Source organism: Agrobacterium sp. 22094, assembly GCF_052046015.1.
GTDB classification, from domain to species: domain Bacteria; phylum Pseudomonadota; class Alphaproteobacteria; order Rhizobiales; family Rhizobiaceae; genus Agrobacterium; species Agrobacterium cavarae.
In genome coordinates, this window is sequence record NZ_JBQEPX010000001.1 from 2442661 (window position 1) to 2499391 (window position 56731).

Genomic DNA, 56731 nt, shown 5'->3' on the forward strand with positions numbered 1-56731 from the left:
ACCGCGCCCCGGCAATTGGCGTTTCAGGTCCGGCACGACACTGCCGTCCGGGCCTGCGACGAAGCGGATCAACTCATCGGGCGATCCGCTCTGTCGTGTTACAATGCACATCCGTCCATTGACGTTGCCTTCAGCCAAATCCTCATCAGAGCCGGCATCGGGTTCATGCGCCTGCGATATCATTCCTCAACGGCGGTATCCGCCTCCTCGGCAGCCTGCTGTTCAGCAGCCAGTTCTTCCTCGGTGATCCAGCCAGCCAGAAGGCGGGCCTGCAGAACCATGTTCTCCGCTTCGACGCGTGATACGTCGAGCTTGGAGAAGATGCCGTCGAACTTCTTGGTTTCGCCATCCTTGCGCTCGGTCCAGCCGACGAGGTCGTCGGCCGCACAGCCGGCAAAATCCTCGATCGTCTTGATGCCGTCTTCGCCGAGAGCCACCATCATCTGCGATGTCAGGCCGTCGATCTGGCGCAGTTCGTCGGCAACGCCGAGTTCCTTGCGCTTGGCATCCATCTCCGCTTCGACGCGGTCGAGATATTCCTTGGCGCGCGTCTGGATTTCGACGGCGGTGTCTTCGTCGAAGCCGTCGATCGAGGAGATTTCATCCAGCTCGACATAGGCCAGTTCTTCGACCTGGGCGAAGCCTTCCGATGCCAGAACCTGGCCAACCATTTCGTCCACGTCGAGCGCTTCCATGAAGAGGTTGGTGCGCTCGTTGAATTCCTTCTGACGACGCTCGGATTCTTCCTGCTCCGTCATGATGTCGATATCCCAGCCGGTCAGCTGCGAGGCGAGGCGAACGTTCTGACCGCGGCGGCCAATCGCAAGCGAAAGCTGCTCGTCGGGAACGACCACTTCGATACGCTCGGACTCTTCATCCAGAACGACCTTGGCCACTTCCGCAGGCTGCAGAGCGTTGACGATGAAGCTTGCAGGCTCCTGGCTCCACGGAATGATGTCGATCTTTTCGCCCTGAAGCTCGCCGACGACGGCTTGAACGCGCGAACCGCGCATACCGACGCAAGCACCGACCGGATCGATCGAGCTGTCGTTGGAAATCACGGCGATCTTGGCGCGTGAACCCGGGTCACGGGCAACCGACTTGATCTGGATGATGCCGTCGTAGATTTCCGGCACTTCCATGGTGAAGAGCTTGACCATGAACTGCGGATGGGTACGCGACAGGAAAATCTGCGGGCCACGCTGTTCGCGACGGACGTCATAGACATAGGCGCGGACGCGATCGCCGTAGCGCAGGTTTTCGCGCGGAATCATTTCGTCACGGCGGATGATGCCCTCACCGCGGCCGAGATCGACGATGACGTTGCCATATTCGACGCGCTTGACCGTGCCGTTGATGATTTCGCCGATGCGATCCTTGAACTCGTCGAACTGGCGATCACGCTCGGCTTCGCGCACCTTCTGGACGATGACCTGCTTGGCGGACTGGGCAGCGATACGGCCGAAATCCATGGGCGGCAGCGGATCGGCAATGAAGTCGCCGAGCTTGGCATCCGGGTTGCGGTCGCGTGCCAGTTCCAGCGGGATCTGGGTCGAATAGTCTTCGGCCTTCTCGACCACTTCCAGAAGACGCTGAAGGCGGATTTCGCCGGTCTTGGAGTTGATGTCGGCGCGGATGTTGGTCTCGGAACCGTAACGCGAACGGGCGGCCTTCTGGATGGCATCGGCCATTGCTGCAAGCACGATTTCGCGGTCGATGACCTTTTCGCGCGCCACAGCATCGGCGATCTGCAGAAGCTCAAGCCGGTTAGCACTCACTGCCATTTTTTTGTCTCCGTAAGTCGCATGTTTGCGTGGGGTAAGGCCCCAAAAGGCCCCTCAAAAATCAATCTTCGTCTGCTTCTTCGTTCTGATTGGCAGCAGCGGCCTTGGCCTGCTTGTCCGCCTTCAGCGCGTCACGAATAAGATCGTCGGTCAAAACCAGCTTGGCATCCGACAGCGTGTTGAACGGGATCGTCACCACAGGCTCTTCGCCATAACCGATCTGGTCGCGTTCAAGCTTGAAGCTGTCCGCGTCGACTTCCGCGATCTTGCCGCGAAAGCGCTTGCGGTTGTCCACCAGGATCGAGGTCTCGACCTTGACGAGATGTCCCTGCCAGCGAACGAAATCGGACTTGCGAACCATCGGACGGTCGATGCCGGGCGAGGACACTTCCAGATGATACGCCTTTTCGACGGGATCTTCCACATCGAGAACCGGCGAAATGGCCATCGAGACGGCTTCGCAGTCCTGCACGGTCATGGTGCCGTCTTCACGCTCGGCCATGATCTGCAGTGTCGAGCCATTCTGGCTGGAAAGCCGGACCCTGACAAGCACGAAACCCATTCCGGTCAGAATCGGCTCGATGATTTCGGCGATCCGCTGGTCGATGCCTGTTTCGGTTATCAGTCTGGGTTCGGCTGCTGCCATTATGCTCTTCCGGTCTTCCTCAAGCGGAACATCTGCTCCGGTTTGACAATCCGCCTAACGAAAAAGAGCGGGGCCTTGGGGACCCCACTCTTCATCAGACGATCAAGAATTTGAACCGGGATATAAACCCTTCGGGCCGGAATTGCAAGGTTTGCGGCGCAAATCCGAATATTCGATTTTTTCCGCCACAATTTTACCTTTGCAGCGTTTGAATGGGTGGTGTCACCACCATCGACCTTTATAGTACTTTCTGCCTGAACAGCAGTTGAAATCAATTGGATCGCTCGTGCCCGACCGTCAATCGCCACTCGCGCCACTCCGGCACCCGACCTACAAGCGCATTTGGTTCGCCAGCATCGCGTCCAACTTCGGCGGACTGATCCAGGCGGTGGGTGCCGCATGGATGATGACTGCGCTTTCGACCTCGGAAAACATGATCGCGCTGGTGCAGGCCTCCACTTCGCTGCCGATCATGCTGTTCTCGCTCATCTCCGGTGCGCTTGCCGACAGCTTCGATCGTCGCCGGATCATGCTCTCGGCGCAGTTCCTGATGCTGATCGCCTCGATAATGCTGACGGTCTTTGCCTGGGCCGACCTGCTGACGCCCTGGCTGCTCCTGTTCTTCACCTTCATGATCGGCTGCGGAACGGCGCTGAACAACCCGTCCTGGCAGGCATCGGTCGGCGAGATGGTGCCCCGGGAAGACCTGCCCGCAGCCGTCACGCTCAACAGTGTCGGCTTCAACATCACCCGCAGCGTCGGCCCCGCCATTGGCGGCGTGATCGTTGCGGCGGCGGGTGCTGCCGCAGCCTTCCTCGTGAATGCGCTCAGCTACTTCACGCTGATCTATGCGCTGTTCAAATGGCAGCCGCCGAAGAACAATTCCACTCTGCCGCGCGAACAGCTCCTCGCCGCCATTTCCGCCGGCATGCGTTATGTGGCGATGTCGCCCAATATCGGCAAGGTGCTGGTGCGTGGCTTTCTCTTTGGCCTTTCGGCAAGTGCCATCCTCGCACTCATGCCGCTCGTGGCGCGCGATCTCGTCGAAGGCGGTCCGTTGACCTATGGTATCATGCTCGGTGCCTTCGGCGTCGGCGCGATTGGTGGCGCGCTGATCAGCGCGCGGCTGCGCGAGATGCTGAGCAGCGAATGGATCGTCCGCGTCGCCTTTCTCGGATTCGCGCTGAGTGCCGGTGTGACGGCAATCAGCACCAACGCCATCATCACCAGCATCTTCCTGACGATCTCGGGTGCAAGCTGGGTTCTGGCGCTATCGCTCTTCAACACGATCGTACAGCTTTCGACCCCGCGCTGGGTGGTGGGTCGCGCACTCTCGCTCTACCAGACACTGACCTTCGGCGGCATCGCCGTCGGCAGTTGGCTCTGGGGTTCGCTTGCGGAAGACCACGGGCTCACCTTCTCGCTTCTCTGTTCCTGCGTTCTGATGCTGCTTGGTGTCGTCGTCGGCTTCAAGCTTACCATGCCGGCCTTCGCCTCACTGAACCTCGATCCGCTGAACCGTTTCGTCGAGCCGCCGCTGCGGCTGGATGTGAAGCCGCGCAGCGGCCCGATCGCGATCATGGTGGATTACGAGATCGACGATGCCGATCTGCCAGAGTTCATGGCGATCATGGCCGAGCGCCGCCGCATCCGTATTCGGGATGGCGCACGCAACTGGAGCCTGATGCGGGATTTGGAAAACCCGGACGTCTGGACGGAAATCTATCACGTGCCGACCTGGGTCGAATATGTGCGCCACAACCACCGACGAACCCAGGCCGATGCGGAAAGCTGGGATCGCATCCTGACGCTGCACAAGGGCAAGACCCGCCCCCGCGTCCACCGGATGATCGAACGGCAGGCTATCCCGCCGCAGGACGATATTTTCCACAAGGCCCATATCGATCCGCATTGAGATACGCCCGCTTACGAAAATCTCGGAGTTGTCGGTGGACAATCCTGAAATCATCCTGAGAAGGGCCGATCGCTGGGAGTGCGAGCACGTCGCGAGAGTGTCACGAGCATCACGTCAACACTTTCTACCCTATCTTCCAGACCTCCACAGCTTTGAGGAAGACGTCGCATATTTCAGCAATGTCGTTCTCAGGCAGAGCGAGGTGTGGTGCGCTGAGCAGCACAGCACCCTTGTTGGCTTCTGTGCGTTTCGAGATCGGTGGCTGGATCACCTCTATTGCCTGCCCGAATATGTCGGTCATGGAGCAGGAACCAAACTGCTCAACAAAGCAAAAGAAGGACAAGCGGAACTCAGTCTCTGGGTTTTTCAGCAAAACAAGCGTGCCATTCGTTTTTATGAACGGAATGGCTTCGTCAAAGTGAGCGAAACGGATGGCTCCGGATGCGAGGAAAAACTGCCGGACGCGCTGTATAGGTGGCGGCACGATGGGTCCGCCAACGACTTTTCCTCCTAACGCAGGCGACCCTTCAACGAAGCGTCAGGGAAGCAGGTGGGCTTCAGACCATTCTTGGCCTGCCAGTCGCCCAATGAACGGCGGGTCTTGAAGCCCGCAAGCCCATCCGCTTTGCCGACATCATAGCCTTTGGCCACCAGCGCCTTTTGCATGGCGAGCACGTCGGAGCGTAGCATGGAGCCGACATTGCCCCATTCCGCCTGGAACGGGCCTGCGCCATAAGCGATACGGTCGGCGAGATTGCCGATGAAAAGCGCGTAGAGGTCGGAGTTGTTGTATTCCTTGATGACGTAGAAATTCGGCGTCACGACGAATTCCGGGCCATGGCGACCGGCAGGCACCAGCATCATGCCGTCGGCGCTCAAGTCATTGGACGGAAAACCTTTTCCAGAGACGCGAGTGATTCCCATCTTCGCCCATTGCGACACTGGCTTTGCCAGATCCGGGCCTTCCTGCGCACAGGAAACATTGTCTGGTATGGAAACCTCAAAGCCCCAATCGCGATCTCTTTGCCATCCGCGTTTGGATAGATAGTTGGCGATGGATGCCAGCGCGTCGGGTACCGAATTCCAGATATCGCGATGACCGTCTCCATCGAAATCGACCGCGTATTTCAGATAACTCGACGGCATGAATTGCGGCTGGCCGAGAGCGCCGGCCCATGAGCCCATCATCCGCGAGGGCGGCACGTCACCGCTTTCGGCAATCTTCAGCGCGTCGATCAGCTCGGCGCGAAACATCTCTTTGCGGGTCGAGGCATAGGCCTTGGTGGCCAGTACATCGATAACGGAATTTGGCAGCTTCGCGCGACCGAAACCGGACTCGCGGCCCCAGATCGCAACGACGATGTTGCCCGGAACGCCATAGGTGGCTTCGATGCGCTTCAGTGTTGCCGCGTGGGTGGCAGCAAGCGAGCGACCCGTTGCTGCCAGACCCTGCAGACGCTTTTCAGAAAAATATGCGCCGGGAGAGGAGAACTCGGCCTGGCTCTGGGCCTGCTCCTTCGGCGGCTTTTGCCCGGGCACCAGGACGTCCGGCAGCTTCCAGTTGATCGACAAACCGGTGAGCGCTGCCTCGAGCGTTTTTTGCGACACGCCGGCTTTGCGCGCCTCCGGCCAGATTTCCCGCTTCAGCCAGGCATTGAACTCCGCGTCATATTTCGCGGCAGCAGCCCCCGTCGGAATAGCCTGCGCCGAGGCGGTGCCGGATGAAAGAATGGAAAGAGCGGTGGCAAGTGCAAGGCCGATGATGTGAGCGCGCATTCGGTCTCCTGGTCTTTATGAGTTCAAATTGCCGTGCGGGCGCGAAGCGCCGCGGTCAACGTACCTTCGTCGAGATAGTCCAGCTCGCCTCCAACCGGCACGCCGTGGGCAAGGCGGGTGATCTTGACGCCAAGGTCGGTCAGACGGTCGGTGATGTAATGTGCGGTCGCCTGGCCCTCGACAGTGGCGTTGACGGCGATGATCAGCTCGCGAATGCCGCCGACACTGACCCTGTCGATCAGGCCCTTGATGTTGAGATCTTCCGGGCCGACACCATCCAGCGGCGAGAGCGTACCGCCCAGCACGTGGTAGGCCGTGTTCATCGCCCCTGCCCGCTCCAGCGCCCAGAGATCGGACACGTCTTCCACCACGATGATCACCGCCTGGTCGCGCTGCACATCGGAGCAGACCGTGCAGGGATCGATCGTATCGACATTACCGCAGCAGGAGCAGATCTTGACCTTGTGATAGGCTTCGTCCATGGCATGTCCAAGGGGACCCAGCAACTGCTCCTTCTTCTTGATAAGGTGCAGCGCCGCGCGGCGCGCAGAGCGGGGGCCAAGTCCCGGCACCTTTGCCAGAAGCTGGATCAGTTTTTCGATTTCAGGACCGGTGACTCGTTTTGCCATGGAGCGTTTCTACTGCATTAATCGTTGAACGGGAATCGCGAAGCGCGAAAGGCATCTCATGAAAATTCAGGCGATTTGTCGCGCGGCTGCGCAAACGCTCCCCGGCAAGACATCCAAGACCGGCATCTTCAAGCACGCGCTAAGTGGGCCTGTGATGGTCGATGTGCAAGGGATCGTCGGTGATGCCGTCTGTAACCGCAAGCATCACGGCGGGCCGGACCAGGCAATCTATGCCATGGGGTCGGGCGATCTCGACTTCTGGGCAAATGATCTCGGCCACGCTGTCGAGCCCGGATTCTTCGGCGAGAATCTGGTGATCGAAGGCATCGACAGCGCCACGCTCTGCGTCGGCGACCGGCTAGCGCTTCAACAGGTGACGCTGGAAGTAACCGCCGCGCGCATTCCCTGTGCGACGCTCACAGCCCGCGTTGGCGACCCGCAATTTGCGCGGCGCTTTCGCGATGCCGGCCATCCCGGATTTTACTGCCGGGTGCTCCAATCAGGCATGATGGAAGCCGGAGAGAGCGTGACTTTCACACCCTACGGCGGAACGAAACTTCCGATCCCGGTCATCCTGCAGCGCTTTCGGCCCAACCGCCTGACGCAGGAAGAGCGTGCCGCTTTTCTCGACACGCCCCTTGCCATCCGCTTTCGCGAGATGATCGCCTAAGTTTTATTGGCTTGCGTCGCCCAAGGCCGACGCAGGTTTTTAGAACGGGAACTTCATGCCGGGCGGGATCGGCAGGCCAGCGGTCAGCCCAGCCATCTTTTCCTGTGCCTGGGCTTCGCCCTTTTCCTTGGCATCCTTGTGGGCCGCGACGATCAGGTCTTCGAGGATTTCGACCTCGTCTTCCTTAAAGAGCGACGGATCGATCTTCAAGCCGCGCATTTCGCCCTTGCCATTGAGGGTCACGGTGACGAGACCACCACCGGACGCGCCATGGACTTCGAGTGCGGCAATTTCTTCCTGCACCTTCTCCATCTTGGCCTGCATTTCTTTGACCTTGCCCATCATGCCCATAATGTCACGCATGGCTGAAACTCCTGTCTTTTGTTGTTGGGGCGGATGATCCGAACACAGTTGGCATCGTCACCTTCGCCGCTTTGTTCAAAACTCGATATCGTCGCCGGGAAGAATGTCGCCTTCGCTGGATTCAGCCACGGAAGGCGGCGCGGTATCTTCGATCTCTTCCTGCACGGGGGCGCGAATGCGCACATCGGTGATCTTCGCGCCGGGAAACTGCGCGAGGATTGCCGCAACATCCGGATCCTGCCGCGCGTCGACCAAGCGAGCATTACGCGCATTGCCTTCCGCTTCCACGAGCGTCGGCTCGCCCTCGTCCTTGCTGAGGCTGACGATCCAGTGGATGCCCGTCCATTCCTTCAGCTTGACGCCGAGTTCGCCCGGAAGCGAGCCCGGTGCACCTTCGCCAAGGCGCATGTCGAGACGGCCGGGCTCGACCTTCACCAGCCGCACGAAGTTGCGAACCTTGGCGCGCATGACGGGATCGCGATTTTTCTGCGCCAGATCGGCGATGTCCTGCACCGATGTGACCGGCACCTTGGGCTCCGGACGCTCTTCGGTACGAGGTGCTGCAACCTGCATGTCCTGCGGGCGGCTATCGGGCACGGCGCGCAGCATGGCCGTCGGCTGAGGTGCGGATTGCATCTGAGGCGATGTCTGCGCCGAAGCGACAGCCTGCGTCGTGCCATAGGCGCGTGCGCCTCCACCATTACCATTGCCGCCACCACCGGCGGGACCGCCAGTCGGCATGGCGCCTGCACCGTTTGAAAGCTCTTCCAGACGGCGGGCCGCATCTTCCGGCGCCGGCAAATTGGCGGCATGCGATAGGCGGATCAATACCATTTCGGCAGCACCGGCAGGGCGCGAGGCATTCTCCGCTTCCGGAATCCCCTTCAGCAACATCTGCCAGATACGCGACAGCGTGGAGACGGCGACACTTTCGGCAAATTCGGCACCGCGAACCCGCTCGACCTCCGAAAGCGACGGGTCTTCCACCGCATCCGGCACATATTTCATGCGCGTCACGAGATGGGTGAAATCGGCGAGATCGTTCAGGACGACCACGGGGCTTGCGCCCGCTTCGTACTGCGCGTTGAATTCGGAGAGCGCGGATGCCACATCGCCCTTGATGATGTGCTGGAAGAGATCGACGATGCGGGCGCGATCGGCGAGACCCAGCATGCCACGCACCGCGTCAGCCTCCACACGGCCGCTGCCATGGGCAATCGCCTGATCGAGCAGCGACAGACCGTCACGCGCCGAGCCTTCGGCTGCACGCGCAATCATCGACAGCGCCTGCGGCTCGGCCTCGAAACCTTCCTTGGATGCAATCGCCGTGAACAGTCCCACAAGGTCGGCGGCGCTGATGCGGCGAAGATCGAAACGCTGGCAGCGCGACAGAACAGTGATCGGAACTTTACGGATTTCGGTGGTGGCGAAGATGAACTTCACATGCTCCGGCGGCTCTTCGAGCGTCTTCAACAGGCCGTTGAACGCCTGCGTCGAGAGCATGTGAACTTCGTCGATGATATAGACTTTGTAGCGCGCCGAGACCGGGCGATAACGCACCTGCTCGATGATCTCGCGAATATCGTCGATACCCGTATGCGAGGCGGCGTCCATCTCGATCACGTCGACATGGCGACCTTCCATGATCGCCTGGCAATGCTCGCCGGGGATGCGCAGATCAATGGTGGGCTTGTCGATTTCGGGCGTCTTGTAGTTCAACGCACGCGCCAGAATACGGGCAGTCGTGGTCTTGCCGACCCCGCGCACACCGGTCAGCATATAGGCCTGGGCGATACGGCCGGTTTCGAACGCATTGGTCAGCGTGCGAACCATCGGCTCCTGCCCGACCATCAGATCGGAGAAATCCTTGGGGCGGTATTTGCGCGCCAAAACCCGGTAACCCGTACCCTGCTCTTTTGTCTGGGGCATATTGGTTCCGGTGTCGCTCATCGCCTCGCCAGTTTTCGAAGTGGGGCCCGCTTCAGGCTCAACTGGCCCGGCGAAGCAGAGCGTGTCTTAAAAAGAAGGGTGGGAGGCTGGCACGGCGACCCGTGCCTGGCTCGTTAGGGCTGCTTCCTTCCGGACCTGACCCGGTTGGCGAGTGGCTCGTCCACCACCAACCTCCCGGCGCCACATATCGGCAATAATAGAAGCAAATGCAAGTCAGGCCTTGAAAAAACTGCTATCTCTGTGAAAACAGTTCGTTATTAAGCGCGAACTGCGGCGCAAGACCGCGGACCATTTTTAGGGAGGATGCCTTGGGCCCATTCCACCTGGACGAAAGACTGGCGCGCGACAGCGTCCTGATTACCACGCTTGGCCTTTGCCAGTTGCGGCTGCAGAACGATTGCCGCTGGCCCTGGGTGGTGCTGGTTCCCCAACGCAACGATGTCAGCGAATTGTTCGACCTGACCCCGCTCGATCAGGCCGTGCTGACGTTTGAGACCAACCTCGTCGCTTCGGCGCTGAAGGATCTGACGGGAGCTGTCAAAATCAATGTCGGTGCGCTTGGCAACATCGTCCGCCAACTCCATGTGCATATCATTGCCCGCAACGAAGGCGATCCGTGCTGGCCTGGGCCGATCTGGGGACAGGGAACCCCAGTCCCTTACGCCGAACACGACAAACAGGATTTCATAAAGAAACTGGCTGGCGCACTCTGATGACTTCAAATCGCATTTTCGATACCACCTCGCCACATCCCGAACCCTCCGCTCTGACGGCCTTTGCGCAAAACGATCTCGACCGCCTTGCCGAAAATCGCAACGAGACCTGTGTGGCCGATGCCTTGAAGGTGGAAGGCACACATCTTCTGGCCTTTGCCGGCAACAAGCTGATCCTCAAGCATGACGACCAGGTTCTCGATCCCCTGTTTGCCGCCTACGAACTGGCGGAGCTCGATCCCGATTTCGATCAGGCGATTTTGCTGGGCTACAAAGAAAATGGCGAACCGCGGGTCGCCGTTCCGGTCAAGATTGCCGAAGAGGCGCTTGCCAGCCACTATAAGGCAGCGGATGCGCGCACGCTCTATCGCGACCAGTTGATCGGCGAGGAGCTGCTGGGCGAAGTGGCGCAGGCGGTCAGCCTTGTGAACTGGAACGCCGACAACAAATTCTGCGGTCGCTGTGGCGACCAGATGGAGCTTCGGATCGGTGGCTATAAGCGCATCTGTTCCGGCTGCGGCCACACGATCTTTCCACGCACCGATCCCGTCGTCATCATGCTGACGATCGATCTGGAGCGGGACCTTTGCCTGCTCGGTCGCGGCGCGCATTTTCCGCCGGGCATGTATTCCTGCCTCGCGGGCTTCGTGGAGCCTGGCGAGACGATCGAAAACGCCGTGCGTCGCGAGACGCGGGAAGAATCCGCCATTGAGGTCGGGCGCGTTCGCTACCATGCCTCACAGCCATGGCCTATGCCCCACACGCTGATGATCGGCTGCTTTGCCGAAGCGCTGTCCTTCGATATCAGCCGTGACGATGCGGAGCTGGAGGATTGCCGCTGGTTTACCCGTGAGGAAGTGGCGGAACTTCTGCAGATGACGGGAGCCAATGGTCAGTTGCCGCCACCGAAAGGTGCCATAGCCCATCGGCTGATGCGCGACTGGATCGAATGGGACGGCGCAGCTTGAGCGCTCTCCGCCCGACCGAAGACGATTACAGTCTGTTCAGGAATTGCCGCTGGTCTGACATTTGCAGGCGCCAACGGCATTCTTGGATCGACTGTTAGACGGTGTTGAAATTGCCGCGCATGGCGTGGCCCTTATAGACACCGAGAATGCGGACCTTCTCGGAGAAGAATTTCAGCTCCTCCAGCGCATGCCGGACCGGCTCGTCCTCAGGATGGCCTTCGATATCGGCGTAAAACTGCGTCGCAACGAACTTGCCGCCAATCTGGTAGCTTTCGAGCTTCGTCATGTTGATGCCGTTGGTGGCAAAGCCGCCCATGGCCTTGTAGAGCGCTGCGGGAATGTTGCGGACATTGAAGACGAAGGTGGTGACGATCACGTCCTGCGGCGTCATGCGCTTCACCCATTGCTCATCGCGCGACAAGACCACGAATCGGGTGACGTTGTTTTCAGAGTCCTCGACATTCTCAGCGAGGATATCCAGTCCGTAAAGCGACGAGGCCAAGCGGGGCGCAAGGGCTGCCATGCTGCGATCGCCCTTTTCCGACACCAGTTTGGCAGCGCCGGCGGTATCGCCTGCAACAACCGCCTTCCAGCCGTTGGAGCGAATGATCTTGCGGCACTGGCCGAGCGCGTGAATATGGCTGTGGACCGTCTTGATCTCATCCTTCTGCACACCGGGCAGCACCATCAGCTGGAAGCGGATCGGCATGAAATACTCGCCGATGATGTGCAGGCGCGATTCGGGAAGCAGGTGATGAATATCGGCCACGCGTCCGGCCAGCGTGTTTTCGATCGGGATCATCGCCAGATCGGCGTCGCCATTTTCCAGCGCGTTGAACGCGTCTTCGAAGGTCGGGCATGGCAGCGGGTCCATCTCCGGAAAGACATCGCGAGAGGCCATGTCGGAATTTGCGCCATATTCGCCCTGGAAGGCAATGCGATTGCTGCTGGTCATGGTGCGATCTTCAATTCTGTCTGTTAGCAAGGATTTTGCGGGCCGTCTCAAGCTGCGGCTGGGTATCGACACCAAGCGGAACCGAACGCACGATCTCCGCATCGATCCGCATGCCGGCTTCCAGTGCGCGCAACTGTTCGAGGCTCTCGCGCAGCTCAAGCACGGATGGCTTTAGCGACACGAATTTCTCCAGCGCGGCACGCCGATAGGTGTAGAGCCCAATATGATGGTAGAGCGGTCCGTTGCCATAGGGCGCCGTCGCGCGCGTAAAATAGAGCGCACGAAGACGGGTTTGCGAAAGCGGGCTGCCGACGATCTTGACGATGCTCGGATTGGTCTTTTCGTCCTCGTCGGTGATCGGCACGGTCAGAGTGGCGATATCGACCTCAGGATTTTCCATCGGCAGCAGCGAGGCGCGAATCGTTTCCGGCTCAATGGTCGGAAGATCGCCTTGAACATTGATGACGAATTCGGCGCGGCCTTCCGGATCGGCCTTTTGCAAGGCTTCGTATATGCGGTCAGAGCCGGATTGGTGATCGTTCCGGGTCATGATGACATCGAAACCGGCCGACCTGACCGCGTCGAAAACGCGCTCGTCATCCACCGCGACAACGATGCGTTCGGCGCCTGCTTCGCGGGCGCGCAAGGCAACCTGAACGATCATCGGCTTGCCGTTAATGTCGGCCAAGGGCTTGCCCGGAAGGCGGGTCGAGGCCATTCGTGCGGGAATAAGCACGATAGCTTTTTCGAAATTTCGATTATTCATCCGACACCCTTCAAATTCCGCCGGAAAAGTGGCAATACGTCACGGGGGCGGAGAGCATATTCAAGTTGCGCAGGCTGTGCAAAAGCCATAGCTTTCACGCAATTTCAAGATGCCCGTTTCATGCAAACGGTTGTGAGGGAGCGCAAATCAATGAATTCACGGGTTAATATGGCGGTCGGTGCGTTTCTTGGCACGATCTTCGTCCTTATGACGGTATCGATAGCCTCGGACGCAATTTTCCATTCCGCTGCCCCGGAAAAGGAAGGCTATACGATCGTTGCGGAGACATCCGGTGCAGGTGAGGCCGCCGGAGGCGCAGCCGAGGCGCCTGCAACACCGATTGCCAAGCTTCTTGCAACTGCCGATGCCGCCAAGGGCGAAACCGTGTTCAAGAAATGCACGAGCTGTCACACCGGGGACAAGGGCGGCCCCAATAAAGTCGGCCCTAACCTCTACGACGTGGTCAACCGCCCGATCGCCAGCCACGCAGGCTTCAGCTATTCCGCAGGCATGAAGGATTTCTCCAAGGGTAGCTCAGAGAAGTGGGACTACGATCACTTGAGCTACTTCATCGAAGCACCGAAGAAGCATGTTCCTGGCACGGCCATGGGCTTTGCAGGCATCAAGAAGGAAACAGAGCGCGCCGATCTGATCGCCTATTTGCGCACGCTTTCCGACAATCCGGCCCCGCTGCCGGATCCGAATGCACCTGCGGCACCGATGCCGACGAACTGATCAGACTAGAGCGCCGTGCGTCCTATTGGACGCACAAAGGACGCTCTATCTTCTTTGATCTACGCATCGTGCTTTCCGAAAATCGATTCCGATTTTCGGGCCGATGCTGTAAAATTTCAAAAGCCCGGGCGACCGGGCTTTTTTTGTGCCTTCGGGAGCGGCGCAATCATGCGGCCGCCTTGTTGGGCTTGCTGACCGTCTCGCTATTGGCCTCATGTTCTACCGCGTGACGGCGTGAGAACAGCCTGCCAAGAGCTTGGCCCGCACGCTCCATCTCGACGAAGATCACCGGCGTGATGAAGAGAGTAAGGACCTGTGAAACCAGCAGGCCGCCGACCACCGCGACACCCAGAGGCTGGCGAAGTTCGGAACTGGCACCGGAGCCAAGCGCGATCGGCAACGCGCCGAGAAGCGCGCAGAAGGTCGTCATCATGATCGGTCGGAAACGGCGCACGCAGGCCTCATGGATGGCGACAGCCGCCGCCTCTCCCTTGCTGCGCATATTGTCGACCGCCACGTCGATCATCATGATCGCATTCTTCTTGACGATGCCGATCAGCATCAGAAGGCCGATCAGGGCGATGATGGAAAAATCCATGCCCATGATTTTAAGCGCCAGAAGTGCACCGAAGGCGGCCGCCGGCAGACCTGAGAGAATGGTGAGCGGATGGATGAAGCTTTCATAGAGAACACCCAGCACCACGTAGATGGTCAGCACCGCGGCCAAGATCAGCAGACCGGTATTGCCCTGTGACTGCTGGAAGATTGCTGCCGTGCCGCCATAGGTGGTGAAGACATCGTTAGGAAGGCCGATCTGCGCCTTGACCTGATCGATGCGCTGCATGGCCTGGCTCAGCGAGACGCCGTCCGGCAGATTGAAGGAGATGGTGGTCGAGACCAGCTGTCCCGTCTGGTTGATGGCGACCGGCGCCGGTTTGCTCTCCACCGTGGCAAAGTTGGACAGCGGCACCAGCGTGTTGGTCTTGGTGGAAAGAATATTGATGTCGCGCAGGGAGTCTGCGGTCCAGGGCTTGGAGCGATCGAACTCGACGATCACATTATAGCTGTTGCCCGTCGATTGGATCTGGGCAGCGTCATAGCCACCAAAAGACATTTCCAACGTCTTGCGCAGCTGATCATTGGTAATGCCGTAGGCTGCCGCCTTCTCGGAATTAATCACGATGGTTGCGGCAATTGCGCCATTCTGCGCGTCAGATGTGACGGATGTGAATGTCGGGTCCTTGCGCATCTCGTCCATCAGCTTGCCCGACCAAAGGCTTGTGGCATCGGCGCTCAGGCCCTGTACGACGAGCTGATATTGCGAGGCCGAACTGCGGCCACCAAAGCGGAGACTCTGCTGCGGCGTGATGTAGGTTCTGATACCGGGAATCTTCGCGGTTGCCTTGGTCAGCTCAGCCAGTGTTTGCTGGAGCGGTTCTCGATCCGCTTTCGGCTTCAACTGCACGAACATGGAGCCGTTGTTCAGCGGGCTGCGCGAACCGCCGCCGACGATGGAGGTGACATGCAGGACGGCGGGATTGGTGCGGATCGCTGCCGCCACCTGGTTTTGCAGGTCACTCATGTCCGTATAGGAAATGTCCTCACGCGCACGGGTCGAGACCGACAGCTGACCAATGTCTTCCTGCGGGAAGAAGCTGGATGGCAGAGTCCAGAACAGCAGGCCGGATGCTGCGACCGAGCCCAGGAAGCACAAAAGAACAAAGCCGCGATGGCGCAGGCACCATCCAACGGCGCGGTCGTAAACGCCGAGGGTCCGGTCGAAACCGGCATCGAACCAGCGAATGATCGCCGGCGGTCTGGAGGAATGCGACGACAGGCGCGAAGCAAGCATCGGCGTCACCGTCAGGGAAACAAGCGCCGATGCCAGGATGGCGAGCGTCACCACCATGCCGAATTCGTTGAACAGACGGCCAACCACACCGCCCATCAAAAGAATAGGGATGAACACGGCAACGAGCGATATCGACATGGACAGAATGGTAGAACTGACTTCCGCCGCACCTTTGAGTGCGGCCTCGCGCATGGGCAGCCCCTCTTCATGCAGGCGCAGAATATTCTCCAGCATGACGATGGCATCATCCACCACGAGACCGACCGAGAGGGTCAGCCCCAAAAGCGAGATGTTGTCGATGCTGTATCCCAGGACATACATCGCGCCGAAGGCCGCAATCAGCGACAGGGGAACGGCAAGGCCCGGAATGATGGTCGCGGTCAGGTGTCCGGTGAACAGATAGATGACCAGGACAACCAGCGCGATGGTCAGGAACAGCGTGAACTGAACATCCGAAACGGCGTCCTTGATGGCAACGGACGTGTCGTTCATGACATGGATGTTGATCGAGGGCGGCAATTGTTCGCGAAGCGCCGGCAACTTGTCCTGGATGGCTTTCACCACATCGACCGTATTGGCATCCGACTGGCGCTGGACGGCGAGAATGATGGCGGGTTCGCCGTCGAACCAGCTGCCGGCATCCGGATTGTCCACGCCATCCTGCACATTGGCGACATCACCCAGATGGATCGGCGCACCGTTTGCCGTGGCGACCACCAGCGACTTGAACTCCTCTGCATTGGTTCTTTGTGTATCGGCATCGATCGTCAGGCGCTGGCTCTTGTTTTCCAGGGCGCCGACCGGAACTTGGTTGTTCGCCTGTGCAATGGCTGTCGTGACCGTATCGACACCGAGATTTCGGGCCTGAAGTTTGGAGGGCTGAAGACCCACCCGCACCGCATAGGTTTTTGCGCCGTAAACACTCACCTGCGCCACGCCTGAAATTGTCGAGAGCAGCGGCGAGATGATGTTCTCAGCAATATCGTCCACCTTGCTTGCCGGCATTTCCTTGCTGTTGACGGCCAGCAACAGGACCGGCGCGTCCGCCGGGTTGGTTTTGCGGTAGCTCGGCGCGGTGGTCATGTTGCTCGGCAACTGTCGCTGCGCGCGTGAAATGGCCGCCTGCACATCCGCTGCAGCTGCGTCGATATCGCGGTTCAGATCGAACTGGATGACGATGGAGGTGTTGCCGAGCGTGTTGGTGGCGCTGATTTCACTGATGCCGGGAATCGTCTCGAACTGCTTGACCAGCGGCGTCGTCACCGAGGTTGCCATGGTCTCTGGCGAGGCACCGGAGAGCGACGCAGAGACGTTGATTGTGGGGAAGTCCACTTTTGGAAGCGCCGCCACGGGCAGGAGCCTGTAGCCGGCAAAGCCAGCGAGTGTCAGCCCGATCGCAAGAAGGATGGTCGCGACGGGGCGATTGATGCAAAAACGTGCGATCACTGGGCAATCTCCGGAGCAGGCGCGTTCTGTGCAACTTTGTTTGGCTGATCGGCGGCAGCTTCCGGCGTATCGACGACCGTCTGACCATCCGTCAATTCCGACTGTCCTTCGACGATGATGCGTTGTCCGGCAGAGAGGCCGCTGGCGATCGCCGTCATATTGCCGTTCGAGCGGATGACATCGACAGGCGTCATGTGAACATGGTGGCTGTCATCCACGGTGTAGACGAATTGCCCGTTCGGTCCCGCCCTCAGCGCCACTGTCGGCACGACAATCTGCTTCTGATCCGACTGGAAGTGAACGACGACATCGGCGGACTGACCGGGCCACACCAGGCCCTTGTCGTTCTTGAACTCGGCCTTTACCAGCACCGTACCGGATGCCTGGTCGACGGTGTTGTCGAAATAGGCAAGCTTTCCCTGGATCGGCGTTCCGCCGGTTGCCACCGGGTCGATATCGACCGTCGCACCGTTTTTCATCCCTTCACGCAGTTGCTCCAGATAGCGCTGGGGCAGCCGGAACTGCATGTAAATCGGATCGTAGCGGGTGATGCTGACAATCGTTACACCGGCACTGAGATAGGCGCCAGGGCTAATGGTGATGATGCCGAGGCGACCATTATAGGGCGCACGGATTTCGGTGTCTTGAAGAGTTGCCTCGTCGGACTGCAATGTTGCCTTGTCGGCATCGATCTTGGCAGCGGCCATGTCGCGGGCTGCGCGGGCCTGATCCAGCACCTGTTGGGACTCAGCACTTTGTTTGGCAAGAGCGGTCGCGCGATCGAATGCCGCCTGCGCCTGCGCGAGACTGGCCTGATCGGACGCGATGTTGGCCTTGTCCTTGGCAACGGCAGCGCTGGCAAAGCGATCATCCATCTTGATGATGAGATCGCCGGCTTTCACCTCCTGGCCACTCGTGGCAGCCACAGACGCGACCGTACCCGCTTCACGCGGGGCGATGTTGGTGGAGTCCGCAGCAACAGCCCAGCCGGTCGCTTCCACATCCATCGGCAAGGCCGCCTCTTCGACGGTCACTGTCGAAACCGCAGGCGGACCGCCATTGCGCCGCCCGCCGCCCTGGCCCTTCGCCCGGTCGTGACCGCCGCCATCCTGGGCGGCGGCCTTATCTCCCCCGGCCTTTCCATCAGCAGAAGCCGTGTGCGTCACGGCCCCTTGCGAAGCGACGAAAGGCAACGATTTGATATAGGGGATCTCGTCACGAAACGGCCAAGCCGCAACAGCGACGACAACCAGTATGCTGAAGAGTATCCAGATTTTTTTCATGCGGGGGGTCCGACTTGATGGAGAAAGCCGCGATACGCCCACCGTATCGTTGAGACCTTCCAGTCTCAGGAAACATCCTTATCACGCCAAAATCACCTTAAGTTTTGGTAACATGGACAAGTTTTAATTTTGGGAGGGGTTCGCAGAGCGCAAAGCAACCACAAGAAGAGCCACGCAATGCGCGAGATCTTTCGAAATCCAAAAATATCGTGAGAATTTATAAGAGCGAAATGGCGGACAGGGTGGGATTCGAACCCACGGTACGCTTTCACGCACACACGCGTTCCAGGCGTGCGCCTTAAACCACTCGGCCACCTGTCCTTCTTTACAATCTGCATGTTTGGGAAATGCAAATCACTGGAACGGCGCGATATATACCGATGAATTCGCGGCGATCAACCCGATTCTGACAGTTTTTTTAAATGTGTGTGAAAAGGCTGTTCATGAGGAGATTGCAAAGCGCTGCTTCGGACTTTATCCAGAACCAGGAGAAGGTCGCCTTGGGCGACTGTCCTATTGAGTAAGCCGCCGGGGAGTCCTGCCATGAAAGCCTTGTTCCGGTTTCTTAGCTTTCTGCTTCTTCTGTGCGCAATTGGCGTTGGCGTCTTCGATGCCATCCGCTCGGTTTCCACATCCTCCGTCGATCTCTTGAGCTTTCGCGAAGGCTGGGCGGAAGTTTTTCCTTCCTCGCTTGCCATGGCAGAAAGCGTGACGGCACACTATATTCACCCGGAAGCGTGGCGCTGGATCGAAAACGGCCTGAATGCCGTTCCTGCCTTCGCGGTTCTTCTTGGGCTTTCGCTGCTTTTCTGGATGGCAGGCTACCGAAAGCCAAGACCGCTCGGTCGTTTTGCGGCCTGACGATACCAGCATCCCACACTGCATGAGAGCGGAACGCGGCGCCGATCGCCGCAGGGAGACTGCAATGTTTGGATTCGATACCCTTTCAAAAAAGACAGTGATGCCGACCGCAGAGACCGCGATCCCGGGCCGGGATGAGGCGGTGGTTGTGCCGGAACACCATTTCGTCAATGGAAGAAGCCTGAAAGGCCCCTACCCCGACGGGTTTGAAACGATCTATCTCGGAATGGGCTGCTTCTGGGGTGCCGAACGGTTGTTCTGGAAGACGCCGGGCGTCTACGTCACTGCGGTTGGCTACTCCGGTGGAATGACCCGTAACCCGCACTACCAGGAAACCACGACAGGGCTGACCGGCCATGCCGAGGTGGTTAAGGTGGTCTATGACCCGTCACAGGTGACGCTGGCTCAACTCCTGAAGATCTTCTTTGAAGAACATGACCCGACCCAGGGCATGCGACAGGGGAACGATGTCGGCACGACCTATCGCTCGGTGATCTATACGACCAATGATGCGCAACTCGCCGAAGCCAAGGCCGCCCGCGATGCCTTCCAGCAAGCGCTGGAAACGGCCGGTCACCGTCCGAAGATCACCACCGAGATCGAGCCGCTCGATATCTTCTATTATGCCGAGGACTACCATCAGCAATATCTTGCCAAGAACCCGGGCGGCTATTGCGGGTTGAGGGGAACCGGCGTGACCTGCAACATCGCCTAGTTGTATGGCAACTGCCCGGTGGAAGAGATTAAAAAACCACCAGAAAAGAGGTTTTCCACCGGGCAAAAAAAACGGGTGAATTTTTCTCGCAGCCGTGCAAGGATGCTCCTCACGCTCAGCCCACAAGGCTGGCTTTTCCGCAGAACATGCCCAGCATAAGGGCTTGCGGGAGGACCCTTTTTAATAAAATTAAACTGCAACAACAGGGCTGCAAAATGAAAAAATCCCTTCTGACGCTTTTCGCGCTTGCTGCGATGTCGGCTTCCGCCTTGGCCGCGGATATCAAGCCGGCATTGGTCTACGGAACGGGCGGCAAGTTCGACAAGTCGTTCAACGAGGCTGCTGCAACGGGTGCTGAGAAGTTCAAGTCTGAAACTGGCATCGAGTTCCGCGATTTCGAGCCGACCAGCGACACGCAGGGTGAACAGGCGATCCGCAACTTCGCAAGCCGCGGCTTCAATCCGGTGGTTGCAGTGTCCTTTGCCTGGACCTCCGCGATGGAGAAAGTGGCTAAAGAATTTCCCGACACCAAGTTCGTGATCGTCGACTCCGTCGTTGACCTGCCGAACGTGCGCTCGGTCGTCTACAAGGAAGAAGAAGGCTCCTACCTCGTGGGTCTGCTCGCCGGCATGGCGTCCAAGACCGGCAAGGTCGGCTTCATCGGCGGCATGGACATTCCGCTGATCCGCAAATTCGCCTGCGGCTACGCCCAGGGCGCCAAGGCTGCCAATGACAAGATCGAAGTCTTCCAGAACATGACCGGCACGACGGGTGCGGCCTGGAACGACCCGGTGCGTGGCGGTGAACTCACCAAGAACCAGATCGACCAGGGCGCGGACGTGATCTACGCGGCAGCCGGTGCGACGGGTCTCGGCGTTCTGCAGACTGCGGCTGACAACAAGAAGTACTCGATCGGCGTCGATTCCAACCAGAACCACCTGCATCCGGGCTCGGTTCTGACATCGATGGTCAAGCGCGTCGATCTCGCCGTCTATAACGCGTTCAAGGACGTCAAAGACGACAAGTTCACCGCTGGCGTCAACGCGCTCGGCGTCAAGGAAGATGGCGTGGCTTATGCTGTCGATGACAACAACAAGGCTCTGATCACGCCTGAAATGGCGGCAGCTGCCGACAAGGCGAAAGCAGACATCATCTCCGGCGCCGTCAAGGTTCACGACTACATGTCGGACAATTCCTGCCCGAAATGATATGAAATTTGACAGGGGCGCATGATGTTTTTCATCTTGCGCCCTTTTCATATCCAGCCTTCGGAGAGGTTTTGGTTTGAGTATGAACCCTGCAATCGAGCTCGTGGGCATCGACAAGTCGTTCGGTGCCGTTCACGCCAATAAAAATATCAATCTGACCGTTGCCAAGGGGACGATCCACGGCATCATCGGGGAAAACGGTGCCGGCAAGTCGACCCTGATGTCGATCCTTTATGGCTTCTATCAGGCCGATTCCGGTGAAATCCGGGTCAACGGCAACCCCGTTACCATCAAGGACAGCCAGGCTGCCATCGACGCCGGTATCGGCATGGTGCACCAGCACTTCATGCTGGTCGAAAATTTTTCCGTGCTGGAAAATGTCATGCTCGGTGCGGAGGGCGGCGCTCTTCTGTCCAAGGGCACGGCGGCCACCCGCAAGGAATTGAAGCGCCTTGAGGATGAGTATGGCCTCGAGGTCAATCCGGATGCGATCATCGAGGATCTGCCGGTCGGACTGCAGCAGCGCGTGGAAATCCTTAAAGCCATGTATCGCGGCGCGGAAATCCTGATCCTCGACGAGCCCACCGGCGTCTTGACGCCTGCCGAAGCTGATCACCTGTTCAAGATTTTGAGCGTGTTGCGCGACCAGGGCAAGACGGTCATCCTCATCACCCACAAGCTGCGCGAAATCATGGCGATTACCGACGAGGTCTCTGTCATGCGCCGCGGCGAGATGGTGGCAACGCGCAAGACGTCGGAGACTACGGTGGAAGAACTGGCCGAGTTGATGGTCGGTCGCCGCGTTCTGCTGCGCGTCGAAAAGGGTGAGGCCAAGCCTGGCGAGGTTCTTTTTTCGGTTCGTAATCTGACGGTGAAGGACAGCCGTGGCGTGACCATGGTGGATAATGTTTCCTTCGACGTGCGCGCTGGCGAAATCGTCGGCATTGCGGGCGTTGCCGGAAACGGTCAGTCCGAACTCCTGGAAGCCATTGCCGGAATTCGCAAGCCGCATTCGGGTGAAATCCTGATCGGTGGCAAGCAGGTGGACAAGGTCGATCCGGCCATCTTGCGCCAACTCGGTCTGGCCCATATCCCGGAAGACCGCCACCATATGGGCCTGATCTTGAAGTTCGAGGAATATGAGAACTCGATCCTCGGCTACCATCGTGACGAACGCTATGGAAAAGGTCCGTTTCTCGATCCCGAAGCCATTCGCAAGGATGCGGTGGAAAAGATCGAGAAATACGATATCCGCCCGCCAAATGCCCGGCTGAAGACTGCCAATTTTTCCGGTGGCAACCAGCAGAAGATCGTCGTTGCGCGCGAAATCGAGCGCGACCCGAGCATGCTGATCATCGGCCAGCCAACCCGCGGCGTCGATATCGGTGCGATCGAGTTCATTCACCGCCGCATCATCGACATGCGCGATGCGGGCAAGGCCATCCTTCTGGTCTCCGTTGAACTGGATGAAATCCGCTCGCTCTCGGACCGCATTCTGGTTATGTTTGCCGGCCGGGTCGTTGGAGAAAAGACGGCGGAAGCCGAAGAACAGACGCTGGGCCTGATGATGGCCGGCATTGCCGCATAAGGCCACACACATGAGTACAGCTTCCGTTCCCCTGCCCGGTTGGATCACATACGGCCTTCTGCCGTTTTTGAACATTCTGACGGCCTTCTTCATCTCAGGCCTCGTCGTCTGGTCGATCGGCGAAGATCCCTTCGCAGCCCTTCGTCTCTTGATCGAAGGCGCGCTCGGTCGTGGCGACGCCATTGGGTTTACCCTGTTCTATACGACGAGCTTCATCTTCACCGGGCTTTCCGTCGCCGTCGCCTTCCATGCCGGGCTTTTCAATATCGGCTCGGAAGGACAGGCCTATATTGGTGGTCTGGGTGCGGCACTCGTGGCACTCACGCTCGACCGTTACGTTCCCTGGTATGTGACGATGCCTTTTGCGGTGATCGGTGCGGCTGTCTTCGGCGCTGCCTGGGCGTTCATTCCCGGCTGGCTGCAGGCCAAGCGTGGCAGCCACATCGTCATCACCACCATCATGTTCAACTTCATTGCCGCGGCATTGATGGTCTATCTGCTCGTCAACGTGCTGATCGTTCCGGGCAAGATGGCGCCGGAAACCCGCACATTTCTGCCGGGCGGACAGTTGCCGAAGCTCGACTGGCTGATGGCATTGTTCGGCCTCAAGCTCGGCCCCGCGCCCTTCAATGTGTCCTTCATCATCGCGCTCGTCATGGCGTTTCTGGTGTGGGTGCTGATCTGGCGTACCAAGCTTGGCTACGAGATTCGCGCTCTCGGTTTCAGCCCGCAAGCGGCTATCTATGCCGGTATGCCCTACTCGCGCACGGTCATCATCACCATGCTGATCTCCGGCGGTCTTGCCGGCATGATGGCGTTGAACCCGGTCATGGGGGCGTCAGCCCGTCTTCAGGTGGAGTTCGTGGCCGGTGCCGGCTTCGTCGGGATTGCCGTCTCGCTGATGGGCAGAAGCCATCCGCTTGGCATCGTCTTTGCGGCGTTGCTCTTCGGTATCCTCTACCAGGGCGGCGCGGATCTCTCGTTTGAAATGCCCAATATCACCCGCGAGATGATCGTCGTCATCCAGGGTCTGGTGATCCTGTTTGCCGGTGCCCTTGAATTTATGTATCGCCCCGCGCTTGTGCGCATCTACCAGAATTTCGTGAAGAGGTAAGGCCATGGAAAGCTTCGACATGCTGGTCAGCATTCTCGGTTCGACCGTCCGCCTGACCATTCCGCTTCTGTTTACCGCCCTTGCGGGGCTATTCTCCGAACGCGCCGGCGTGTTCGATATCGGTCTTGAAGGCAAGATGCTGGCTGCCGCCTTCGCATCCGCCTGCGTTGCCTATCTGACCAAAGACCCCTGGGCTGGCCTTGCTGCCGGTATCGGTATCTCGATCTTCTTCTCGCTGGTGCATGGCTTTGCCGTCATCACCAATCGCGGCAACCAGATCGTCTCCGGCGTGGCGCTGAACTTCGTCGCCGCTGGCCTCACCGTCGTTCTGGGTCAAGCCTGGTTCGGCCAGGGCGGACGCACGCCGCAGATCACCGGAGAAGGCCGCTTCACGCCGATCATTCTGCCGGGTGTGGACATGATGCGTGAAGTGCCCTTCATCGGTCCCCTCTACGCCAATGTCATTTCCGGCAACAACATTCTGACCTATCTCGCCTTTCTGGCCGTGCCGATTTCCTGGTGGGTGCTTTACCGCACGCGCTTTGGCCTTCGTCTGCGCGCTGTCGGTGAGAACCCGGGTGCCGTGGATACGGCTGGCATTTCGGTGGCATGGATGCGCTTCCGCGCCGTCATCGTTGCCGGTTTCCTGTGCGGCTTCGCCGGTACCTATCTTGCCGTTGCGCAGTCGGCGGCCTTCATTGCCAACATGTCTGCCGGCAAGGGCTATATTGCACTTGCCGCTCTGATCTTCGCCAAGTGGAAGCCGGTTCCGGTCATGTTTGCCTGCCTTCTCTTCGGCTTCCTCGATGCGATGGCGAACTTCATGCAGGGCAAGGCGATCCCCGGCATCGGCGAAGTGCCGGTGCAGATCTTCCAGGCGCTGCCCTATATCCTCACCTGCATTCTGCTCGCCGGTTTCATCGGCGTCGCCAAGCCGCCAAAGGCCGGTGGTGTTGCCTACTCCAAGGAGCGTTGATCGATGCTGAACGAACCGACGACCCACGCGCTCTTCGAAGCCGCCCGTGAGGCCATGGGCTTTGCCCATGCGCCCTACTCGAAGTTCCCGGTGGGCGCTGCGATCCGTGCCGAAGATGGCAAGGTCTATAAGGGTGCCAATATCGAAAACCTGTCCTTCCCTCAGGGCTGGTGCGCGGAGCCTTCCGCCATCAGCGCCATGGTGATGGGCGGCGCGAGAGAGATCAAGGAGATCGCGGTCATCGCAGAAAAGCTGGCGCTCTGCCCCCCTTGCGGCGGCTGCCGCCAGAAGATTGCAGAGTTCGCAAGCGCTGAAACGAAGGTCTATCTCTGTGACGAGAGCGGCGTGCAGAAGGTGATGACCATGGACGAACTTCTGCCCTTCAGCTTCAAGACCGAGTTGTAAGATGGATCACGCGATCATCGACGTTTTGGTGGAACGGCTGAATGGGCTTGTTCCCCGCACAGCCATCGTGCTCGGCTCCGGCCTCGGCGTGCTGGTGGATGAGGTCGTAGACCCGATCCGCATTCCCTATTCGGATATCCCAGGTTTTCCGGAAAGTGCCGTCTCCGGCCATGCCGGTGAAGTGGTGGCCGGGTATCTCGGCGGCCAGCCGGTCATCATGCTGTCCGGCCGTGTGCATTACTACGAAAAGGGCGACGCCTCGGCCATGCGCCCGGCGATCGAGGCGCTTGCAGGTATCGGCGTACAGTCGCTGATCCTCACCAATTCGGCAGGCTCGGTTCGCCAGGACATGCCGCCCGGCTCGGTGATGCAGATTACCGACCACATCAACTATTCCGGCATGAACCCGCTGATCGGCGAAGAGAGCGACAGGCGTTTCGTCGGCATGACCAGCGCTTACGATGCGGATCTGACGCTTGCCATGCGCAATGCGGCCATCCGTGCGACCGTGCCGCTGTTTTCCGGCGTCTACATGTGGTTTTCCGGCCCAAGCTTTGAAACACCGGCGGAAATTCGCATGGCGCGCACGCTCGGTGCCGATGCTGTGGGCATGTCCACCGTGCCCGAAGTGATCCTTGCGCGCTTTTTCGGGATGCGCGTTGCCGCAGCTTCCGTTATTACCAATTACGGTGCGGGCATGACCGGTGCCGAACTGAGCCATGACGAGACAAAGGACATGGCTCCGATCGGCGGTAAACGTCTTGCCGCTGTTTTAACGGAAATGATTTCGGGAGGAAACTAAGCATGGAACTTCAGCGCCCGCGCGAAGCAGCCAGCCTCGCTTTGTCCTTGCTGGACCTGACCAATCTGAAAGAGGATTGCACGCCCGAGCAAATCGCCAGCCTCTGCCAGAGAGCGCATACGCAGTTCGGCAATACGGCTGCCATCTGCATCTGGCCGCGTTTCGTCGCGCAGGCACGTGCGGCCTTCGGCAACAATCATTCGATCCGCATTGCCACCGTCGTGAATTTTCCATCGGGCGACCTGGATGTCGCGACCGTCGTTGGCGAAACCGAGCGCGCCATCCGCGATGGTGCCGACGAAATCGATCTCGTCATCCCCTATCGCAAATTCATCGCAGGCGATGAAGCGTCGGTCGCCGAGATGGTCGCGGCCGTTCGCAAGGCCTGCCCTGAACCTGTTCTGCTGAAAGTCATCCTCGAAACGGGCGAGTTGAAAGACAAGACTCTGATCCGCCGTGGCAGCGAAATTGCCATTGCCGAGGGGGCCGACTTCATCAAGACCTCCACCGGCAAGGTCGCGGTCAATGCGACGCTGGAAGCAGCCGACATCATGCTGCAGGCCATCCGCGACAGCAGGAAGAAGGTCGGCTTCAAGCCTGCGGGCGGGATTGGCACGGTTGCCGATGCGACGCTTTACCTGCGTCTGGCGGAAACCATCATGCAGCCCAATTGGGCCATGCCCTCCACCTTCCGCTTCGGTGCGTCCAGCCTGCTGGATGACGTCTTGACCGTGCTGGCGGGTGGCGAGCCGGCCAAAGCCGCCAGCGGATATTGATCTCCCATGCTTCCGCAGGAAATCATCCGCCGCAAGCGTGATGGCGAGACGCTTGCCGCAACCGATATTGCGGCCTTCATCGCCGCACTCTCCGACGGGTCGATTTCCGAAGGTCAGGCGGCGGCTTTCGCCATGGCGGTATACTTTCGCGGCATGACGCGCGAGGAGACGGTGGCGCTCACACTCGCCATGCGTGACAGCGGCGATGTGCTCTCCTGGGCCGATATTGGCAAGCCGATTTCCGACAAGCATTCGACCGGCGGTGTCGGCGACAATGTCTCGCTGATGCTCGCGCCGATCGTTGCGACCTGTGGGCTGGCGGTCCCGATGATATCTGGCCGTGGTCTTGGCCATACCGGCGGGACACTGGACAAGCTCGAAGCCATCCCCGGCTATGATGTGATGCCGAACGAGGCGCTGTTCCGCCGAACGGTCAAGGATGTTGGTTGCGCCATCATCGGCCAGACGGGGGATCTCGCGCCTGCGGACAAGCGGCTTTATGCCATCCGCGATGTGACGGCGACGGTGGATTCCATACCGCTCATCACCGCCTCCATTTTGTCGAAGAAGCTCGCAGCGGGTCTCGAGACGCTGGTGCTTGACGTAAAATTCGGCAGCGGCGCCTTCATGCTGACTGCCGAGGAAGCCGAACTGCTTGCTGCGGCCCTGGTGCAGGTCGCCAATGGTGCGGGCGTAAAAACGTCGGCGTTGATCACCGACATGAACGAGCCTCTTGCGGATGCGGCTGGTAATGCGCTCGAAATCGTTCACTGCCTGGATTTCCTGCAGGGTCGAAAAGGCGGCACGCGCATCGAGATGCTGGTGCTTGCTTTTGCGGCAGAGATGTTGGTGCAGGGCGGTGTGGTATCGACGCTGACCGACGCCGAGGCAATGGCGCGCGAGGCGCTCTCTTCCGGTCGCGCCATGGAGCGCTTTGCGCAGATGGTCAGCTCACTCGGCGGCCCCACCGACTTCATCGACCGGCCTCAACACTATCTGAAAGCCGCACCGCACGTCGTACCTGTTACAGCCCAGGCGAGTGGATGGCTTGCATCCTGCCAGGCGCGGGATGTGGGCATGGCGGTCGTCGAGCTTGGCGGGGGACGTCGTCACCCCAGCGACCGGATCGACCACCGCGTCGGTCTGTCGGACATCCTGCCGCTCGGCACGAAGGTGGAAGAAGGCCAGCCGATTGCGGTGGTGCATGCGGCAAGCCGTGAAGAAGCAGACCATATAGCTGCATCCGTACGAAGCTATTACGCAATCTCGGACGCACCTATTGCGTCCGCACCGGTCATCGTCAAGCGTCTGGCCTGAGAGCGGTCGGCATTCAATGCCGCCGCTCAATCATCGTCTCTTACAGGCCGAGCCCTTCGAACAGCGCGGTGGAAAGATACCGTTCCGCGAAGGACGGAATGATCACCACGATGGTCTTGCCAGCATTCTCCTCCCGCGCACCGACCTTGATGGCGGCAGCAAGCGCCGCGCCTGAGGAAATGCCAACCGGAACGCCTTCCAGCCGTGCCGCCAGGCGTGCGGTCTCGAAAGCATCGTCGTTGCTGACGGTAACGATCTCGTCGTAGATCTTGGTATCGAGAATGCTCGGCGCAAAACCCGCACCGATCCCCTGGATCTTGTGCGGACCGGGCGTGCCGCCGGACAGAACCGGACTGTCTGTGGGCTCGACGGCCACGACCTTGATATCTGGCTTGCGGCCCTTCAGCACCTGACCGACGCCCGTGATCGTCCCACCCGTGCCGATGCCGGACACAAAGATATCGACTGTGCCATTGGTGTCGTTCCAGATCTCCTCTGCCGTCGTCTTGCGGTGGATTTCCGGATTGGCGGGGTTTTCGAACTGCTGCGGGATGATGGCGTCGGGCAGCGTTTCTGCCAGTTCATGCGCCTTGGCAATCGCGCCCTTCATGCCCTTCGGGCCTTCGGTCAGAACCAGCTCGGCGCCGAGAAGCGCCAGCATCTTGCGGCGCTCGACCGACATGGTCTCTGGCATGGTGAGGATCAGCTTGTAGCCCTTGGCGGCAGCGGCGAAGGCCAGCGCAATGCCGGTATTGCCCGAGGTCGGTTCGACAAGCGTCGTCTTGCCGGGGGCGATCTTTCCTTGCGCTTCCAGCGACTCGATCATCGCCACGCCGATGCGATCCTTGACGGAGGCGATGGGGTTGAAGAATTCGAGCTTTGCCAGAAGCGTCGCGTGCACACCTTTTTCCTTCGCCAGCTTGTCCAGACGTACGAGCGGCGTGTCGCCGATCGTTTCGGTGATCGAGGAATAGATGCGTCCGCGTCCGGGTTTCTTCGCTTCCGACATGCCTGCTCTCCTGCCTTATGTCCTCATGCAATCGCGCGCAGGATAGGGCGATACTGGCAGGGAAGCCAGAGAACAAACGTGCTTATAGGGCGAGGTGCCTGGGATAGATCACCAATCTCAGGGCCTGACGTAGAAGACCGTTCTCAACTGGCGCGTGTTGCGATCATCGCCGCGGTTCCCGCCAGGATGCCTGCTGCGGTGCGGTTGAGGATCGTCAAGGCGCTTGGGCGCTTCAGCAATGCGCGGGCTTTGGAGGCCAGCAGAATATAGGGCAGCAATACCGCCATCAGAACGGTAAAGGTCAAGCCGATCAGAAGCGCATATTCGGGAAGGCCGATCCCGCGGATGTCGATCAGGGTCGGGACGAGCGCGACATAGAACAACATGGTCTTGGGATTGCCGAGCGTGATGAACAGACCGGACAGGAAGGACATGCCGATGCTGGTGCTTTTCTTCGCCTGCAAGTCCTGCGGCAGAAGCCCGGCGGTCCAAAGCTTCCAGGCGATGTAAAGCAGATAGGCGGCACCGGCGAATTTCAGCACCATGAAGGCTTCCTGAAAGGTCTGTGCGACGAAGGCAAGACCGAGGATGACCGCCGTCAGATAGACCATATCTCCCAGCACCAGACCAAGCCCCATGAAGAAGGTCTCGCGGAAACCCGAACCCAACGCGCGCGCAACGATCGCCGTCATTCCCGGGCCTGGAATGGCTGCAGCGATGAACAGGGCCATGGCGTAGGCAAGGATGGTGGTGATGGTCATGGACATGTCCCCTCGCGTCAGTCCGTCGAGACATACTCCAGAATTTGCCGCCTCACAACGTCGTGATGACTAGACACCGGTCGAGCCGAAGCCGCCCGCACCGCGCGTCGTCTTCGTGAACTCGCTGACCTCAGTAACCGTCACCTGCGTCACCGGGGCAATGACCATCTGGGCGATGCGCATGCCACGCTCGATGGTGAAATCCGCCTGCCCCAGATTGGCGAGAATGACCTTCACCTCACCGCGATAGTCGCTATCCACGGTGCCCGGCGAATTGAGGCAGGTGATGCCGTTCTTGATCGCAAGGCCGGAGCGCGGCCGGATCTGCGCCTCATAGCCGAAGGGGACTTCGAAGATGAAACCGGTCGGCACCAGTGCTCGCTCACCGGGGCGGAGCGTCATCGTCTCGCCAGCCTCCACGGCAGCGCGAAGATCCATGCCGGCGGCGCCTGTCGTCTCGTAGGACGGCAGCTCGATGCCTTCACCATTGGGAAGACGGATGAGTTTCAGGGTGGGAGACGGGGCGTTTTGCGTGTTCATGCGGCATTAGTTTGCGCTCGCGGGGTCAAGGTCAATTGCAAAAGCGGGCTCGAAACGCTAGATAGCCCGCAATTCCACAGGATTTGTTAGATGGCCGAAACACTCGCCGAGGCGGTCTCCCGCCGCCGCACCTTTGCTATTATCGCGCACCCGGATGCGGGTAAGACGACGCTGACCGAGAAGCTCTTGCTGTTCGGCGGAGCGATTCAGCTTGCCGGTGAGGTGAAGGCCAAGAAGGACCGCATCCAGACCCGTTCGGACTGGATGAAGATCGAGCGCGAGCGCGGCATCTCCGTCGTGACCTCGGTCATGACCTTTGAATATAATGACCGCGTCTTCAACATTCTCGATACGCCCGGTCACGAGGACTTTGCCGACGACACCTACCGCACGCTGACGGCCGTGGACGCCGCCATCATGGTTATCGATGCCGCCAAGGGTATCGAGCCGCGCACGCTGAAGCTTTTCGAAGTCTGCCGCATGCGCGACATTCCGATCATCACCTTCATCAACAAGATGGACCGTGAGAGCCGCGACGCCTTCGAGATTCTCGATGAGGTGGAAGAAAAGCTGGCGCTCGACACCGCACCGATCACCTGGCCGGTCGGGCGTTCGAAGACCTTCTGTGGCGCTTACAATCTTGCCGAAAACACCTTCCGCGGCAACGACACACAGATCGATGGTCTGCCGGTCAACGGTCCGCAGGCGGTTGCCGACAGGCTGCCTGAAAACGAGCGGGATGCCTTTATTGAAGAAACGGAACTGGCCATGGAAGCCTGCCGTCCCTTCGATCGTCAGGCGTTTCTCGAAGGCCACATGACGCCGGTCTTCTTCGGCTCGGCGCTTCGCAACTTCGGTGTGCGCGATCTGATCAATGCGCTTGGCGATTTTGCCCCGCCGCCGCGCGATCAGGTAGCCGATACCCGCCTCGTCCATGCGGCGGAAGAAAAGATGACGGCCTTCGTCTTCAAGATCCAGGCCAATATGGACCCCAACCACCGCGACCGCATCGCCTTTGCCCGCATCTGCTCCGGCAAGCTGGAGCGCGGCATGAAGGCGCGCCTTGCGCGCACCGGCAAGCAGATGGGCCTCACCGCGCCGCAATTCTTCTTTGCCTCGCAACGCCAGCTGGCAGACACTGCCTATGCCGGAGACGTGGTGGGAATTCCCAACCACGGCACGCTGCGCATCGGCGATACGCTGACCGAAGGCGAGAACCTGGTCTTCCAGGGCGTGCCGAACTTCTCGCCGGAAATTCTGCGCCGTGTGCGGCTAGAGGACGCGATGAAGGCGAAGAAGCTGAAGGAAGCGCTGCAGCAGATGGCTGAAGAAGGCGTTGTGCAGCTGTTTTCGCCCGAAGACGGTTCGCCAGCCATCGTCGGCGTTGTCGGCGCACTGCAGCTCGACGTGTTGAAGGAACGACTGATGGGCGAATATGGCCTGCCGGTCTCCTTCGAAATGTCGCGCTTCTCCATCTGCCGCTGGATTTCGTCCGATCAGCCTGCGGAATTCGAGAAATTCCTGAACGTCAAGCGCGGCGATATCGCCCGCGACCTCGACGGCGATCCGGTGTTTCTGGCGCAGGATGCCTTCTCGCTGCGCTATGAAGCCGAGCGTTTTCCGGCCATCAAAATGGTCGCGATCAAGGAATATCACGTCGCCAAGGCGGCGTGATTGCACTTTGCTTACCAACGGTTGGAGCCATTTGAATTGGCGCATCGTGCTTATCCGAAAATCGATTTCGATTTTCGGGCCGATGCTGTAGTTTCCCGTTCCAACGGGAAACTGGTCTTTGCGCATGGCTCTGTCGAACAAGCATATTCTGCTCATCATTTCCGGTGGCATTGCCGCCTATAAGAGCCTCGATCTCATCCGCCGGCTGAAAGAGCGCGGCGCCAAGGTGACGCCGGTGATGACCAGGGGCGCGCAGGAGTTCGTCACGCCGCTTGCCGTCGGGGCGCTTTCCGCCACGCATGTTTTCACCGAACTTTTCTCAAGGCAGGACGAGCAGGATGTCGGCCATATTCGGCTGGCACGCGATTGCGATCTCGTTCTGGTGGCACCCGCGACAGCCGATCTTCTGGCGAAGATGGCAAACGGGCTGGCGGACGATCTGGCCTCCACCGTTTTGCTGGCGACCGACCGACCTGTTCTGGTCGCGCCTGCGATGAACCCGAAAATGTGGGAGGCCAAGCCTACCAAGCGCAATATCGCGACGCTGAAGGGCGACGGCATCGCCTTTATTGGTCCCATGGCGGGCGAGATGGCAGAAAAGGGCGAGGCTGGTGTGGGCCGCATGGCCGAGGCCCTGCAGATCGCCGAAGCCGTCGAGCTCCTGCTGGACGATGCGCCGAAGCCGCTGAAGGGCAAGACGGCCATCGTGACTTCCGGTCCAACGCATGAGCCAATCGATCCCGTGCGATATATCGCCAACCGTTCATCCGGCCAGCAGGGCCACGCCATTGCTGCCGCCCTCGCAAAGCTTGGCGCTAAAGTGACGCTCGTTTCCGGTCCTGTGACGATCCCTGATCCGACTGGGGTGACGACCATCCATGTGGAGCGCGCCGAGGAAATGCGCGACGCCGTGCTTGGCAAGCTGCCGTCCGACATCGCCGTCTTCGTCGCTGCGGTTGCGGATTGGCGTGTCGCGAGCTCTTCGGAGCAAAAAATCAAGAAGCAACCCGGTGACGCCCCGCCAGCGCTGCAACTGACCGAGAACCCCGATATTCTCAAAACCGTCGGCCACCACGAAAAACGCCCTCGCCTCGTCATCGGCTTTGCGGCGGAAACGCAGAATGTCGAGGACAATGGACGCGCCAAGCTTCAACGCAAGGGCGCCGACATGATCGTGGCCAATGATGTTTCGCCGGAAACCGGCATCATGGGCGGCGCGCGCAACCAGGTGAAGATCATTTCTGCAAGCGGTGTCGATGCCTGGCCGGACATGTCCAAGACCGAGGTTGCCGAAAGGCTGGCGGCATTGATCGCAGAGAGATTGACATGAGCCTCTTCGAGCGGAAAACGTTTGATGCCACCCTTGGTGCCTGGCCGGGCGTTCGCTTTGTCGATCAGTGGGATTCGCATGTCGCCAAGGTCGGCGACAAGGTGTTTGCGGTGCTCGGCGAACGGGACGACTGGCGGCTTGTCGTCAAATGCTCGGAAGAAAGCTTCGAGATTTTGACGTCGCTGGAAGGCATTGCCCAGGCACCCTATTTCGCCAAACGCAAATGGGTGTCGATCAGCGATCATTCCCCGCTGGAAGGCGAAGAGCTTGAGCACTATCTGCACCGTTCCTACGAGCTCGTCGCGGCAGGACTGACAAAGAAGCTGCGCGCAGAACTCGGCATCGTGCTGGAGACGTGAGTCGGGCTCGGCTAACCCCTGCCGCGGCGTCATCCTCGCCCTTGAGGCGAGGATCCACGGCCAAAAGCAAGGCTCTCAGCCCTTAGGCACCGACCTGCGCAATCCAGTCATTGAGATTGTAGTAATTTGTCACGCGCGAGACCTTGCCATCCTTCAACTCAAAAAAGGCGCCAGCCGGCAGAACATAGGTCTGGCCGTTCGCTTCCGGCAGACCTTCATCCGTCGCCAGGTACTCGCCATTGACCACGAATTCGGCAGACGCGCGCTTGCCGTCTTCGCTGGCCATGATCACCATGTCGGTGAGGTTTTCCTTGTAGCAACGATTCATGTGCTGCATGAACGTCGCGAACACCTGCTTGCCGACCTGCCGCTCGCCCTGATTGATGTCGTGCACCACATCATCGGTCAGGAGAGCAAGAAAGGCATCCATATCCTGACGGTTGAAGGCATCGTAATAGGCGCGGATGGTTTCAATGGCGGGCATGATCGGTCTCCCTCAAGGCTTGCACAGCATTTCCATGACGGTATAACCAAGGAAAATGCAGGTGAACATGCCCATGACCGTCGAAATCCGTTCCCTTTCCGGCATTGATGCCGCACCTTTCTTCGACGATCTGTCTCGGTTGCGCATCACCATCTTTCGCGCCTTCCCCTATCTTTACGACGGATCGTTCGATTACGAGCACACCTATCTTTCGACCTATGCGAAGGCTGAGGGCGCGGTGTTCGTGCTCGCGATGCATGGCGAAAAGATCGTCGGCATGTCGACGGGCATGCCGATGATTGCGGAAACGGATGAGGTGAAGACACCTTTCCTTGCTGCCGGGTATGATCTCGAGAAAATCTTCTATTTCGGCGAGAGCGTGCTGTTGCCCGAGTATCGTGGCCATGGCCTAGGCGTGCGTTTCTTCGAGGAGCGCGAAGCGCATGCAAATCGCCTCGGCGGTTTCGAGTGGTGCACCTTCTGTGCCGTCGAGCGTCCGACTGACCATCCCCGACGTCCCGCCGATTATGTGCCGTTGAACGACTTCTGGGCAAAGCGTGGTTACACCCATCACCCGGAGCTTCACACCGCCTTCACGTGGCAGGATCTGGATGAAGATGCAGAGAGCCCGAAACCTCTCTCCTTCTGGATGAAGAGGATTGCCGCATGACCCGGCTTGCCGCCTGCCAATATGCAATCGAGCTGATCGAGACCTGGGAGGACTATGCCAAGCATCTTGCTGCGATCGTAGCCGAGGCGAAGGCAAAGGGCGCGGAACTGCTTCTGCTGCCGGAATATTCCGCCATGGCGCTGACCGGGCAATTGCCGAAAGATGTGCGCTCCGATCTGCACGGCTCGATCGAGGCGATGCAAAGCCTGATCCCCTCCTGGGTAGAGCTCTGCGAAGAACTGGCGCGTGAGCATCAGATCCTGTTTCAGCCAGGCAGCGCGCCGGTGAAAGATGCCGATGGCAAGTTCCGCAATCGTGCCTGGCTGTTTGGTCCCGACGGGCTGATCGGCTATCAGGACAAGCAGATCATGACGCGTTTCGAGCGCGAGCAATGGTTTATCGATGCGGGCGTGGACGGTCTAAAAGCCTTCGACACCCCTATCGGCAAGCTCGGTATTCTCATCTGTTACGACAACGAATTCCCGATGCTGGGCCGCAGGCTGGCGGAGATGGGCGTGGAACTGGTGCTGGCGCCGAGCTGCACGGACACGCTGGCAGGCTCCTACCGGGTGCGGATCGGCGCACAGGCGCGCGCCCTGGAAAATCAGTTTGCCGTGCTTTCCTCCCCCACGGCCGGAGACGCGCCATGGTCGCCAGCGGTCGATGAAAATCGTGGACGTGCCGCCCTTTACGTTCCCTCCGACTACGGCATGCCGGCCAATGGCATCGTGGCGGAAAGCGACAGCGACGCGGTGAGTGAGAGCACGCTTCTGATCGTCGATATCGATCTTGCCGATGTGGCGCGTCTGCGCACGCAAGGACAGGTCGCGACGCGGCGGGACTGGAGCGAGCAGTTCCCCGGCTGAAAAGCCGATTTCGCCGCCGCTTGCCGCCATAGAACAGCTTCCATTTGCCCGCGAAACCCTCTATAGCGCGGGGCATGAGCACCAATTCGACCCGTACGCCCCTCGACCATATCCGCAACTTCTCCATCGTCGCCCATATCGACCATGGCAAATCCACCCTGGCCGACCGGTTGATCCAATCGACGGGCGGCCTTGCCGAGCGCGATATGTCCGAGCAGGTGCTGGACAATATGGATATCGAGCGTGAGCGCGGCATCACCATCAAGGCCCAGACCGTGCGCCTGCATTACAAGGCGAATAACGGCGAAATCTACGTGCTGAACCTCATCGACACGCCCGGCCATGTAGACTTCGCCTATGAAGTATCGCGGTCGCTATCGGCCTGCGAAGGCTCGCTTCTGGTGGTGGATGCTTCGCAGGGCGTGGAAGCGCAGACGCTTGCCAACGTCTATCAGGCGATCGACAACAATCACGAGATCGTCACGGTGCTCAACAAGATCGACCTGCCTGCTGCAGAGCCGGATCGCATCAAGGAACAGATCGAGGAAGTCATCGGCATCGATGCCTCCGAAGCCGTGATGATTTCGGCCAAGACCGGTCTTGGCATTCCCGACGTTCTGGAAGCCATTGTCCATAAGCTGCCCGCGCCCAAGAGCGAAGCCGGTGAGAAGGGTGCGCTTAAGGCGCTGCTCGTCGATAGCTGGTACGACACCTATCTCGGCGTCATGGTTCTGGTGCGCATCATCGATGGCGTGCTGACCAAGGGCCAGCAGATCCGCATGATGGGCTCTGGCGCCAAGTACACGATCGAGCGCGTCGGCGTTCTGACGCCGAAGATGCTTACCGTGGACAGCCTCGGACCTGGCGAAATCGGCTTTATCACCGCCTCGATCAAGGAAGTGGCCGACACGCGCGTCGGTGACACGATCACCGATGACAAGCGTCCGACGGAAAAGGCCCTGCCCGGTTTCAAGCCGGCCCAGCCGGTGGTGTTCTGCGGTCTCTTCCCGGTCGATGCGGCAGACTTCGAAGATCTGCGCGCCGCCGTCGGCAAGCTTCGCCTGAACGATGCGTCCTTCTCCTTCGAAATGGAAAGCTCCGCAGCCCTCGGCTTCGGCTTCCGTTGCGGCTTCCTCGGCCTTCTGCATCTCGAAATCATTCAGGAGCGTCTTGAGCGCGAGTTCAATCTCGACCTCGTCGCCACTGCCCCTTCGGTCGTCTACGAGATGACCCTGACGGACGGCACGGAGAAGGAACTTCACAACCCGGCGGACATGCCGGATGTGGTGAAGATCAAAGATATTCGCGAGCCCTGGATCAAGGCGACGATCATGACGCCGGATGAATATCTCGGTGGCATTTTGAAGCTTTGCCAGGACCGTCGCGGCATCCAGACGGAGCTGACCTATGTCGGCAACCGCGCCATGATCACCTATGAGCTGCCGCTCAACGAAGTGGTGTTCGACTTCTACGACCGCCTGAAGTCGATCTCCAAGGGCTATGCCTCCTTCGACTACAACATCATCGATTACCGCGAGGGCGATCTGGTGAAGATGTCGATCCTCGTCAATGGCGATCCGGTCGATGCGCTTTCCATGCTGGTTCACCGCTCGGCGGCGGACCGTCGCGGGCGCGGCATGTGCGAAAAGCTGAAGGAACTCATTCCGCCGCACATGTTCCAGATCCCGATCCAGGCCGCCATCGGCGGCAAGGTCATCGCGCGTGAGACCGTTCGCGCGCTGCGCAAGGACGTGACTGCCAAGTGCTATGGCGGCGACGCCACCCGCAAGCGCAAGCTGCTGGACAAGCAGAAGGAAGGCAAGAAGCGCATGCGCCAGTTCGGCAAGGTGGAGATCCCTCAGGAAGCCTTCATTGCCGCGCTGAAGATGAACGACGAATAAGCCCTCCTCGTTTGTGTTTCAAAAATCCCGGCTCATGGTCGGGATTTTTTGTTTCATGGATCGCTATAGATCGGGAAACATCAGCGAACGGTGTGCCGCAGTGCCAGCCATTGCGCCGTCTCCCACGGCAAGTGCGACCGAACCGGTTGGACGAGCGATGTCGCCGCAGGCAAAGACACCGCGCTTCGTTGTCTGCTTCATCGCATCCGTGCGAATGGTCATGCCCATCGGCGTTTCCTCCAAAGAGCAACCCAATGGCTCAATCCAGGATGCGGATATCCGGAGCGTCGGTTGAGTGAAAAGCCCGTCCATTGCAAGCCTTCGTCCGTCGGTGAGAACAACATCCGCCTTACCGCCGATCTCCTGGATCGAACCCTCTTCCACCCTTGTGCCGCGCGCGGCCAATTGGGCGCGCTGCTCCTGATCCGGCACGAAGGTGCCATTGGTGAAGAGGGTCGTCGTCCCCCAATCGGGCAGCATCAATCCATGATGAATGGCGAGCACGGACGCGGCAATCACGCCGATCCGACCCTGGTTCAGCTCGTAACCATGGCAATAGGGGCAATGAAATACGCTCTGCCCCCAGCGTTCATGCAAACCCGGTATCGGTGGCAAATCGTCCGTCACACCTGCGGCGATGATGAGCCTTCGGCCAATCTTTCGCTCTCCTCCGTCAATTTCTACCTCGAAGGCATCGAAGGCGCCGCTGACATGTGTTGCGAGACCATCGATCCAGTCGATCGTCTCATAGGCCTCAATCTGGTGGCGAGCCTTGGCAATGATCTCGCCTGGCGCTTTTCCATCCTGTCCGAGAAAGCCATGCGAGTGGCTGGCAAAGCGGTTGCGGCGGTTGCCCGCATCGATGACGAGAACGCGGCGGCGGGCGCGCCCAAGCTGGAGCGCTGCGGAAAGGCCCGCATAACTTCCTCCGATAATGATGACATCATAGGTCATGGCATGGACTCCCTCTCAAAACCAATTTCGTAACTTATATTGTTACGTGAAATAGGAAGTCAATATCATGTAACTCTGATTGTTACATATGGATCATCGTGGTATGGTTTGGGATGGAGATCCGATGAGACAAGATACCCGCCTATCACGAGTGCTGCATGTGCTGATCCATATGGAAAAGCATGAGAAACCAGCGACATCCGACGCAATCGCTGCCATGTTGCAGACCAATCCGGTGGTCGTCCGGCGCACGATGGCGGGCTTGCGCGACGCTGGCTATGTCACGTCGGAAAAAGGCCATGGCGGCGGCTGGGTTCTGGCGCGACCGCTCGCGGAGATCACGCTTCTCGATATCCACAAGGCGCTCGGAAATCCCGATATGTTTTCGATCGGCCTTTCGGGGGACAACCCGGCTTGCGTGATCGAACAGTCGGTCAACGTCGCACTGGCGGATGCCATGACAGAAGCGCAAGCGCTCCTGCTCGACCGCTTTGGTAAGATCACGCTTGCCGATCTCGCCCGCGAATCCTTCAACCGATGGGCTCAGTCGGGTCACAAGCCGTCGGCGATGGAGGGCTTTTAACAAAGACAAGCCGCCTGCCTTTCGGCAAGCGGCTCTCTCAAGTTACGTCAGTGACGATTACGGCTGTGTCGATGTGCCGTTGGTGTTCGGCGAAGCCGGAGCAGCGCCATTCGCTGGCGGCGTTGCTGGAGCCGTTGGCGTCATCGGTGCCGGGGCCGGAGCCTGATCGCTGACAGCCGGCGGCGTCGTGGACGACGTCGTGGTCGGGTCTGTGGTGGACGGGCTGCTCATCTGCATCCAGATGAAACCGCCGACGAGCAGAACGACGATGATGGCTGCCCACGGTGCCCAGCCAGCGGACTTGCGGTGGGTCTCGGGCGTTGTGCGCAGTTCAGGGCGGTCCGGACGAAGGTTAGGGTCGCGGGGCAGATTTGGATCAAAAGTCATGGTGTTTTCTCCTCTTCCAATGCGAAGAAAATGCACGTCTGCGTGAATGGTTCCTAAAATGCCAAAAAACGTAACAGTCAGCGCCTCGCCAGCTCGATAGCTCTCTCGAGAATATCAGCGAATTGCGGGTGATCGCACTGCGACACGTTAAAGCGCATGAAGCTTGAGGCCGTGTCCGACTGGCTGAACACATTGCCGGGTGCAAGAACCATGGTGTCGGCAAGCGCGTGGCGCGCCACGTCGGCAGCATCGACCCCTGAAGGAAGCCGGCACCAGAGGAATATGCCCGCCTGCGGCTCTATCCATGGCTCGATGCCTAGCTGCCGCAACGTCGGTATCAGGCTCGCTCTTGCTCTTGAAAGCCTAGCCTTCAACGCTTCCATATGCCGCCGGTAGCTTCCGTCTTTCAGGACTTCCAGCACCAGAGCCTCGGACATCTGGCTGCCGGCGAAATTGGAGGCAATCTTCATATCGACCAGCGGGTCCAGCCATTCCCTGCGCGTGACGATGTAGCCGCATCGGGCCGAGGCCGAGAGAGCTTTCGAGAAGCTTCCGATCTGGATGACGCGGTTGAGCGCATCGAAGGCGGCAAGCCTTGGCGCTTTGGTGATCTCGAAGTCGGCAAAAATATCGTCTTCGATAATCGTCAGGTCCGCACGCTCCGACAGCATCAGCAGACGATGGGCGTTGACGGGTGAGAGAATGGCACCGGTCGGGTTGTGGATCGCCGAATTGGTGATGTAAAGCCTTGGACGATGCTCTTCCAATGCCTGTTCGAAGAGCGCGACATCTGGCCCATCTGCCGTGTAGGGCACCCCGATCACTTTGACCCGGTGGGCGCGCAGCAGGGCATGGAAATTGAAGTAGCATGGGTCGTCGACCAACACGGTTTGGCCGGGCTCCAACAGGAAGCGGCAGATCATGTCGATCGCCTGTGTTCCGGAATCCACCAGCAGGATTTGATCGGCCCCGACGACCAGACCGGATTCGGCCATTCGCCGCGCCAGAAGCTGGCGCAGCGGAAGCAGCCCGAGCGGCGTCCCGTAATCCGTCAGAACGTCGGTATTGGCGCGCGAGAGCGTGCGGAGCGCCTTGCGCAACGCTTCTTCCGGCATCCACGAGGGCGGCAGCCATCCGCAGCCGGGCATGGCAAAACCCTGTCCGCCTTCCAGTGCCAGTCGGGATACCCAGAAGGGATCGACTTGTCTGTCGAGCTTCGGCCCGATCTCCGCAAGCGAAAGCGGCGCCAGCTGACTGGCCACATAAAAGCCGGATCCCGGACGCGAGCGGATTGCCCCCTCGGCGACCAGCCTCTCATAGGCTTCCACCACGGTGGAAGTGGAGACCGTCAGCGCTTTTGCCAGCGCTCTGACGGAGGGAAGTTTCGCACCCGGCGTCAATATGCGCGCGGCGATGCGACGACGGATTTCCCCCATCACCGCATCGATACGGGGCGATGCACTCTCCACTCGCCTTGGCATCAGATCCATCTGTCCTGCTCATCAAACCATAACAGTTTTGCCAAACTGTACGTGACTGTTTCTGGCAGCGCCAGGGATTTCGCGACATAGAACTCAAAAAAGGAGTGACGACATGAACAAGGTGTCGAGCGGCTGGTTGAGCGGCTTCATCGGAGTATTGATTTTCAGCGGATCGCTGCCGGCCACACGCCTTGCGGTGACGGGTTTCGATCCCCTCTTCCTGACACTCGCTCGCGCCAGTATCGCCGGGCTGCTGGGGGCGGCACTTCTTCTTGCTTTTCGCCAGGCAAAGCCGGCGCGAAACGACCTGGTATCGCTCACGATCGTTTCACTCGGCGTTGTCGTCGGCTTTCCGCTTTTGACCGCGCTTGCGCTGAAGCACGTCACGTCCGCTCACTCGATTGTATTTATCGGGCTTCTTCCCCTCGCCACCGCGGTCTTTGCGGTGCTGCGTGGCGGTGAGCGGCCCCGCCTGACCTTCTGGCTGTTCTCCTGCCTTGGCAGCCTGCTGGTTGCGGGCTTTGCTCTCAGCCTCAATGGCGAGGGAAATCTGACCGGCGACCTGCTGATGGTCGCAGCGGTTCTTGTTTGTGGCTTGGGTTATGCGGAAGGTGCCGCGCTTTCGCGCCGGCTTGGTGGCTGGCAGGTAATTTCCTGGGCGCTGGTCATTTCATTGCCGGTCATGTTGCCGCTGGCGCTTTTTTCCATGCCCTCCACATGGAGCGGCATTGACGCACCGGCCTGGGGCGGATTGGCTTACGTCTCGCTTTTCAGCATGCTGATCGGTTTCATCTTCTGGTATCGCGGATTGGCGCTCGGTGGCATTGCAGCCGTCGGTCAACTCCAACTGCTGCAACCCTTTTTCGGTCTGTTGCTGGCTGCCACATTGCTCGGCGAGCCCGTCAGCCTCGCCATGCTGGCAGTCACGCTCGGCGTGGTCGCCTGCGTCGCGGGCGCGCGGAAGTTTGCGAAATAGACAGGAGGATCAACCGTTACCGCCGCGACCAATCCAGCGGTGCCAGTCCTCTTCTCTGCCGTTGAAGACATTGAGATCGATCTTGCCTTCAACGCCATGCGAAAGTCCGGAACCGGAATATTGCCAGAACAGCCACTTGCGGTCCGGGTAGACGCGCGATGGATGCTGGGCCACTGCTCGCAGCCAGAAGGGGTAGTCGCGCAGCTCGCCGGACAGGTGATCCTTGTAGAAATCCGGTGCGGTATAGATGATCGGGCGCTTGCCGTAATGGCGCTCGAGCCTGTCCATGAAGACCTGCATCTTTTCCAGCACTTGGGCGCGGGAAAGCCGCATCTTGCAGGAGGATTCGCCGTTATATTCGACGTCGATCACCGGCGGCAGCGCGTCGGGATCTCTCGGCACGTTGCGAATGAACCAGTCCGCCTGATGGCTTGCCGGACGGCACCAGTAGAAGAAGTGATAGGCGCCGCGGCGAACACCCGCCGCCTTTGCGCGCTCCCAGTTCGTCCGGAACATCGGGTCCAGATGGTCACCGCCATCGGTTGCCTTGATGAAGGCGAAGTTGGCGCCGCGCGTTCTCAAGCGCTCCCAGTCGATATTGGCCTGCCAGCGCGAGACATCGACGCCGTGAACTTCAAAATGTTTCGGCTGAACCCTGCCAAAATTAATCGGCTTGGCGTCGGAAAACGCCGGACGAAACACGCGCGAGCGCGCGGACGATCCCGCACTCATGGCAACGCTGCCAGCCATCGCGAGTTGGACGGGCCTGTCCTGAGGAAGATTGACGCGGGCTTGGGGAACGACGGGAGGTGCTATGACCGGTTCTGGCCGCTGCTGCGTCGACATCTGCTTGTCAACGGCCGCGAAAGCGGGCGAGCCCGCCGGCATCGGTCCGCCCCATGCCAGGACTTCCTGATGCTGCTTGGTGTTGAGAGCCACTCTCTGATCCGTCTGTCCCACGCTGGCCTGCGGAACGGGTGCGGAAGGCGTAACGGAATTCGTCACTTCCTTCGAAGGCAGACCCGCCATCAGGGCGTCCGGCCCGGAATTGGAGGTACAGCCCGTAAGAGATAGGCAGGCGAGAACAAAAGCTGGCACTGTCGATCGACGCATGAGAACCCGTACGCAAAACAAAATCGGGACATGCGCAACTGCCGCCGGTCCTGATAACCAAAAGGTATGACTAACGGGAAATTATCAAAAAAGACTGAATCCAATCTTTACGACAGGACGAGGCTTATGCGGGTAAAAGGGGCAGGTCTAAACTTTGCGTGAGGAGCCGGTAGGTTCAAAAGATGAATAGCCGGTTCGGCTGGGTCAGTTGCCCATCAGAATATCGAGAAGCGTCGTCTGCTTTGGCCCGTTCTGTCGCGGTGGTGCGCCTCCGCCGATATCCGCAGGCGGTACGGGTCCACCTGCCTGCTGAGGCGGATAGGCTTGCTGCGGATACTCAGGCGGTGGTGCTGGCACCGTGCCTGCGGTTTGCTCCGCACCCACGGGGGCGGGCGGATAATCCGTCGGTGTTGGGGCAGAGCCGCCGCCGAGCGCATTGGAGATGATATCGCCGATCGTCGCTGGAGCCTGCGGGCTTTGCGCCATGGGTTGGCCGATTTCCTGCCCGCCATAGGCCCCAAGCCCAAAAAGCGGTGATGGCGACAGGCCACTATGGGCTGCTGTCATGAATTCCTTCCAGGCCTTGGCCGGCAAGCCGCCGCCCGTCACCTTCTTCATCGACGTGCCGTCATCATTGCCGAACCAGACGCCGGTGGTCAGTTGGCTGGTGTAGCCGACGAAAAGCGCGTCACGGAAAGACTGCGTCGTGCCGGATTTGCCCGCCGCCTGCCAACCTTTCAGACGCGCAGCCTTGCCGGTGCCCTCATTGATGACGCCCGTCAGCATGCCGTTCATCGTCGCGGCGATGCCTTCATCGAGAACGCGGGGCGGGTTGTCGTATTTATTCTCATATAGAACCTTGCCGTCGGCATCGGTGATGCGCTTGACGATATGCGGCGTTGCCTTGAAGCCACCATTCATCATCGGCGCATAGGCCGAGGTCAGCTCCAGCAACGACACTTCGGACGTGCCGAGCGCAATCGAGGCGTTGGCCTGAAGGTCGGATTCGATGCCCATCCGGTGCGCTACCTGCGTAACCTTGTTGGGACCGACTTCCATGACGAGTTGGGCCGCAATCGTGTTTAGCGAATTGGCGATTGCGGTGGCAAGCGTCACTTCACCGCGATATTTCTGATCGTAATTTTCCGGCGTCCAGTTGCCGATCCGGACCGGCGCATCGTTGCGCACCGAGTTGGGTGTCAGGCCGGATTCGAGAGCGGCGATATAAACGAAGGGCTTGAAGGCGGAGCCCGGCTGGCGTTTGGCCTTGGTGGCGCGGTTGAACTGGCTTTCCGCATAGTCGGCGCCGCCGACGACGGCACGGACCGCACCCGAGCCATCCATCGACACCAGCGCGGCTTGCGACGCTCCGAGCTTCTTGCCTTCGCTCTTCAGCACGTCGTTGAGCGCCTTTTCGGCATCCTTCTCAAGATTGAGGTCGATGGTGGTGTCGATCGTCAGATCCTGCTTCACGTCGCCGATGAGACTTTTAACCTCATCCATGACCATATCGGCCGCGTAGTGCTCGGCACCCGACCAGAAGCGCTTCGCCTTGGTGGGCGGCTGGGACATGGCAGTCTTGATCTCGTCTTCGGAGATGAAGCCGACATCGCGCATGGACTGCAGCACGACCTGCGCACGCTCTTCCGCCGCTTGTGGGTCGCGCGCAGGAGACAGGCGCGATGGCGCCTTCAGGAGCCCCGCCAGCATTGCGGCTTCGCCGAGGTTCACATCACGTGCCGACTTGTTGAAGTATCGGCGCGAGGCGGCCTCGACGCCATAGGCGTTCGAACCGAAATAGACGCGGTTCAGATACATCGCGAGGATCTGGTCCTTGGTGTATTTCTGCTCCAGCCAGATGGCGAGCAGCGCTTCCTGGATCTTGCGCTCCAGCGTCTGCTCCGGGGACAGGAACAGGTTCTTGGCCAATTGCTGCGTCAGGGTCGAGCCGCCCTGAACCGTTCGGCCATGCAGAAGATTGGTGACCACAGCGCGCCCGAGGCCCAGCGGATCGACGCCGAAATGGGAGTAGAAACGCCGATCTTCGATGGCGATCACCGCCTGCGGGATATAGGGAGACATGTCCTCAAGCGACAAAGCCTCACCGCCCGTCGTGCCTCTATTGGCCAGAACCGTTCCATCGACGGCGACGATCTTCAGGTTCGGCGGGCGTTCGGGAATGGCCCATGTGCTGGCGCTCGGCATGCGCGCGCCATAATAGATGACGACGCCAGCCACCGCGATGCCGCCCCAGATGCCAAGCACGATGCACCAGTAGAAAATCCTGCGGAAAAAGCCGGTAATGCCGCCGCGCTCGCGCGTCTCACGTCTTGATTTCGATTTCGAAGGCTTGCTTCCGCGCTTTTTCGGCGGCGGTGCATCGGAGGGACCAGACTTCCGGCCACCACCATTGGTGCCGGCAACGCGATCACTGGCATCAAGACGCAGGTCGTCGCCGGAATCGTGAAAATCCCCAAAAGAAGGTTCAACTCTCTGGCGTGATTTTCCACTACCTGCCATCTATCAGAAACTGCTCCGTGATCATGATGCCGCGACGGACACGCTGTCATTCAACACATGTCCCGTTGAAGCTTAAATGCGGCGATTTAAGGTGGCGTTAAGGCGCAAAGCCCCTCACATTGGCGTCACCGCGCCCGCTTACTGGCAGACGTCGACCCATTCGGCCTTCGTCAATTGCACCAGGCGCTCGGGCGAGATGCGCACGGCGGCATTGATGGCACCCGCCGCAGGAACGACCTCGGCGTAATTCTTGAGCGACACATCGCAATAGACCGGTAAATCGGATGGCAAGCCGAAAGGGCAGACGCCACCAACGGGATGGCTCGTCACTTCAACTACCTCTTCGGCACCTAGCATGCGCGGCTTTGCAGCAAATCGATCCCGGAATTTACGATTGTCGAGCCGCTTCATGCCAGCCGTCACCACCAGCAGAATGGTATCACCCGCCTTGAGGCAAATGGTCTTGGCAATCTGATCGGGATCAACGCCATGCGCTTCGGCTGCCAGCGCCACTGTCGCGGAACTGGTCTCGGTCTCCAGTACCTTGATCTCTGGGGCATGGGTTGCAAAAAAATCTTGGACGGAACGAAGGCTCATGCGCAATCTTTAGGCGCACCTGGCGCTGAAAGCAATGGGACTAGCCCTAGCTATGCATTTTACGCAATGCTGCGCTGCAATGATATGTCTGTTTTCGAACGGGAACTCCTGTATCTTACAAGCATCGAAGCGACGCACTCCTCCTCCCAGCGTCGCCCGATTGGACTGACAGCACTCCTCCTCCCAGTTGTCAGTCAGTTTTAAAAACCCGGCGCACCTCCTCCCGCGCCGGGTTTTTTATTGCCTGAATGGCAACCTCCTTTGCGCAGACCATCATTCGAGCCGCCGGAATTTCGTCTTGAAGAGCGCGATTTTCGCAGGAAGAGCGCGATTTTGTCCTTGCGCATTCAGAGTGCTGCGAACGGCTCTACTGAAAATCGTCCGTGAGATTTGTCGCAAAACCATGCTGGAGGGAAACTTGACTTATTTGCTTCCTCGCCCTACTTCTCTCGCATCGATATTTGTTTGACGACCAGAGCTTCGGCGTTCCAAAAACGCACAGACGATCTTTCTTTCCTTCAAATTCGACCAACACCGCGCTGATTCTCAGCGCAAAAGTAATATGCCAACGGAAGGAACTCGTTATGGCTACTGGTACAGTTAAGTGGTTCAACGCAACCAAGGGCTACGGCTTCATTCAGCCTGATGACGGCGCACAGGACGTGTTCGTACACATCTCTGCAGTCGAGCGCGCTGGCATGAGCGGTCTCAAGGACGGTCAGAAGATCTCCTACGAACTCGTTCAGGACCGTCGTTCTGGCAAGATGTCTGCCGACAGCATCGTTGCTGCCTAATTACGATTTGGCTGGTTCGTCCAGCCTGTCAGTTGAAAAGCCGGGACCTCGTGTTCCGGCTTTTTGTTTTTGACGCCCGCTGCAATTAATCTCGGGCTGGCCTTGTAAAAGACATGATGCGCACCGATATAGGGTTCATCAGTGTTACAGCAGTTCCCGATGAGGCTTTGATGAGCCGCCGCGTTGTACCCTCGTTAATGAAAAATTAACCTAGGCGCGCAATGATGAAAGGGAAGACATGAGCGACAGCCAAAAAGCTGGCGCCGTGCTGAGACACATACCGTTTTGCACTTTGACCACGGATGTACTGGCACTGATCGCACAAACGGGAATGAAAGGTCGGGCTTGCCCGGCCTTTTTGTTTTTTGGGGCTTCGGCTCCCGTGGAGCGGTGCCGCTGACGCGCGGCACTGCCTTTTCCCAAACTCGATTACCTAGCACTCAAGGCCGACAGAACCCGCACCCAAGAGCGCGTACCCTTGTGGAACGACTTGAGCTCGTATTTCTCGTTGGGCGAGTGAATACGGTCGTCGGTGAGGCCGAAGCCAATCATTAGCGAATCCATGCCAAGCATCTTCTGGAAGTCGCCGACAATCGGGATCGACCCGCCCATGCCGATGACCACGGCGGGCTTTGCCCATTCATCCGAAAGCGCCGACTTTGCCTTGGTCAAGGCCGGCGAATCATAGGACAGATGGATGGCCGGTGAGCCGCCATGCTCGTGGAACTCGACCGAGCAATCGGCCGGGATCTTCGAGCGCACATAGGCGCGGAAGCTTTCGCGGATCGCAGCCGGGTCCTGGCGGCCGACGAGGCGGAAGGAAACCTTTGCAGAGGCTTTGGCGGCGATAACGGTCTTGAAGCCCTCGCCAGTGTAACCGCCGGTGATGCCGTTGACTTCCGCCGTTGGGCGCGCCCAGGTCAGTTCGAGGACGGAGCGTCCCTTCTCACCTGCTGGAATGGACAGCCCGACTTCGCCGAGGAAGGATTCGGCTGTTCGGCCGAGGTTGTCCCAGGATGCCTTGATGTTGGCCGGTGTTTCCTCAACGCCATCATAGAAGCCGGGCAGGGTCACGCGTCCCGTCTCATCATGCAGACCGGCGAGAATATCGGTCAGAATATGGATCGGGTTGGCGGCAGCACCACCGAAGAGGCCGGAATGCAGATCGCGATCGGCAGCGGTGATGACGATTTCCTCACCGACCAGTCCGCGCAGCGCTGCGGCAATCGCCGGCGTCTCGTGATCCCACATGCTTGTGTCGCAGACCAGAGCGTAATCGGCTTTCAGCTCACTCGAGTTGGCGTCCAGGAAGGGCTTGAGCGACGGCGAACCGGATTCCTCTTCGCCTTCGAAGAGAATGGTGACGCGAATCGGTAGCGATCCGCTAACCTGCTTATAGGCCCGGCACGCCTCGACGAAGGTCATCAACTGGCCCTTGTCATCCGACGTTCCACGGCCCGAAATCACCTGTCGACCCTCGCCGATATCTTTCAGCTTGGCATCGAAGGGATCGTCCTGCCAAAGATCAATTGGATCGACAGGCTGGACGTCGTAGTGGCCGTAAAACAGCACGTGCGGCGCGTCGGCGGTTGCGCCATCATGATGCGCGACCACCATGGGGTGACCGGCGGTATCGCGGATCGACGCGTCGAAACCGATGCTCGTCAGATCGCGCACCAGCCACTCGGCGGCCTTGCGGCACTCCGCCTTGTAGGCTGGATCGGTGGAAATCGACTTGATGCGGACGAGTTCAAAAAGTCTCTCAAGGCTGGAGGGAAGATTGTCGTCAACCGCCGAGAGAACCGGGGAAATATCTGTCATTGCATGATCCTGTCATGTCTGGCCTGTCATGTGTGGAGCGCCAGTCATCATTTCACTGAGCAAGGCGGGTTCCACCTCTTTAAATCTCCGCAAAGGCGTGACGACGACCGCTATGGTCATCGCGCCAATGCGCCAGATGGCAGGACGATAGAGCAAATATGAAACGGTTTCGAGCCGGAAAACTTACTTTTCCGATTTAGCCACGCTGATGGCGCGGCTCATATATTCCAGCAGCAATTGCCGCTCGAACTTCAACAGATCCTTGAGAAGCGCCTCTTCCGTTTCTTTCGATGCAGCAATGGCGGCCTCTTCAAGCGCGGCACCTTTTTCCGTCAATGTGATGATCTGCGAACGGCGATCTGTCGGGTGAGGTTGGCGCTCGATCAGCCCGTCACGCGCCATGCGCGCCAGCGTGTTGGCAAGTGTCGCCTGTTCGATATCGACCCGGTCGAGCAATTGACGCTGCGTCAGCCCGTCTTCCTGCCAGAGTTCCAGCAGGACAGGAAATTGGCCGGGCGAGAAGCCGAGGGCACCGGCACGCTTCAGCAGAGCCTGGGAAAAACCCTTGGCCAGTTGCGCCGCGAGATAGGCTGCAGAGTCCTGTCGAGAAAATCCCATCGGGCCCATCGTCCGGATCATTTACATATCGTGCGATGTAGACGGTCATGCTTTCGCGAGGCATGCGGGTAGAACCATTTGCGCAAAAGAAAACCGCCATGACCGGGAGGGGACGGTCATGGCGGCATATTGAGGGACAAAGGCCCGGAGAGGGGGAAAGGCCTTTGTCCGGTCTGACGCGGCGGGGGACGAGCCAGCTATCAGACTACGGCGTGATCAGTCGCCGTCCTCTAAGAAATGAGGCCGCAAATGCGGCTTTTCAAGGGAACATCGAATTACAAATCGGTAACGTTCCGGTGAGATTATTTGGCGTTATTTTGACGCTTCTGTCGGAGCCAAGCTGCGGCTGTCAGCGTTCCGCCTGTCAGCGCCGCGATCCAAACAAAATCCATCGCCATGCGGCTCGCAGCGCTGTTTGCATGCGCCGCGACGATGACGACAAAGGCGGCGAGCAGTGCTGCATCTGAGAACTGAAATCTCGCAACCGCCTTGAGATCCGCATCCTCCAGGGAGCTATCCTGGAAGTGCGCCCGAAGCCCTTTTGTCGCAAGAAGGTAGAGGGGAACGATGGCTATCTTTGCCACGGTCACCGCAGCTTGATCACCGAGGTACCGGGACGTTGCAGCCACGCCTGCCATCAGGGTGGTCGAAACGAGCCACGCTGTTGCTGTTGACGTCGTGCGCATGAAGAACCTCGCGAGACCATTGAAGAAACTTGCTGGGTACTTGAGGGCAACGATAGACCTTTTTGCCGTGTCGCGCTATCCATGCTTCCCATGAAAAAAGGCGATCATCTCTTCCTCGTGGACGGCTCCGGTTTCATTTTCCGCGCCTTCCATGCCATCCCTCCGCTCAACCGCAAATCCGATGGATTGCCGGTCAATGCCGTGTCCGGCTTCTGCAACATGCTGTGGAAGCTGTTGAGGGATGCGCGCAATACAGATGTGGGGGTGACGCCAACGCATTTCGCGGTGATCTTCGACTATTCGTCCAAGACCTTCCGCAACGAGCTCTACGACCTCTACAAGGCCAATCGCTCGGCACCGCCGGAAGATCTCGTTCCGCAATTCGGTCTGATCCGCCACGCCACCCGCGCCTTCAACCTGCCCTGCATCGAGACCGAAGGCTTCGAGGCCGACGATATCATCGCCACCTATGCCCGCCAGGCGGAAGCAATCGGTGCGGATGTCACCATCATCTCCTCCGATAAGGATCTGATGCAGCTCGTCACGCCCAATGTGCATATGTACGACGCGATGAAGGACAAGCAGATCGGCGTGCCGGACGTCATCGAAAAATGGGGTGTACCGCCGGAAAAGATGATCGACCTGCAGGCGATGACCGGCGATTCCACCGACAATATCCCGGGCATTCCCGGTATCGGGCCGAAGACGGCAGCGCAGCTGCTGGAAGAATATGGCAACCTCGATACGCTGTTGGAGCGCGCAGGCGAAATCAAGCAGCAGAAACGCCGGGAAAACATCATTGCCAATGCGGAACTGGCGCGCCTCTCCCGCCAGCTCGTTTCGCTCCGCACCGATGTGCCGCTGGAACTTGCGCTGGATGCGCTGACACTTGAAGTCCAGGACGGCCCGAAGCTGATTGCCTTCCTGAAAGCGATGGAATTTACCACGCTCACACGCCGCGTCGCGGAAGCGACAGGTGCAGACGCATCGGCCATCGAACCCGCCCATGTTCCGGTCGAGCGTGGCGTAGAGGCCCACGGGCCCGATCTCGATGCTGGCACCGATACGGTCGGCGATGCTCCATCAGCTGCGCTTGGCGAAGCGTCGGTGGCGGATGTCGGCGCGGTTCTCTCCAAGACCGAAGGCGATACGCCACAGGAGCTTGCCTCGGCACGCGAGACGATCTTTGCCGCCGCCAAGATCGATACGACCGCCTACCAGACAATCCGCTCGATCGAGGAACTGGATCGCTGGGTCGCCATGGCGCGCGAGACCGGCGTCGTTGCCTTCGATACCGAAACGACCTCGCTCGACCCGATGACGGCGGAGCTTGTCGGCTTTTCGCTTGCGATTGCCGATAACAGCAAGAATGCCAGCGGCTCGGACATTATCGCAGCCTATGTACCGCTCACCCACAAGACCGGCTCTGGCGGCGATCTCTTCAGCGACGGCATCAAGCTGGCGCCGGACCAGATCCCCTTCGATCTTGCGCTTTCGCGGCTGAAAGACCTGCTGGAAGATCCGGCCGTTTTGAAAGTGGCGCAGAACCTCAAATATGACTACCTGCTGGTCAAGCGGCTCGGCATCGTCATGCAGAGCTATGACGACACGATGCTGCTCTCCTACGTGCTGGAAGCCGGCAAAGGCGCGCATGGCATGGATGCGCTTTCCGAGCGCTGGCTTGGTCACAAGCCGATCGCCTACAAGGATGTTGCAGGCTCCGGAAAATCCGGCGTCACCTTCGACTTCGTCGATATCGACAAGGCAACGGCCTACGCTGCCGAAGATGCCGATGTGACGCTGCGCCTGTGGATGGTGCTGAAACCCCGCCTCGTCGCCGACCGTCTGACCACCGTCTATGAGCGACTGGAACGACCACTGGTGCCAGTGCTCGCCCATATGGAGGAGCGCGGCATATCCGTCGACCGGCAAATCCTGTCGCGGCTTTCCGGCGAGCTGGCGCAGAAGGCTGCCGCCTTCGAGGACGAGATCTACGAACTGGCGGGCGAAAAATTCAATATCGGTTCGCCCAAGCAGCTGGGCGATATTCTGTTTGGCAAGATGGGGCTGCCCGGCGGTTCCAAGACGAAGACCGGACAGTGGTCAACCTCCGCCTCCGTGCTGGAAGATCTTGCCGCTGAAGGCATGGAGCTACCGCGCAAGATCGTTGACTGGCGCCAGCTGACCAAGCTGAAATCGACCTATACGGATGCGCTGCCCGGCTATATCCATGCCGACACCAAGCGCGTCCACACCTCCTACTCGCTGGCATCGACCACGACGGGTCGCCTTTCCTCGTCGGAACCGAACCTTCAGAATATCCCGGTGCGCACGGCGGAAGGGCGCAAGATCAGAACGGCCTTCGTTTCCACGCCCGGCAACAAGCTTCTTTCGGCCGACTACAGCCAGATCGAACTGCGCGTGCTGGCGCATGTCGCCGATATCCCGCAGTTGAGAAATGCCTTCGAGAACGGCATCGATATTCATGCGATGACAGCATCGGAGATGTTCGGTGTGCCGGTGGAAGGCATGCCATCGGAAGTGCGTCGCCGCGCCAAGGCGATCAATTTCGGCATCATCTACGGCATTTCGTCTTTCGGTCTTGCCAATCAGCTCAGCATCGGCCGCTCTGAAGCGGGTGAGTATATCAAGAAATACTTCGAGCGCTTCCCCGGCATTCGCGACTATATGGAAAACACGAAGGCCTATGCCCGCGAGCATGGCTATGTCGAGACCATCTTCGGCCGCCGCATTCACTACCCGGAAATCAAGTCGTCCAACCCGTCGGTAAGGGCATTCAACGAGCGCGCAGCGATCAATGCGCCGATCCAGGGGTCTGCGGCCGATATTATCCGCCGGGCGATGATCCGCATGGAACCGGCACTAGAGCAGGCGAAACTCTCCGCCCGCATGCTGCTTCAGGTGCATGACGAACTGATCTTCGAGGTCGAAGACAGCGAAATCGAAAAGACGCTGCCTGTGGTCGTCTCCATCATGGAAAACGCCGCCATGCCGGCCATCGACATGAGGGTGCCGCTCCAGGTGGATGCCCGGGCCGCCAGCAACTGGGACGAGGCGCACTAAAGCGCCGTGCGTCCTATTGGACACAGGAAGGCCGCTCTAACTTTTTGAACCGAAAATCGGGTCCGATTTTCGGGCCGATGCTGTAACCTTTCGAATGTCATGTGCCTGTCGCCCATAAGGCGTAGGGGAAGGCTTCTATCAAGGAGCCCTCCCATGCACGCCCCGTTCGTTTCGCCACAACTTTCCGCCTTCTCGACCACCCATCATACCGCACCGCCCCGGCATCTGGGAACGCGCTATTCTCCCGAGGGAGAATTTCTGCCTGAGCCGGGCAATACGGTCGTCTGCCATCTGGTCGAAGGTTCGCCGTCTCAACAGGCGGTCATTGCCGCCCGTCAGCGGCTTCTCGATATGCCCGAGGCTTCGACCCACCTCGCCTTCACACCCGTCTCCAGTCTGCACATGACGGTGTTTCAGGGCATCATCGAGCATCGCCGCACCTGGCCGTACTGGCCGAAGGAGATGCCGGAAGACAGCACGATCGACGCGATGACGGCCTACTACCGTGAGCGCCTCGCCGAATTTCCGAAGCTGCCAGCCTTCAACATGCAGGCAACATCGGTCACGCCGCTTGGCCTGATCCTGAAAGGGGTAACCGAGGTGGATGACAGGATCATCGCCGCATGGCGCGACGCCTTTGCCGAGGCCTTCGGTTATCGTCATCCCGATCACGAGACTTACGAATTCCACATTACATTTGCCTATGCCCGCCGTTGGTTCGAGCCGGAGTGCCTGCCACGCTGGCAGGCGATGCTGGATGACTGCCTTCAAGAATTGCGTGCGTCAGCGCCGGTCATCGAAATGCGCCCGCCAGCCTTCTGTGCATTTGCCGACATGAACCACTTTGAGGAGTTGCTTGTCTTCGATCCCATCTGATATGGATGGGTCGGACGGATGCCGATTTTCGATTGCGTCGGTATCTCGCGAAAAAATGTGCGTCGGGGCTGGTCAAAGCCCCGCAGGGCATGTATAAGCGCGCCAAATTTCCGATATCGAGACATGCGACATTCGGCCTATGGTTCTGGCCGGTTCCCGTGTTTCGCCGCTTCAGTGGAGTAACACAAATGGCAGTTCCTAAAAGAAAAACGAGCCCGTCCAAGCGCGGTATGCGCCGTTCGGCAGACGCCCTCAAGGCAGCAACCTACGTCGAAGACAAGAACTCCGGCGAACTGCGTCGCCCGCACCACATCGACCTGAAGACAGGCATGTATCGCGGACGTCAGGTTCTGACGCCGAAGGAAAGCGCATAATCAGCGCTTCTTGATGCGATTGCATGACGAACGAGCCGGCCTTTGGGTCGGCTTTTTTGTTGCCTTCTGCTGCCGTCGCAATGCCGCTTGGAAAAAAACGAACCCGCACTTACTATCCTCAGTAGGAGGACGGTTTTTTACAGCATGTCGCGCAAAGGTGGTCGCCGGTTTTGCGGCAGCGACATGCGACAGAGAAAACCGTCAGGTGGAGGGGTTTGAGTGAGATATCGATGGGTCGGCATCCTTTTGCTTTGCCTTGGTCTGTGCGGCTTTGCCTTCACCAAGGGTCGGGAACTGCTTGCCGAGAGTTATCTCAACGAGGCTGCCGAACAGGGTGGAACGACGTTACGGCTCGCGGTCTCTGCCCTTGGCGGGCATCTGAGCCGCTACGAGCCACTTCCCGCACTGATGGCCGACCACGACGATATCGAGGAGTTGGTTGCCCATCCAGAGGATCAGCGCCTCAGGCAGCGCGCCAACATTTATCTGAAGTCGATCAACGACCTTTTGAAGTCCTCGGACATCTACATCATGACGCTGGACGGCGAGACGATTGCCGCCAGCAATTATGATGGCCCGGCAAGTTTCATCGGGCAGAATTTCAGCTATCGCCCGTATTTCCAGGATGCGGCCAAGGGCCTTCAGTCGCGCTTCTTCGCGCTTGGGACTACCTCACACAAGCGCGGCTATTATTTCGCCTCTCCCATCCTGTTCAACGACGTCATCAAAGGCGTCATCGTGTTCAAGGTGGATATCGAAGGCATCGAGGCCTCCTTCGGTACCGGCGAAAATCGCATCGTCGTCACCGATCCGGAAGGCATCATCTTCATGACCGGCGTGCCGCAATGGCTCTATTCGGCGATCCTGCCGCTGACGCCCGATAGAATTGCCAGAACCGAAGCCTCGCGCCGCTATGCGGATGCCAAGCTCAGCCAGTTGCCGGTGACCGAAGGCATCTTTGGCAGTCATCGGTTGATGACGATCCGTGAAGGGCAACAGGACAGGGAATATCTCGTCCTTTCTCAACCCATGCCGGAAGCGGGCTGGACGGTGAATGTGCTGATGGATACCGGCTCGGTGCGCACGCAGGTGCAGACGACGATGCTGGCGGCCCTGCTCTGCTTTGGCCTGGCAGGCGCGCTGCTTGCGGCCATGCTGCAAAGACGCAGGCGTCTGCAGGACCGACTGGTGCATCAGGCCGAAGCCCAGGCAGAGCTGGAGCGGCGGGTGGAGGAACGCACCGCAGACCTGGCGCGGGTGAACCGCGACATCAAGCGGGAGATTGCCGAACGCCGCCAGACGGAAAAGCAGCTGCGAAAAACGCAGAAGGATCTGATCCAGGCCGGCAAGCTTGCAGCCCTTGGCCAGATGTCGGCCGCCCTTTCCCACGAGTTCAACCAGCCACTTGCCGCTGCCAAGACCTATGCCGAAAGTGCGTCACTGCTGATCGAGCGCGGGCGCGTGGAGGAGGCAAGCTCCAATCTCTTCCGCATCTCCGCCCTGATCGACAGAATGGCTTCGATCAGCAGGCATCTTCGCAACTTCGCCCGCAAGCCCAATGAGCATGTCGGCCCTGTTCCGCTCGACACGGTGGTGGCCGATACGCTCGAAATCGTCAGCGCCCGGTTGAAGGCGGCGGATGCGCAATTGCATGTGGCGCTTGGACCGGAGACGCTTTTCGTCAAGGCCGGGCCGGTGCGTCTGCAGCAGGTACTCGTCAACATCATCTCCAATGCCGCCGATGCGGTGGAGGGGCTGGACGACCGGCGTATCGATCTCACCGCGCAAAAGAGCGACAACAAGGTGATCGTTTCGGTGCGCGATCGTGGCCCCGGCGTGCCGCCCGCGATCATGGAGCGCATCTTCGACCCGTTCTTTTCGACGAAAGGCGTCGGCAAGGGTCTGGGTCTTGGCTTGTCGATTTCCTATAATATCGTCAAGGATTTTGGCGGGCGACTTGTCGTCACCAATCTGGAGGACGGCGGCGCGCGATTCGATATTGAACTCGACGCAGAAACACCGATGGAGATGGCCGCGGAATGAGCGTGTCCCGCGTATTG

The 56731-nt window shown here is 59.4% G+C and carries 54 protein-coding genes, 1 tRNA gene and 1 other RNA gene (2 of these 56 running past the window's edge); 30 read left to right on the forward strand and 26 right to left on the reverse strand.

Translation table 11 applies throughout. The features are described from left to right. The 3 genes from ACTJK5_RS11925 to rimP all read right to left on the reverse strand — a co-directional run. Positions 1-183 carry the 5' end (the start) of an RNA-binding protein gene (locus tag ACTJK5_RS11925; protein ID WP_062427182.1) on the reverse strand. It extends 510 nt beyond the left edge of the window, so the window shows 183 of its 693 coding nt (coding positions 1-183); it begins with the start codon at positions 181-183; its stop codon lies off the left edge, out of view. Beyond that, complete coding sequence (gene nusA, locus ACTJK5_RS11930) at positions 180-1784, reverse strand: transcription termination factor NusA (RefSeq protein ID WP_062443141.1); 1605 nt, start codon at positions 1782-1784, stop codon at positions 180-182. The genes ACTJK5_RS11925 and nusA overlap by 4 nt, the downstream gene beginning before the upstream one ends. Positions 1785-1845: 61 nt before the next feature. Then, entirely contained in the window at positions 1846-2430 is a 585-nt protein-coding gene (rimP, locus tag ACTJK5_RS11935) for a ribosome maturation factor RimP (RefSeq protein WP_062443144.1), read from the reverse strand. 286 nt (positions 2431-2716) lie between these two features. On the opposite strand from rimP, the gene ACTJK5_RS11940 reads away from it, so the two are divergent. Continuing rightward, complete coding sequence (locus tag ACTJK5_RS11940; protein ID WP_062427320.1) at positions 2717-4345, forward strand: MFS transporter; 1629 nt, start codon at positions 2717-2719, stop codon at positions 4343-4345. A 34-nt stretch (positions 4346-4379) separates the two neighbouring features. Further along, a complete protein-coding gene (locus ACTJK5_RS11945) occupies positions 4380-4859 on the forward strand; it encodes a GNAT family N-acetyltransferase (protein ID WP_335322989.1) in 480 nt (159 codons plus the stop codon). Here ACTJK5_RS11945 and ACTJK5_RS11950 read toward each other — a convergent pair. Together ACTJK5_RS11950 and recR are read right to left on the reverse strand one after the other, a co-directional pair. Next, positions 4856-6121: a lytic murein transglycosylase gene (locus ACTJK5_RS11950; protein WP_335322990.1), complete on the reverse strand. Its 1266-nt coding sequence runs from the start codon at positions 6119-6121 to the stop codon at positions 4856-4858. The genes ACTJK5_RS11945 and ACTJK5_RS11950 overlap by 4 nt on opposite strands. 23 nt (positions 6122-6144) lie before the next feature. Then, positions 6145-6750, reverse strand: a complete 606-nt coding sequence (gene recR / locus ACTJK5_RS11955) for a recombination mediator RecR (RefSeq protein ID WP_062427187.1) — start codon at positions 6748-6750, stop codon at positions 6145-6147. A gap of 58 nt (positions 6751-6808) precedes the next feature. Here recR and ACTJK5_RS11960 point away from each other — a divergent pair, with 58 nt between their 5' ends. After that, positions 6809-7420, forward strand: coding sequence for an MOSC domain-containing protein (locus tag ACTJK5_RS11960; protein WP_113259792.1), 612 nt, complete (start codon positions 6809-6811; stop codon positions 7418-7420). A gap of 39 nt (positions 7421-7459) precedes the next feature. Here the strand turns inward: ACTJK5_RS11960 and ACTJK5_RS11965 are convergent, their stop codons facing one another. The 3 genes from ACTJK5_RS11965 to ffs all read right to left on the reverse strand — a co-directional run bounded on the left by ACTJK5_RS11965 (position 7460) and on the right by ffs (position 9908). Next, positions 7460-7783: a YbaB/EbfC family nucleoid-associated protein gene (locus ACTJK5_RS11965; RefSeq protein WP_113259791.1), complete on the reverse strand. Its 324-nt coding sequence runs from the start codon at positions 7781-7783 to the stop codon at positions 7460-7462. A 75-nt stretch (positions 7784-7858) separates the two neighbouring features. After that, on the reverse strand, positions 7859-9733 hold the full coding sequence (locus ACTJK5_RS11970) for a DNA polymerase III subunit gamma/tau (RefSeq protein ID WP_440612493.1): 1875 nt from the start codon (positions 9731-9733) through the stop codon (positions 7859-7861). Positions 9734-9811: 78 nt separating this feature from the next. Continuing rightward, an RNA gene (gene ffs / locus ACTJK5_RS11975) (signal recognition particle sRNA small type) lies at positions 9812-9908 on the reverse strand. 133 nt (positions 9909-10041) lie between these two features. On the opposite strand from ffs, the gene ACTJK5_RS11980 reads away from it, so the two are divergent. Continuing rightward, positions 10042-10446: an HIT domain-containing protein gene (locus tag ACTJK5_RS11980; RefSeq protein ID WP_112358173.1), complete on the forward strand. Its 405-nt coding sequence runs from the start codon at positions 10042-10044 to the stop codon at positions 10444-10446. After that, positions 10446-11414 (forward strand): NAD(+) diphosphatase, encoded by a 969-nt coding sequence (gene nudC / locus ACTJK5_RS11985; RefSeq protein ID WP_062443166.1) that lies wholly within the window; start codon positions 10446-10448, stop codon positions 11412-11414. The genes ACTJK5_RS11980 and nudC overlap by 1 nt, the downstream gene beginning before the upstream one ends. A gap of 94 nt (positions 11415-11508) precedes the next feature. On the opposite strand, the gene ACTJK5_RS11990 is transcribed toward nudC, so the two are convergent. Continuing rightward, the gene (locus ACTJK5_RS11990; protein ID WP_440612494.1) at positions 11509-12369 is read right to left on the reverse strand and encodes a prephenate dehydratase; all 861 of its coding nucleotides are present in this window, start codon (positions 12367-12369) and stop codon (positions 11509-11511) included. 10 nt (positions 12370-12379) lie between these two features. Further along, complete coding sequence (locus ACTJK5_RS11995; RefSeq protein ID WP_440612495.1) at positions 12380-13135, reverse strand: 3-deoxy-manno-octulosonate cytidylyltransferase; 756 nt, start codon at positions 13133-13135, stop codon at positions 12380-12382. Positions 13136-13285: 150 nt separating this feature from the next. Between ACTJK5_RS11995 and ACTJK5_RS12000 the strand changes: the two genes are divergently transcribed. Continuing rightward, a complete protein-coding gene (locus ACTJK5_RS12000; RefSeq protein WP_062427195.1) occupies positions 13286-13870 on the forward strand; it encodes a c-type cytochrome in 585 nt (194 codons plus the stop codon). Positions 13871-14036: 166 nt separating this feature from the next. On the opposite strand, the gene ACTJK5_RS12005 is transcribed toward ACTJK5_RS12000, so the two are convergent. From ACTJK5_RS12005 to ACTJK5_RS12015, 3 genes are all read right to left on the reverse strand, one after another. After that, the gene (locus ACTJK5_RS12005; RefSeq protein ID WP_440612496.1) at positions 14037-17168 is read right to left on the reverse strand and encodes an efflux RND transporter permease subunit; all 3132 of its coding nucleotides are present in this window, start codon (positions 17166-17168) and stop codon (positions 14037-14039) included. Beyond that, entirely contained in the window at positions 17165-18451 is a 1287-nt protein-coding gene (locus tag ACTJK5_RS12010) for an efflux RND transporter periplasmic adaptor subunit (RefSeq protein WP_440612497.1), read from the reverse strand. Before ACTJK5_RS12010 ends, ACTJK5_RS12005 begins: the two co-directional genes overlap by 4 nt. Positions 18452-18682: 231 nt before the next feature. Beyond that, positions 18683-18772, reverse strand: a tRNA-Ser gene (locus ACTJK5_RS12015). 222 nt (positions 18773-18994) lie between these two features. Between ACTJK5_RS12015 and ACTJK5_RS12020 the strand changes: the two genes are divergently transcribed. The 10 genes from ACTJK5_RS12020 to deoA all read left to right on the forward strand — a co-directional run bounded on the left by ACTJK5_RS12020 (position 18995) and on the right by deoA (position 28213). Continuing rightward, positions 18995-19312: a hypothetical protein gene (locus tag ACTJK5_RS12020; RefSeq protein ID WP_440612498.1), complete on the forward strand. Its 318-nt coding sequence runs from the start codon at positions 18995-18997 to the stop codon at positions 19310-19312. A gap of 64 nt (positions 19313-19376) precedes the next feature. Beyond that, positions 19377-20027, forward strand: a complete 651-nt coding sequence (gene msrA, locus ACTJK5_RS12025; RefSeq protein ID WP_062427199.1) for a peptide-methionine (S)-S-oxide reductase MsrA — start codon at positions 19377-19379, stop codon at positions 20025-20027. A 215-nt stretch (positions 20028-20242) separates the two neighbouring features. Next, positions 20243-21235 carry a BMP family lipoprotein gene (locus ACTJK5_RS12030; protein WP_062443185.1) on the forward strand — a complete coding sequence of 331 codons (993 nt, stop codon included), beginning with the start codon at positions 20243-20245 and terminating at the stop codon, positions 21233-21235. Positions 21236-21317: 82 nt separating this feature from the next. Further along, positions 21318-22823 carry an ABC transporter ATP-binding protein gene (locus tag ACTJK5_RS12035; RefSeq protein ID WP_111850193.1) on the forward strand — a complete coding sequence of 502 codons (1506 nt, stop codon included), beginning with the start codon at positions 21318-21320 and terminating at the stop codon, positions 22821-22823. Between the two features lie 10 nt (positions 22824-22833). After that, positions 22834-23937 (forward strand): ABC transporter permease, encoded by a 1104-nt coding sequence (locus tag ACTJK5_RS12040; protein WP_440612499.1) that lies wholly within the window; start codon positions 22834-22836, stop codon positions 23935-23937. Positions 23938-23941: 4 nt separating this feature from the next. Beyond that, entirely contained in the window at positions 23942-24913 is a 972-nt protein-coding gene (locus ACTJK5_RS12045; RefSeq protein ID WP_062427203.1) for an ABC transporter permease, read from the forward strand. 3 nt (positions 24914-24916) lie between these two features. Further along, a complete protein-coding gene (locus ACTJK5_RS12050) occupies positions 24917-25318 on the forward strand; it encodes a cytidine deaminase (protein WP_062427204.1) in 402 nt (133 codons plus the stop codon). A gap of 1 nt (position 25319) precedes the next feature. Then, positions 25320-26120: a purine-nucleoside phosphorylase gene (locus ACTJK5_RS12055; protein WP_113227285.1), complete on the forward strand. Its 801-nt coding sequence runs from the start codon at positions 25320-25322 to the stop codon at positions 26118-26120. Positions 26121-26122: 2 nt separating this feature from the next. Then, positions 26123-26896 (forward strand): deoxyribose-phosphate aldolase, encoded by a 774-nt coding sequence (deoC, locus tag ACTJK5_RS12060; protein ID WP_062427206.1) that lies wholly within the window; start codon positions 26123-26125, stop codon positions 26894-26896. A gap of 6 nt (positions 26897-26902) precedes the next feature. Further along, positions 26903-28213 (forward strand): thymidine phosphorylase, encoded by a 1311-nt coding sequence (gene deoA / locus ACTJK5_RS12065; protein WP_440612500.1) that lies wholly within the window; start codon positions 26903-26905, stop codon positions 28211-28213. Positions 28214-28253: 40 nt separating this feature from the next. On the opposite strand, the gene cysK is transcribed toward deoA, so the two are convergent. The 3 genes from cysK to dut form a co-directional block, all read right to left on the reverse strand. Continuing rightward, positions 28254-29222 carry a cysteine synthase A gene (gene cysK, locus ACTJK5_RS12070; RefSeq protein WP_062443198.1) on the reverse strand — a complete coding sequence of 323 codons (969 nt, stop codon included), beginning with the start codon at positions 29220-29222 and terminating at the stop codon, positions 28254-28256. Between the two features lie 143 nt (positions 29223-29365). Further along, on the reverse strand, positions 29366-29983 hold the full coding sequence (locus ACTJK5_RS12075; protein WP_062599623.1) for a LysE family translocator: 618 nt from the start codon (positions 29981-29983) through the stop codon (positions 29366-29368). A gap of 69 nt (positions 29984-30052) precedes the next feature. Next, entirely contained in the window at positions 30053-30523 is a 471-nt protein-coding gene (gene dut / locus ACTJK5_RS12080) for a dUTP diphosphatase (RefSeq protein ID WP_440612501.1), read from the reverse strand. A 90-nt stretch (positions 30524-30613) separates the two neighbouring features. On the opposite strand from dut, the gene ACTJK5_RS12085 reads away from it, so the two are divergent. From ACTJK5_RS12085 to ACTJK5_RS12095, 3 genes are all read left to right on the forward strand, one after another. Continuing rightward, positions 30614-32197: a peptide chain release factor 3 gene (locus tag ACTJK5_RS12085; RefSeq protein ID WP_062599134.1), complete on the forward strand. Its 1584-nt coding sequence runs from the start codon at positions 30614-30616 to the stop codon at positions 32195-32197. A gap of 124 nt (positions 32198-32321) precedes the next feature. After that, a complete protein-coding gene (coaBC, locus tag ACTJK5_RS12090; RefSeq protein ID WP_440612502.1) occupies positions 32322-33527 on the forward strand; it encodes a bifunctional phosphopantothenoylcysteine decarboxylase/phosphopantothenate--cysteine ligase CoaBC in 1206 nt (401 codons plus the stop codon). Next, positions 33524-33886 (forward strand): MmcQ/YjbR family DNA-binding protein, encoded by a 363-nt coding sequence (locus ACTJK5_RS12095; protein WP_440612503.1) that lies wholly within the window; start codon positions 33524-33526, stop codon positions 33884-33886. The genes coaBC and ACTJK5_RS12095 overlap by 4 nt, the downstream gene beginning before the upstream one ends. Positions 33887-33968: 82 nt before the next feature. On the opposite strand, the gene ACTJK5_RS12100 is transcribed toward ACTJK5_RS12095, so the two are convergent. Beyond that, positions 33969-34370 carry a ketosteroid isomerase-related protein gene (locus ACTJK5_RS12100; protein ID WP_440612504.1) on the reverse strand — a complete coding sequence of 134 codons (402 nt, stop codon included), beginning with the start codon at positions 34368-34370 and terminating at the stop codon, positions 33969-33971. A gap of 73 nt (positions 34371-34443) precedes the next feature. Here ACTJK5_RS12100 and ACTJK5_RS12105 point away from each other — a divergent pair, with 73 nt between their 5' ends. The 3 genes from ACTJK5_RS12105 (at position 34444) to lepA (ending at position 37807) form a co-directional block, all read left to right on the forward strand. Beyond that, positions 34444-35040: a GNAT family N-acetyltransferase gene (locus tag ACTJK5_RS12105; RefSeq protein WP_440612505.1), complete on the forward strand. Its 597-nt coding sequence runs from the start codon at positions 34444-34446 to the stop codon at positions 35038-35040. After that, positions 35037-35906 (forward strand): carbon-nitrogen hydrolase family protein, encoded by an 870-nt coding sequence (locus ACTJK5_RS12110; RefSeq protein WP_440612506.1) that lies wholly within the window; start codon positions 35037-35039, stop codon positions 35904-35906. The genes ACTJK5_RS12105 and ACTJK5_RS12110 overlap by 4 nt, the downstream gene beginning before the upstream one ends. A gap of 62 nt (positions 35907-35968) precedes the next feature. Beyond that, complete coding sequence (gene lepA, locus ACTJK5_RS12115; RefSeq protein WP_062427323.1) at positions 35969-37807, forward strand: translation elongation factor 4; 1839 nt, start codon at positions 35969-35971, stop codon at positions 37805-37807. A 63-nt stretch (positions 37808-37870) separates the two neighbouring features. Here lepA and ACTJK5_RS12120 read toward each other — a convergent pair whose 3' ends face one another. Beyond that, positions 37871-38761, reverse strand: coding sequence for an NAD(P)/FAD-dependent oxidoreductase (locus ACTJK5_RS12120; RefSeq protein ID WP_440612507.1), 891 nt, complete (start codon positions 38759-38761; stop codon positions 37871-37873). Positions 38762-38885: 124 nt separating this feature from the next. Between ACTJK5_RS12120 and ACTJK5_RS12125 the strand changes: the two genes are divergently transcribed. Further along, on the forward strand, positions 38886-39344 hold the full coding sequence (locus ACTJK5_RS12125; RefSeq protein WP_438371040.1) for an Rrf2 family transcriptional regulator: 459 nt from the start codon (positions 38886-38888) through the stop codon (positions 39342-39344). A gap of 57 nt (positions 39345-39401) precedes the next feature. Here the strand turns inward: ACTJK5_RS12125 and ACTJK5_RS12130 are convergent, their stop codons facing one another. Both ACTJK5_RS12130 and ACTJK5_RS12135 read right to left on the reverse strand, forming a co-directional pair. Continuing rightward, the gene (locus ACTJK5_RS12130) at positions 39402-39731 is read right to left on the reverse strand and encodes a hypothetical protein (RefSeq protein WP_112358189.1); all 330 of its coding nucleotides are present in this window, start codon (positions 39729-39731) and stop codon (positions 39402-39404) included. 77 nt (positions 39732-39808) lie between these two features. Next, complete coding sequence (locus tag ACTJK5_RS12135) at positions 39809-41212, reverse strand: PLP-dependent aminotransferase family protein (RefSeq protein ID WP_440612508.1); 1404 nt, start codon at positions 41210-41212, stop codon at positions 39809-39811. A 112-nt stretch (positions 41213-41324) separates the two neighbouring features. On the opposite strand from ACTJK5_RS12135, the gene ACTJK5_RS12140 reads away from it, so the two are divergent. Further along, the gene (locus ACTJK5_RS12140; RefSeq protein ID WP_112520069.1) at positions 41325-42188 is read left to right on the forward strand and encodes a DMT family transporter; all 864 of its coding nucleotides are present in this window, start codon (positions 41325-41327) and stop codon (positions 42186-42188) included. Between the two features lie 9 nt (positions 42189-42197). Here the strand turns inward: ACTJK5_RS12140 and ACTJK5_RS12145 are convergent, their stop codons facing one another. The 3 genes from ACTJK5_RS12145 to ACTJK5_RS12155 all read right to left on the reverse strand — a co-directional run bounded on the left by ACTJK5_RS12145 (position 42198) and on the right by ACTJK5_RS12155 (position 46418). Continuing rightward, on the reverse strand, positions 42198-43301 hold the full coding sequence (locus ACTJK5_RS12145; RefSeq protein WP_112358191.1) for a glycoside hydrolase family 25 protein: 1104 nt from the start codon (positions 43299-43301) through the stop codon (positions 42198-42200). A gap of 204 nt (positions 43302-43505) precedes the next feature. Further along, positions 43506-45821: a PBP1A family penicillin-binding protein gene (locus tag ACTJK5_RS12150; RefSeq protein WP_440612509.1), complete on the reverse strand. Its 2316-nt coding sequence runs from the start codon at positions 45819-45821 to the stop codon at positions 43506-43508. A gap of 138 nt (positions 45822-45959) precedes the next feature. Next, positions 45960-46418 carry a YbaK/EbsC family protein gene (locus ACTJK5_RS12155; protein ID WP_113259766.1) on the reverse strand — a complete coding sequence of 153 codons (459 nt, stop codon included), beginning with the start codon at positions 46416-46418 and terminating at the stop codon, positions 45960-45962. Between the two features lie 584 nt (positions 46419-47002). On the opposite strand from ACTJK5_RS12155, the gene ACTJK5_RS12160 reads away from it, so the two are divergent. Further along, positions 47003-47212 (forward strand): cold-shock protein, encoded by a 210-nt coding sequence (locus tag ACTJK5_RS12160; RefSeq protein ID WP_027674583.1) that lies wholly within the window; start codon positions 47003-47005, stop codon positions 47210-47212. 429 nt (positions 47213-47641) lie between these two features. Here ACTJK5_RS12160 and ACTJK5_RS12165 read toward each other — a convergent pair whose 3' ends face one another. From ACTJK5_RS12165 to ACTJK5_RS12175, 3 genes are all read right to left on the reverse strand, one after another. Then, on the reverse strand, positions 47642-49033 hold the full coding sequence (locus ACTJK5_RS12165; RefSeq protein WP_113259764.1) for a M20/M25/M40 family metallo-hydrolase: 1392 nt from the start codon (positions 49031-49033) through the stop codon (positions 47642-47644). A gap of 183 nt (positions 49034-49216) precedes the next feature. After that, on the reverse strand, positions 49217-49651 hold the full coding sequence (locus tag ACTJK5_RS12170; protein WP_113260117.1) for a MarR family winged helix-turn-helix transcriptional regulator: 435 nt from the start codon (positions 49649-49651) through the stop codon (positions 49217-49219). A 302-nt stretch (positions 49652-49953) separates the two neighbouring features. Then, on the reverse strand, positions 49954-50337 hold the full coding sequence (locus tag ACTJK5_RS12175; RefSeq protein WP_162741786.1) for a hypothetical protein: 384 nt from the start codon (positions 50335-50337) through the stop codon (positions 49954-49956). Between the two features lie 90 nt (positions 50338-50427). Here ACTJK5_RS12175 and polA point away from each other — a divergent pair, with 90 nt between their 5' ends. From polA to ACTJK5_RS12200, 5 genes are all read left to right on the forward strand, one after another. Continuing rightward, complete coding sequence (polA, locus tag ACTJK5_RS12180) at positions 50428-53421, forward strand: DNA polymerase I (RefSeq protein ID WP_440612605.1); 2994 nt, start codon at positions 50428-50430, stop codon at positions 53419-53421. A gap of 153 nt (positions 53422-53574) precedes the next feature. Continuing rightward, positions 53575-54297, forward strand: coding sequence for a DUF1868 domain-containing protein (locus ACTJK5_RS12185; protein WP_440612510.1), 723 nt, complete (start codon positions 53575-53577; stop codon positions 54295-54297). Positions 54298-54485: 188 nt separating this feature from the next. Then, positions 54486-54671: a 50S ribosomal protein L32 gene (gene rpmF, locus ACTJK5_RS12190; RefSeq protein WP_016556742.1), complete on the forward strand. Its 186-nt coding sequence runs from the start codon at positions 54486-54488 to the stop codon at positions 54669-54671. Positions 54672-54890: 219 nt separating this feature from the next. Beyond that, on the forward strand, positions 54891-56714 hold the full coding sequence (locus tag ACTJK5_RS12195) for a sensor histidine kinase (protein WP_440612511.1): 1824 nt from the start codon (positions 54891-54893) through the stop codon (positions 56712-56714). Then, positions 56711-56731, forward strand: the 5' portion of a protein-coding gene (locus ACTJK5_RS12200) for a sigma-54-dependent transcriptional regulator (protein WP_112955379.1). 1341 nt of this gene lie beyond the right edge of the window; the window shows 21 of its 1362 coding nt (coding positions 1-21); the start codon lies at positions 56711-56713; the stop codon falls past the right edge of the window. The genes ACTJK5_RS12195 and ACTJK5_RS12200 overlap by 4 nt, the downstream gene beginning before the upstream one ends.

Excerpts from the sequence above, each read along its gene's own strand:
- nusA (WP_062443141.1), bottom strand. The coding sequence starts at position 1,784 with ATGGCAGTGAGTGCTAACCGGCTTGAGCTTCTGCAGATCGCCGATGCT.
- rimP (WP_062443144.1), bottom strand. The coding sequence starts at position 2,430 with ATGGCAGCAGCCGAACCCAGACTGATAACCGAAACAGGCATCGACCAG.
- ACTJK5_RS11950 (WP_335322990.1), bottom strand. The coding sequence starts at position 6,121 with ATGCGCGCTCACATCATCGGCCTTGCACTTGCCACCGCTCTTTCCATT.
- recR (WP_062427187.1), bottom strand. The coding sequence starts at position 6,750 with ATGGCAAAACGAGTCACCGGTCCTGAAATCGAAAAACTGATCCAGCTT.
- ACTJK5_RS11960 (WP_113259792.1), top strand. The coding sequence starts at position 6,809 with ATGAAAATTCAGGCGATTTGTCGCGCGGCTGCGCAAACGCTCCCCGGC.
- ACTJK5_RS11965 (WP_113259791.1), bottom strand. The coding sequence starts at position 7,783 with ATGCGTGACATTATGGGCATGATGGGCAAGGTCAAAGAAATGCAGGCC.
- ACTJK5_RS11970 (WP_440612493.1), bottom strand. The coding sequence starts at position 9,733 with ATGAGCGACACCGGAACCAATATGCCCCAGACAAAAGAGCAGGGTACG.
- nudC (WP_062443166.1), top strand. The coding sequence starts at position 10,446 with ATGACTTCAAATCGCATTTTCGATACCACCTCGCCACATCCCGAACCC.
- ACTJK5_RS11990 (WP_440612494.1), bottom strand. The coding sequence starts at position 12,369 with ATGACCAGCAGCAATCGCATTGCCTTCCAGGGCGAATATGGCGCAAAT.
- ACTJK5_RS11995 (WP_440612495.1), bottom strand. The coding sequence starts at position 13,135 with ATGAATAATCGAAATTTCGAAAAAGCTATCGTGCTTATTCCCGCACGA.
- ACTJK5_RS12000 (WP_062427195.1), top strand. The coding sequence starts at position 13,286 with ATGAATTCACGGGTTAATATGGCGGTCGGTGCGTTTCTTGGCACGATC.
- ACTJK5_RS12010 (WP_440612497.1), bottom strand. The coding sequence starts at position 18,451 with ATGAAAAAAATCTGGATACTCTTCAGCATACTGGTTGTCGTCGCTGTT.
- ACTJK5_RS12020 (WP_440612498.1), top strand. The coding sequence starts at position 18,995 with ATGAAAGCCTTGTTCCGGTTTCTTAGCTTTCTGCTTCTTCTGTGCGCA.
- msrA (WP_062427199.1), top strand. The coding sequence starts at position 19,377 with ATGTTTGGATTCGATACCCTTTCAAAAAAGACAGTGATGCCGACCGCA.
- ACTJK5_RS12030 (WP_062443185.1), top strand. The coding sequence starts at position 20,243 with ATGAAAAAATCCCTTCTGACGCTTTTCGCGCTTGCTGCGATGTCGGCT.
- ACTJK5_RS12035 (WP_111850193.1), top strand. The coding sequence starts at position 21,318 with ATGAACCCTGCAATCGAGCTCGTGGGCATCGACAAGTCGTTCGGTGCC.
- ACTJK5_RS12040 (WP_440612499.1), top strand. The coding sequence starts at position 22,834 with ATGAGTACAGCTTCCGTTCCCCTGCCCGGTTGGATCACATACGGCCTT.
- ACTJK5_RS12045 (WP_062427203.1), top strand. The coding sequence starts at position 23,942 with ATGGAAAGCTTCGACATGCTGGTCAGCATTCTCGGTTCGACCGTCCGC.
- ACTJK5_RS12050 (WP_062427204.1), top strand. The coding sequence starts at position 24,917 with ATGCTGAACGAACCGACGACCCACGCGCTCTTCGAAGCCGCCCGTGAG.
- ACTJK5_RS12055 (WP_113227285.1), top strand. The coding sequence starts at position 25,320 with ATGGATCACGCGATCATCGACGTTTTGGTGGAACGGCTGAATGGGCTT.
- deoC (WP_062427206.1), top strand. The coding sequence starts at position 26,123 with ATGGAACTTCAGCGCCCGCGCGAAGCAGCCAGCCTCGCTTTGTCCTTG.
- deoA (WP_440612500.1), top strand. The coding sequence starts at position 26,903 with ATGCTTCCGCAGGAAATCATCCGCCGCAAGCGTGATGGCGAGACGCTT.
- cysK (WP_062443198.1), bottom strand. The coding sequence starts at position 29,222 with ATGTCGGAAGCGAAGAAACCCGGACGCGGACGCATCTATTCCTCGATC.
- ACTJK5_RS12075 (WP_062599623.1), bottom strand. The coding sequence starts at position 29,983 with ATGACCATCACCACCATCCTTGCCTACGCCATGGCCCTGTTCATCGCT.
- dut (WP_440612501.1), bottom strand. The coding sequence starts at position 30,523 with ATGAACACGCAAAACGCCCCGTCTCCCACCCTGAAACTCATCCGTCTT.
- ACTJK5_RS12085 (WP_062599134.1), top strand. The coding sequence starts at position 30,614 with ATGGCCGAAACACTCGCCGAGGCGGTCTCCCGCCGCCGCACCTTTGCT.
- coaBC (WP_440612502.1), top strand. The coding sequence starts at position 32,322 with ATGGCTCTGTCGAACAAGCATATTCTGCTCATCATTTCCGGTGGCATT.
- ACTJK5_RS12095 (WP_440612503.1), top strand. The coding sequence starts at position 33,524 with ATGAGCCTCTTCGAGCGGAAAACGTTTGATGCCACCCTTGGTGCCTGG.
- ACTJK5_RS12100 (WP_440612504.1), bottom strand. The coding sequence starts at position 34,370 with ATGCCCGCCATTGAAACCATCCGCGCCTATTACGATGCCTTCAACCGT.
- ACTJK5_RS12105 (WP_440612505.1), top strand. The coding sequence starts at position 34,444 with ATGACCGTCGAAATCCGTTCCCTTTCCGGCATTGATGCCGCACCTTTC.
- ACTJK5_RS12110 (WP_440612506.1), top strand. The coding sequence starts at position 35,037 with ATGACCCGGCTTGCCGCCTGCCAATATGCAATCGAGCTGATCGAGACC.
- ACTJK5_RS12120 (WP_440612507.1), bottom strand. The coding sequence starts at position 38,761 with ATGACCTATGATGTCATCATTATCGGAGGAAGTTATGCGGGCCTTTCC.
- ACTJK5_RS12125 (WP_438371040.1), top strand. The coding sequence starts at position 38,886 with ATGAGACAAGATACCCGCCTATCACGAGTGCTGCATGTGCTGATCCAT.
- ACTJK5_RS12130 (WP_112358189.1), bottom strand. The coding sequence starts at position 39,731 with ATGACTTTTGATCCAAATCTGCCCCGCGACCCTAACCTTCGTCCGGAC.
- ACTJK5_RS12135 (WP_440612508.1), bottom strand. The coding sequence starts at position 41,212 with ATGCCAAGGCGAGTGGAGAGTGCATCGCCCCGTATCGATGCGGTGATG.
- ACTJK5_RS12140 (WP_112520069.1), top strand. The coding sequence starts at position 41,325 with ATGAACAAGGTGTCGAGCGGCTGGTTGAGCGGCTTCATCGGAGTATTG.
- ACTJK5_RS12145 (WP_112358191.1), bottom strand. The coding sequence starts at position 43,301 with ATGCGTCGATCGACAGTGCCAGCTTTTGTTCTCGCCTGCCTATCTCTT.
- ACTJK5_RS12150 (WP_440612509.1), bottom strand. The coding sequence starts at position 45,821 with ATGGCAGGTAGTGGAAAATCACGCCAGAGAGTTGAACCTTCTTTTGGG.
- ACTJK5_RS12155 (WP_113259766.1), bottom strand. The coding sequence starts at position 46,418 with ATGAGCCTTCGTTCCGTCCAAGATTTTTTTGCAACCCATGCCCCAGAG.
- ACTJK5_RS12160 (WP_027674583.1), top strand. The coding sequence starts at position 47,003 with ATGGCTACTGGTACAGTTAAGTGGTTCAACGCAACCAAGGGCTACGGC.
- ACTJK5_RS12165 (WP_113259764.1), bottom strand. The coding sequence starts at position 49,033 with ATGACAGATATTTCCCCGGTTCTCTCGGCGGTTGACGACAATCTTCCC.
- ACTJK5_RS12170 (WP_113260117.1), bottom strand. The coding sequence starts at position 49,651 with ATGGGATTTTCTCGACAGGACTCTGCAGCCTATCTCGCGGCGCAACTG.
- ACTJK5_RS12175 (WP_162741786.1), bottom strand. The coding sequence starts at position 50,337 with ATGCGCACGACGTCAACAGCAACAGCGTGGCTCGTTTCGACCACCCTG.
- polA (WP_440612605.1), top strand. The coding sequence starts at position 50,428 with ATGAAAAAAGGCGATCATCTCTTCCTCGTGGACGGCTCCGGTTTCATT.
- ACTJK5_RS12185 (WP_440612510.1), top strand. The coding sequence starts at position 53,575 with ATGCACGCCCCGTTCGTTTCGCCACAACTTTCCGCCTTCTCGACCACC.
- rpmF (WP_016556742.1), top strand. The coding sequence starts at position 54,486 with ATGGCAGTTCCTAAAAGAAAAACGAGCCCGTCCAAGCGCGGTATGCGC.